This window comes from Flavobacterium sp. IMCC34852, assembly GCF_030643905.1.
In the GTDB taxonomy this organism is placed as follows: Bacteria; Bacteroidota; Bacteroidia; order Flavobacteriales; family Flavobacteriaceae; genus Flavobacterium; species Flavobacterium rivulicola.
In genome coordinates this window covers 1,672,469-1,730,139 of sequence record NZ_CP121446.1, presented here as the reverse complement: position 1 = coordinate 1,730,139, position 57,671 = coordinate 1,672,469, and the positions used below count along the sequence as shown (strand labels likewise).

The window sequence follows — 57,671 nt, the reverse complement described above, 5'->3', positions numbered from 1 at the left end:
GCGAAAAAATGGACGACCAGGATTACACCTATCCGTATGAAATTGCCTATGCCTATCAATTAAAAAAAGACTATGCTGCTGCCATTGCAATCCTCGATAAAACCAAAAACTATAAAAACAGCAACAGTCAGGTGTACCAACTTTCCGGAAATTGTTATAGCTATTTGGGCAAACCTGATTTAGCTATCAAAGAATATGAAGATGGGATGAAGAAATTTCCAAAAGCGGCAAACTTGCACTTGGAAAAAGGTAACATATTTCTGCACCAGAAAAAATACAATGAAGCTATAGAAAACTATGAAGCCGGGATTAAAGCCGACCCCATGTTCCCATCCAATTATTACAGATTGGCTCTTCTCTATTTAGATTCAAATGACAAGCTATCGGGTTTGATTTATGGTGAAATCTTCCTGAACTTGGAACGCACAACCAAACGAACTAAAGAAATGAGCAAATTACTTTTTGACACCTACAAATCTTCGATAGTATTTAATGGAAACGAAACAAAAATTGACTTTTGTGATGTCATTATTGACGATAAACACTTAAAGAGAAAAGAAATTCGCATGCCTTTTTGTGCTATTTTTGGTTCGAACTTTATCTTAAGTACGCTGGGGCAAAATGACATCAATTTAGAATCGCTTTCAAAAATCAGAACAGCCTTTCTCCAACATTATTTTAAAAGTGATTACAAAAAATACCCGAACGTATTATTGGCATACCATAAAAAAATGCTAGATGATGGTCATTTTGAGACCTACAATAACTATATTTTTCAAATGGGGGCTCAAAATGAATTTGCGGATTGGAAAAACAACCACAAAGAAGATTACGAAAACTTTGTAACTTGGTATACCACCGAAAAAAACATCATAGCCATACATCAGAAAAACATTTTTATCAAAGAATAATAACTTGTAAAGTATGATAAGCCAACTCGGAGGCTTTATATTATAGAAATCCTAGCGGCATAAGGTATATTTTAAGAAACTTGAAGTTAGTAATGCCTAGCCTTGATACGCTAAAATTATCAAACCATAACCCATGAAAATCAAAAAAGTAACGCTAAATGACCTACCCGATTTGCAGCAAATTGGGAAGCAAACCTTTTGGGAAACCTTTTCGGAGGCCAACTCCGAAGCGGATATGAAAAGTTATTTGGAAACCGGATTTTCAACCAAAAAGCTAACTGCTGAACTCCAAGATGAGCACTCCGAGTTTTATTTTGCCACTCATGACGGTCAAGTTATCGGCTACTTAAAACTCAACTTCGGTGAATCGCAAACCGAGTTAAAAGACAATAAAGCACTGGAAATAGAACGAATATATGTACTCAAAGAATACCATGGAAAAAGCGTTGGGCAACTCCTTTATGACCAGGCCATTGCAGTAGCCCGAGCAAAAAATTCCGAATACGTATGGTTAGGTGTTTGGGAAGAAAATCCGAGAGCCATCAGCTTTTACCAAAAAAACGGTTTTGTAGCGTTTGACAAACATATTTTTAAACTAGGTAACGATGAACAAACCGATATCATGATGAAATTGAAATTATAATATAAAAAAAAGCAGCTCAATGAGCTGCTTTTTTATCAATAAACTAAAATTAATTAAGCCAAATCATAACGGTCGGCATTCATGACTTTGGTCCAAGCCGCTACGAAATCTTTGACAAACTTTTCTTTGTTGTCGTCTTGCGCATAAACCTCCGCATAAGAACGCAAGATAGAGTTAGATCCGAAAACCAAGTCTACTCTGGTAGCCGTCCAACGGGTTTCGCCGGTTTTTCTGTTGACGATGTTATAAGAGTTTTTGCCAGTTGGCTTCCATGAATAGTTCATGTCGGTTAAGTTCACAAAGAAATCGTTGCTTAACACGCCAACCTTATCGGTAAATACGCCGTGTTTAGAACCACCGTAGTTGGTTCCTAATACGCGCATTCCGCCAATTAAGGCTGTCATTTCGTGAGCGGTTAATCGCATCAATTGGGCTTTGTCTAACAACATTTCTTCGGGCTGTACCTTGTAATCACTTTTCAACCAGTTTCTGAAACCGTCGTGCAATGGTTCTAATACGTCAAATGATTCGGCATCGGTCATCTCGTCAGTAGCATCTCCTCTACCCGGTGCAAAGGGTACTTTGATATTTACCCCGGCCGCATGAGCCGCTTTTTCAACGGCTGCTGTTCCGCCCAACACTATTAAGTCGGCCAGGCTTACTTTTTTACTCAATCCGGCTTGGATTTCAGTTAACTTAGCCAACACTTTTTGCAAACGCTCCGGCTCGTTACCTTCCCAATCTTTTTGTGGTGCCAAACGAATACGGGCACCATTGGCACCACCACGGTAATCAGAACCACGGAATGTTCTGGCACTGTCCCAAGCGGTGTTGATTAATTCGGTTGCTGTTAAACCACTGTTTAATAGCTTCGCTTTTAATTCTTCGATTTCAGATTCCGAAAGCGTATAATCAACCGCCGGAATCGGGTCTTGCCAAATCAATTCTTCTTTAGGGGCATCGGCTCCTAAATAGCGACTTCTTGGACCTAAATCACGGTGGGTTAACTTGAACCAAGCTCTGGCAAAAGCGTCTTCAAAAGCTTGAGGGTCTTTTTGGAACTTCTCGGAAATTTTGCGGTATTCCGGATCCATTTTCAACGCCATATCGGCATCGGTCATGATTGGATTTCTGCGAACACCTTTAAGGTGAGCATCGAATGGTTTGTCTTCTTCGGCCATGTTAACCGGTTCCCATTGCCAAGCACCGGCCGGACTCTTAGACAATTGCCAATCGTGATTCAATAAAATATCAAAGTAGGTATGATTCCATTTGTCGGGATGCGAAGTCCACGCGCCTTCTAAACCACTGGTAATGGTATCCGGTCCGTTGCCGTTTCCTTTAGGGTTTAGCCATCCAAAACCTTGTGTCTCTAAGTCGGCTGCTTCCGGTTCAGGACCAAGAGCATTGGCATCTCCGTTTCCGTGGGCTTTCCCTACGGTATGTCCACCTGCGGTTAAAGCTACCGTTTCCTCGTCGTTCATGGCCATTCTCAAAAAGGTTACGCGCATGTCTTGAGCAGTCTTTAACGGATTAGGATTACCGTCAACCCCTTGCGGATTTACATAGATTAATCCCATCATTACGGCTGCTAAAGGATTTTCTAAATCTCTTTCCCCTGAGTAACGGCTTTTTTCACCGCCCGATACTGCTAACCAGGTATTTTCAGAACCCCAATAAATGTCTTTTTCAGGGTGCCAGATGTCTTCGCGTCCACCGGCAAAGCCAAAGGTTTTGAAACCCATAGACTCGTAAGCCATGTTACCGGCTAGAATCATCAAATCGGCCCATGAAATTTTGTTGCCGTATTTTTTCTTGATAGGCCAAAGCAATCTGCGCGCTTTGTCAAGGTTACCGTTATCCGGCCAACTGTTTAATGGTGCAAAACGTAAGTTTCCGGTTCCGCTACCGCCACGACCATCGGCTATACGGTAACTTCCGGCACTGTGCCATGCCATACGAATCATCAAACCACCGTAATGACCCCAATCGGCCGGCCACCAGTCTTGGCTTTCGGTCATTAAGGCCTTTAAATCATTTTTTAAAGCTTCGAGGTCTAATTTTTTGAACTCTTCAGCGTAATTAAAATTTTCTCCTAAAGGATTTGTTTTAGTGTCATGTTGGTGCAAAATGTCGAGGTTTAACGCATTTGGCCACCAAAAACTGTTGTTAGGAACATCCGTTCCTTGTTTTACTTGAGCTCCTGAGAATGGACATTTTCCACCACTATTACTGTTGTTTTCCATTTTATAAATTGGTTTTGTTGTTTAAACTTATAGTGCTAAGTTACCAAATAATTTACTATCTAAATCTTTTTTTTAATAGATAAAAACTATTGCTAAATATTAAACCGGAAATACAATAACCTATTATCAAACTAATCAAATCATTTAGCCTTGTTTAGCAAAAATAGCGTTCAAAGCAAAGTTGGTTCTGTAAGTAAATTTAGAACTCCCTTTAGTAATTATAGTGTTTATGTGTCTTTTTTCTTAAGAAAATAAACTTTCTGTTGTTCATTTAAAAAAATCACATTATTCTCAGCAACAATTCTTTATGCTTTTTATTAGATTTGAACAAACAAAACCAAACATGGAAGACAACTTTTTTCTAATTAGTGTAATAGTGATTGTTGCTGTAAATTTTATCGTTTACTATATTGTTAAAAACCAAAAAAAAGAACGTGAGTTAAAAGACTATTTCAAAAGAGGTTCAAAGAAAAATAAATGACAACGATTTAAAATTAAAACAAAAGGCACGATAACTCGTGCCTTTTGTTTTATATAATGGTTGCTTTAATAAGCTAACAATTCTAACAAGGTTGCTTCAAAGCGGTCTTTCGGCAGGTATTGATCTTCCAATGCTTTTACAAATGGAATAGCGGTTTCCAAACTACCTACTCTTCTGACCGGAGCATCCAAATGCTCAAAACATTCTTCCATTATCATGGCAGAAATATCGCTTGAAACACCACCAAACAAAGTATCTTCTTGAAGTATAATCACTTTGCCGGTCTTTTTAACTGACGTAAAAATAGTCTCGGTATCCAAAGGTTGTAAGCTGCGCAAGTCAATCAAATCAGCACTGATATCAGCATGCTTGTTCAAAGTATCCAATGCCCAATGTACTCCGGCGCCAAAAGAAATAATGGTTACTTGCGAACCTTCTTTTAACAAAGCCGCTTTTCCAAAAGGAATGGTATAGTAATCCGTAGGCACATCTTGGTAAACCGAACGGTACAATTGTTTGTGTTCAAAAAACATGACCGGATTCGGGTCGTTGATAGCGGTATTCAACAAACCTTTGGCATCATAAGGAAACGCTGGATAAACTACTTTGAGTCCGGGTGTTTTAGTAAACCAAGCTTCATTGGTTTGTGAGTGAAAAGGTCCGGCTTGAGTACCGCCACCACAAGGCATTCGCACCACTACATCGGCTTTTTCATTCCAACGGTAATGTTGTTTGGCTAAAAGATTGACAATAGGATTAAATCCGGTTGATACGAAATCGGCAAATTGCATTTCCACTACAGCCTTATGCCCATTGATAGACAAACCATTGGCTGCAGATACTACAGCACTTTCACAAATTGGCGTATTGCGAACACGCTCTTTACCAAACAGCGCTACAAAACCATCGGTGATTTTAAAAGCACCACCATATTCGGCTATGTCTTGTCCCATAATCACCAAATTCTCATGACGTTCCATCGATTGGCGTAACGCATTAGAAATGGCATCCACCACACGGATATTCTCAACAGCCTCACCATGACTAATGGCTTCAAACTCGTAAGGCTCGTACATATCATTGAGCTCTTCGGCTAAATCAGCTTCGCATTCCGGTTCGGCTACTGTAATGGCCCAATGTTCGTCAATTTCGGTTTTGATGTTCGCTTTGAATTCGGCATCCATTTCTTCTGAAAGTACACCAACCGTCATCAAATAATCGCGGTAATTGGAAATCGGATCTTTAATCGCCCACATATCCATCAACTCTTGCGGTACATATTTGGTGCCGCTCGCCTCTTCGTGACCACGCATTCTGAAGGTTTTAAATTCCAACAATACCGGTCGAGGATTGTTTAGCATTGAAGCTTTTAATTCTGCTATTTTGGTGTAAACCTCTAGTATATTATTACCATCAATGATATGACTTTCCATCCCGTAACCAATGCCTTTATCCGCTAAATTTTCGCAACGGTATTGTTCATTGGTTGGGGTTGACAAACCATAACCGTTATTTTCAATCACAAACAGCACCGGCAATTCCCATACCGCAGCTATGTTTAATGCTTCGTGAAAATCGCCCTCCGATGTGGCGCCTTCACCGGTAAACACTGCGGTTACTTTGCCGTTCTTTTTGAGTTTATTGGCCAAAGCAATCCCGTCAGCTACACCCATTTGGGGACCGAGATGCGATATCATTCCGATAATTTTAAATTCTTGGGTACCAAAGTGAAAACTTCTGTCTCTTCCTTTGGTAAATCCGGTTTTCTTGCCTTGCCATTGCGAAAACAAACGGTGCAACGGAATGTCTCTTCCGGTAAATACACCTAAGTTTCTATGCATTGGTAAAATGTATTCGTCTTTGTCTAAAGCCGCCGTAATTCCAACGGAAATTGCTTCCTGACCAATACCTGAAAACCATTTGGATACTTTTCCCTGACGCAATAGAATGAGCATTTTTTCTTCTATCAATCTGGGTTTGAGTAGTCTTTTATATAAATCCAATAACTGGATGTTGGATAACTCTTTTCTGTCGAAATTCATTGGGTTTGTTTTGGTGTTGCAAAAGTATAAAAACAGATTTCAATCGTTGTAGTTTTTAGGCGAAAGTTAGCCACAATTTTACCAAAAGAAAAACCCCAAGCGAATCATCACTTGGGGTTTGTTTACAAATACAGTATGGTTTAATTCGCTACTTTGATAAAATTCTTGTGCAAAGTGAAACCTTCCTCAGTAGTCATCTCTAATACATAAAACCCTGCGGCTAAACCTTCTACATTGATACTGTGGTTGTCCAATAATTGGGCAGTCAATCTTTGACCGTTGACAGCAATAATGCTCACGTTTTTGATGGGCATATCGGTTTCCAAAAATAACTTTTGTCGCACCGGATTTGGATATAAAGCCACCGATTGGAGTTGGATAATTTCATCGCTTCCAAGGCTTGTTTGAGTTACATTCAAAGTGTATGCTATGGTTTGAGGTGAAGGCCATGAAGAGATTACGATATAGTATGTTTCTCCTGCTGTAACTGCCATATCACTGATAGTACGATTTCCGGCAGCAGAACTACAACTGCACGCATAAGGTGCAGCACCTATGCCGGCACAACTGGTAAACACAAAAAGACCGCTCCAACCCACAGCAGAAGGCAACTGCAAAGTAATAGTACCACTGACTGTTGGTGTATAGGAATAAATGACATCATTTCCACCAAGGTAATAGTTCCCTGCTGTTCCGGCTCCGCAAGCAATTGGTGTTGCTGTTGGCGGATCATAATTATCCGCATAATTGGCAGTGTTGTCACTGGTACTGTAAGGCAAAGTGGCTATTACTATAGGATCGGTACACAAAGTGCCGGTTTGGGCATACATCCCAACAGTTATAAATAAAAATAAAGGGTAAAGTTTTCTCATGGGATTTGTTTTTAGGGAGTTAATAGTATATCAAATTTAGTTCATTTAATCAAAATAAACAACAGTAGCATAAGCTTCAATAAATGAGCTTGTAATCTGAAAACAATTGTTAATAACTTTGACTTTTTCTAATTAAAAATTAGTTACATTTGTAGTTATGGTTGGATTTTTTCCAACTTAAGTTATTAACAAAAATTTTTTAGTATGCAACAAATTCCAAGTGTTGACTTACGTGATTTCCTGTCGGATGATCCGGCACGTAAACAAAAATTTGTAAATGAAATCGGAAGAGCTTACGAAGACATCGGCTTCGTAGCCTTAAAAGGTCATTTTTTAGATGACAAATTAGTAGAAGATTTATATTCGGAAGTGCGCAACTTCTTTAATCTTCCATTGGAAACCAAAGCCAAATACGAAATTCCGGGTATTGGCGGGCAAAGAGGTTATGTTTCTTTCGGAAAAGAACATGCCAAAGGTCGTTCAGCCGGTGACTTAAAAGAGTTTTGGCATTTCGGACAATACGTAAGCGAAGGGTCAAAATACGCCAGCGAGTATCCCGATAACGTAGAAGTTTCTGAATTGCCTCATTTTAATGAAGTGGGAAAAGAAGCCTACAGAATGTTGGAAAAAACAGGCGTTTATGTATTAAGAGCTTTAGCCTTGTACATTGGTTTAGACGAATTTTACTTCGACAATTACATCAAAGACGGTAACAGCATCTTAAGACCTATCCACTATCCGCCAATCACTGATGAACCCAAAGACGGTGCCGTTCGCGCTGCTGCACATGGTGACATCAACTTGATTACGCTTTTAATGGGCGCACAAGGTAAAGGATTGCAAGTACAAAATCATAACGGCGACTGGATTGATGCCATGGCACAACCCGACGAGTTGATGATTAATGTGGGCGATATGTTATCGCGTCACACCAATAACAAACTAAAATCTACTATTCACCAAGTAGTAAATCCACCAAGAGAATTATGGGGAACTTCCCGTTTTTCTATTCCGTTCTTTATGCACCCGGTGAGCGATATGCCGCTAAATTGCCTAGAGAAATGTATCGATGCCGATCACCCGAAAGGTTTTGAAGACATCACGGCCGGAGAATACCTTGACGAAAGACTGGTAGAACTAGGATTAAAGAAAAAATAAAGGTTAATTCAATAATTTCATTAAAGACATTGGGTTATACACTTGATGTCTTTTTTGGTTTTTAGACATTTAACCTGTTGAACGCAGATAAAACTGATTTGTTTCACAAAGCGCGGATAGAAACTGATTTTATGGAGCTATTACACAAAGACCTTACAGATTCAGTACTGAAAACATTTTATGAAGTTTATAATGAATTAGGATACGGATTTTTAGAGAAAGTATACCACAATGCTTTGTACATTGAACTTAAAAATAAAGGTTTGGATGTAGTTAGTCAAAAACAAATTGATGTCTTTTATAAAGGTCTGAAAGTTGGAGAATATTATGCCGATCTAATTGTTGAAAACAAAGTAATATTGGAACTAAAAGCGGCAGAATTTGTAGTAGAAGAATTTGAAATACAATTAATAAATTACTTAAGAGGTACTGATTGTGAAGTAGGCTTATTGCTTAATTTTGGCAAAAAGCCTGAGTTTAAAAGAAAAATTTTTGAGAACAACAGAAAAATCAGAAAAAATCCGTTATAATCAGCGCTAGAATATCCGCTTTATCAGCGTTCTGTTTTAATTTTAAATTATGGACTTACAAGAACAACTAAAAAAACTCTTCCCCGACCACGAACCTTCGAACGAACCGGAAGCCGTTGCCGATGAAACTCATGAGCTTTTTATCCAAAAAGAGCCTATGATTTGCAAATACGAAAAACGAAAAGGCAAAGCCACGACCATCATTGAAGGTTATGAAGGCAGCGACGAAGATTTCAAAATTTTGGCCAAAGAAATTAAAACCAAACTCAGCGTTGGCGGTACTTTCAAAGACGGCGCCATTATCATTCAAGGCGATTACCGCGATAAAATCATGAAAATGCTGCAAGACAAAGGCTTCAAAACCAAACGCGTTGGCGGATAATACAAATAACCAAATTAACAAATAACCGAATTAACTGTAATGATACAATCTTCAGAATTAATATTAAATCCGGACGGTAGCGTTTACCACTTAAACCTCAAGCCGGAACATATTGCCCACGATATCATCTTTGTTGGCGACCAAAACCGAGTGGAAAAAATCACGCAGTTCTTTGACAGCATTGAATACTCTACTCAAAAGCGCGAATTCAAAACCCAAACCGGCTACTTCAAAGGCAAAAAAATGACCGTCATGTCCACCGGAATCGGACCGGACAATATTGACATTGTCATGAACGAACTCGACGCTTTGGTCAATATCGACTTAGAAACCCGCAAGCCCAAAGAAAACCTGACTTCACTGAATATTGTGAGAATCGGAACCTCGGGCTCATTACAAGCGGATATTCCTTGTGACAGCATGGTCATGAGCAAATACGGCCTTGGCTTAGACAACATGCTTCGCTCCTATTTGATTGATGACATTTCTGAAAAAGACATGGAAGAAGCGTTTATAGCACAAACCAATTGGGATTTAAGAAAAGGCCGTCCTTATGTGATTACCTGTTCGGAAACTTTAGAAAAAAGAATCGAAAGCGACCAAATATTCAAAGGCTTCACCGGAACTGCCGGCGGATTCTATGGACCGCAAGGTCGCGTATTGCGTCTCGAAATTCAAGATGCAGAGTTGAATAGCAAAATGGACAGTTTCGAATTCGAAGGCATCAAAATGACCAATCTCGAAATGGAAACCGCCGCCATTTACGGCTTAGGCAAACTGTTAGGTCACAACTGCTTGTCGCTCAACGCCATCATCGCCAACCGTGCGACGGGAACTTTCAGCGAAGATCCGTACAAAGCCGTGGATGCTTTGATTGCGTATGCTTTGGATAAATTGGCAGAATAAATTTTAGGAGCTATTTCCCGCTATTCGTTGCAATCTCTTCGAGGATTTCCACTTCTATCGGGGCTAATTAGAAAATATGGATTTACTACTAGAAACCAACCGACTTTTACTCCGTCCGCTCGAACTAACCGATGCCGAGGACATGTTTGCTATGGATAGTAATCCCGAAGTGCACAAATACCTCTGGCAAACTCCGGCCAAACAAATCGAAGAAATCATCAAAGTCATCGACTATGTTCGCAGTCAGTACGAAAAAAACAACATCGGGCGTTTTGCCACCATTATCAAAGAAACCGGAGAATTTATTGGCTGGACAGGGATCAAATATGTAGACGACCACATCGAAAACGGCAACACTCATTTCTACGATTACGGCTATCGCTTAAACGAGAAATTTTGGAACAAAGGTTACGCGACCGAAGCTTCTGTTGCTTGGCTGGAGTATGGTTTTAACCAAATGAACATCGACAAAATGAACGCTTATACGCACTCAGAAAACGGTGCATCAAACCATATTTTGGAAAAAGTAGGCATGAAATTAATGGAAAACTATCCCGACAAAGACGGCGTGATATGGAAATGGTGGCAAATGGAAAACCCTGCTATCGCAGATCGATAGAAACGCCCTTTGGGCTATAGATACGCTTCGCTTTAGACAGTTAGAAGCCATCAATTAAGAATAAAGTTCTATCTAATAATCTAAAAATCTAACAATCTAAATGAAAACCGTAAAAATAGCCGGCGTACCGGAACATTTTAATTTACCTTGGCATTTGTGTATAGAAAATGGCGAGTTTGAAGAAGTCGGCATCAATTTACAATGGACCGATGTCCCCGAAGGCACCGGCAAAATGTGTCAAATGTTGCGCGATGGTGAAACTGATATAGCGGTTATTTTAACTGAAGGTATCGTAAAAGACATTGTCGGCGGAAACCCGAGTTCGATTGTTCAAGTGTATGTTGACAGTCCGTTGATTTGGGGAATACATGTTGGCACCAACTCTTCCTACCAAACTTTAGCCGATTTAGAAAACACCAAAGCTGCCATTTCACGCTATGGTTCGGGTTCGCATTTGATGGCTTATGTCAATGCGCAAAACCAAAATTGGAATACAGAGCAACTGCAATTTGAAATCGTAAACACTATCGACGGCGCAGTGGAAGCCTTGACCAATGGTACTGCTGACTATTTCATGTGGGAACGTTTTATGACCCAACCTTTAGTAGACAAAGGAACTTTTCGCCGCGTAGCCGATTGCCCGACACCTTGGCCTTGTTTTGTAATTGCTGTAAGAAACGAGTTTATAGAAAAAAATAGCCCAACATTGGCATTACTGCTGGAAATCATCAATAATACCACTGTGGAGTTCAAAGACATTCCCAGTATAGATAGGACTTTAGCTTCCAAATACCATCAAAAAACAGAAGACATCCAATTGTGGTTATCACTTACCAAATGGTCGCAAAAACCCTTAGAAGAAAAAGTGTTAAACAAAATTCAAAATCAATTGTTTGACCTCAAAATTATCGATAAAAAAGGTACTTTTGCTGAAATCGTAAAAGCCGTTTAGCTTTTACAATGGCAATATGATAAAATTAGGCAATCTTACTTATCAGCAACTTCAAGAAAAATTCAGGATAAAAAGTCCTTGGGACATGATTATCATTTTTATCTTGAACGTCCTGATAACCATTCCCATCTTTATCATTACGCATCACAATTTGGCCACATTAGATTGGCTTTTCCACATTGACAGAATTGTACTTTTTCTTCTAATCCTTTTGATTATACAATTGATTTTAAGAGCCATGAGAAGGGTTACTTTGATATCTGTTATTCTCTATTTCATTGTCCTCTCATACGGAACACTTTCGGGTAAATACGGATTTGAAAAAGTATATGAAGATTATCGCTCTATGATATATACCATGAATGACGATCCTTATCCGCAAGACATCATCATTTCTAAACTTTTGCCTTTTCCCAACAAAAGTAAAATCATTGATGCCATTGAATATCAAAACCCTAAAATCAGAAACTTTGCCATCATGGCCACTTCAAAGCATTTTAAAAATGTCAAAGGATACAATGATTATTTCACGCTGATACAATCTTTTGCAGTTTTCAAAGAAATCAACAGCCGTTGGTATTATGTTAGTGATCCTAAAGGTCATGATTATATTGCCAAAGCCACTGAGTCACTGCAATATCTTTCGGGCGATTGCGATGACCATTCCATTTTTATGGCGGCCTGTATAAAATCTATTGGCGGAACGGTTCGGTTAATTCACACCAAAGGCCATATTTATCCCGAAATATTCATCGGTACCCAAAAAGATTTGGAGAAAATTAATTACGTTATCAAAAAAACACTCTTTCCGTTAGAGAGTAAAAACAAACCCATCAATTACCATATAGATGAGCGCGGAAACATTTGGCTCAATCTTGATTATACAGCCAAATACCCGGGCGGACCGTTTATGAATGAAGAGATTTTGGGTGCTTTGACTTTAGAATAATTCTTTTTCAATTAACAATTACTAAAAATTTTATTTACTATATTCGTTACCAATAAAATGACCCAGATGAAAAAATTGCTAAGTCTCTTTCTGCTGTTTTCTTTGGCCTTGCAAGCGCAGGAAACATCTCCTTTAGACCATAAAAAAAATGAATTCCGCGTTGATTTGCTATCAGCCTTGGTATGGCAAAAAGCCAGTTTGAGTTATGAACGTTTTTTCGGCGGTAATTTTTCTACCGGCTTCAACGTTAATTTTTCAGACAGCAACCAATTGAATGACGATTTCGACAGAGGATATCGCAACAATGTTCCCAAATTTGAATTCAATCCCTATGTAAGATACCAACTGTCAAAAGGAAAAAAGAGCTTCTATTTTGCTGAAGTTTTCGGGTCTTACAACAGCGGCGACTTCAAAGAAATTGTTCGGATGACTGACGATAACGGGAATGGTTACTATACTACCGAAAAATCCAAATACAGCGACTTCGGTTTGGGCGGTGGCTTAGGCTATAAAATGTATATCAAAGAGGCTTTTGTCCTAGAGTTTTTAGCCGGATTTGGTTCAAATTTGACTAATCGTGATCAGAGTCCGGATGTGATTTCCAGAGTGGGATTTAATTTAGGTTACCGATTTTAATTCGAAGAAAATGAAAAAACTATCATACATCGCCTTACTTTTTGTGGCTACTTTATTTACCCATTGTGACACCAATGACGATACTTTTTACAAAACTATATATGTAGAAGCCGGTAATAACATTGTCACCTTTCCTGCCCAAACAAACTACGCAGTGGGAGATTTTCTTTATGTGGAAGCCGCTATTCCGAGATACCTCACGGAACCCGGACAAAGCAATTTATTAGACATTTACAAAACCTCCGGAAATGCAACAGCCTTTGCTTTTTCTTATGTCATCGAACGCAAAATAAACACAACCGATTGGGAAGTTGTAACGGTAAACGACAGCCAACTTGATATTATTTCAGGAGAAGCTCAAAATGGCGCGTATGTTTATGCTTTAGGCGAATACAATACCGTTGAGGAATATTACCGCTATGACGTAGGTTTCCCTTTATTAACCGCCGGAAATTATCGCTTGTCTTTTGGATACAACAGTTCGTCAACTAACAGTGTGGAATTGATTTCTCAAAGTTCGGCCAAAAACCTTGTGGTTAACATCAATGCCGCCGTGTCAAATCTTGACAGCAATGGTTACTTTTATTTTAACGTAAACTAGTTACCATTGAATTTCTTCGCTGCCGATACTTTTTAAAAAAGCGTTGGTTTTACTGAAATGCTTATTTCCAAACCACAATCCGCGATTGGCACTTAATGGAGATGGATGACCGGTTTCTAGGACGTAGTGTTTGGCACGATTAATTTTGGCTCCTTTCTTTTTGGCAAATCCACCCCAAAGTAGAAAAACCACCTTTTCTTTGGACTCCGAAATTTTTTGAATTACAGCATCCGTAAAAGTTTCCCAACCCTGATTTTGATGGCTTCCGGCTTCACTTTCGCGAACGGTTAAAGTGGCATTTAGCAACAAAACTCCTTGATCAGCCCAACGCTCTAAATTTCCTGAAATAGGAATAGGCAACCCTAAATCGGTTTGAATTTCTTTAAAAATATTAACCAAAGAAGGCGGAAAAGCGACACCGTCATTTACAGAAAAACACAAACCATTGGCTTGCCCTAAACCGTGATACGGATCTTGACCGATGATGACTACTTTAACATTATCAAACGAGCAATGGTTGAAAGCCGCAAAGATTTGACTAGACTGAGGAAAACATTTATGAGTGGCATATTCTCTTTCTACGAAAGTAGTAAGCTTTTCAAAATAGGGCTTTTCGAACTCATCGGTAAGTTGATGGTGCCAAGAAGAATTCATTTGGATTAACATCTCATAAAATTTTACCAAAAATAGTATTTTCTGTTGCAATATGGATTTTATCCTTTGTAACTTTGAACCAAAGACACTGATAGCATGATATCGATTACAGATAAAACCTTAAAAGATTTAGAATTTAACACCGTTTTGCAAACCATTTCAGAGCGATGCAATACAGAAATCGGGAAACAAAAAGCAATAGCAATTGTTCCTTTTAAAAGCAAGGAAACCTTGATGAACGCGCTGTTACAAACCTCGGAATACTTATCGTCTTTTACCAACAACAACGCTATCCCAAACCATGGATTTGAAAACATTACTAACGATATTAAATTCTTAGCCATAGAAGACAGTTTTTTGGAAGTCGGCAGCTTTAGAAAGATAGCAACGCTTTCCGATACAGTTAATGTGTTGCTAATGTTTTTAAAGAAATTCAACGATTATTATCCAAAGCTTAACGAAAAAGCTTCACAAATAGAATATACCAAATACATCATCCAAAAAATTGACGAAGTGGTTGACAAATACGGTGAAATCAAAGACAATGCTTCTCCTGATTTGATTAATATTCGTCGGGATATGAGTGTGGTTCGCGGCAAAGTCAACCAGAGTTTTGGTCAGGCTTTAAGCCAGTACAACGGTTTAGGGTATTTGGATGAAATTAAAGAAAGCTTTGTTGAAAACCGACGCGTTTTAGCGGTTTTAGCGATGTACCGGCGAAAAGTAAAAGGCTCCATTTTGGGCAGTTCCAAAACCGGAAGTATTGCTTACATAGAACCCGAAGCTACTTTGCGTTATTCGAGAGAATTGAGCAATTTGGAGTATGAGGAAAGGGAAGAAATTACCAAAATTCTAAAAAAATTATCCAACGATATCCGACCGTATGTTGACTTATTGAAGGAATACCAAGACTTTCTCAGCGATATTGATGTAGTTTCGGCTAAAGCCAAATATGCTCGTAAAATCAATGCCATTTTGCCGAATATCATTGAAGAAAAACGATTGTTTTTCAGAGAAGCCTTCCATCCTATTTTGTTTTTGAACAATTTAGAAAAAAAGGAAAAAACATTTCCACAAACTATTGAACTCAAAAATGAGAATCGCATTATTGTGATTTCGGGACCGAATGCCGGTGGAAAAACCATTTCGTTGAAAACTGTTGGACTGTTACAGTTGATGTTGCAATGCGGTATTTTGATTCCGGTACACGAACGTAGCGAGACGTTTTTGTTTGACCGAATTCTGACGGACATTGGCGATAACCAATCGATAGAAAATCACTTGAGTACCTACAGCTACCGCTTGAAGAATATGAATTATTTCTTGAAAAAATGCAACGCTAAAACCTTGTTCCTGATTGACGAATTCGGAACCGGTTCTGACCCCGAATTGGGCGGAGCTTTAGCGGAGACTTTCCTCGAAGAATTTTATCATAGAGAAGCTTTCGGGATTATTACGACGCATTATTCAAATTTGAAAATTTTGGCTAACGAATTGCCCTTTGCCTCAAATGCAAATATGCTTTTTGACGAAAAATCATTGGAACCGATGTACAAGCTAATTCTCGGCCAAGCCGGAAGTTCGTTCACGTTTGAAGTCGCGCAGAAAAACGGCATTCCTTATGGCCTAATCAATCGCGCTAAGAAGAAGATTGAAGGCGGAAAAGTGCGCTTTGACAAAACCATTGCTACTTTACAAAAAGAGCGTTCCAAGCTCGAAAAAACATCTTTAACGCTTAAAGAAGAAGAAATCAAGGCACGTGAGGAAAGCAAAAAGATGGAAAACATCAACGCTAAAATCCAAGACAAATTGGAGCGTTACCAAGAATTGTATGATGCCAATCAGCGATTGATTTACATAGGCCAAAAAATAGATGATATTTCGGAAAAATATTTCAACAATAAAGACAAGAAAGTTTTGATTGGTGATTTTTTAAAGTTGGTTGAAATTGAAAATTCCAAACGCAAAAAAGCAACCGTCAAAGAGAAAAAAGAGAAAGAAATCATCCAGAAAAAAGTGGTTGAAGAAGTCAAAGTCATCGTAGAGGAAATTCGAAAAGAAAAGAAAGAAAAGAAAATCAAAGCCCAAAAGCAAGAAGCTGAAAAACCCAAAGTGACTTTAAAAATTGGTGACCGTGTTCGCATGGTTGATGGAAAATCGGTTGGTACTATCGACAAAATTGAAAAAAACAAAGCGGTGGTCAACTATGGCATTTTTACTTCAAAAGTGAGTTTGGAGGAATTAGAATTTGTACAAGCTAAATAAAACCTGAACAGCATTCAAGATAAATCATGGAAATAACCGACTTACCAAAAGACAAAAAAATCATCCTATTTGATGGTGTTTGCAATCTTTGCAACGCTTCGGTACAGTTTGTTATAAAGCAGGATAAAAAAGATGTTTTCCGATTTGTGGCACTTCAATCTGAACTGGGATTAAAAATCATTAAACACATTGGTATCGACATTAAAAATACTGACAGCATTGTCTTATATGAACCCGGTAAAGCCTATTATTATAAATCGGAAGCCGCTTTGCGAATTATAAAAGAATTTGGCGGGATATATGGTTTATTGAGAATTTTTACTGTTTTCCCCAAATTCATTTCTGATTTTATCTATGATTACGTGGCCAAGAACAGGTACCGTTGGTATGGCAAGCAAGAATCATGTATGATGCCTTCTCGGGAACTTGAAGCAAAATTTTTGGCATGATAATTATCATACTGGATTTAAATTTATCATTGTAGTTTTGATAAACTCTAATTGATAAATCATGACTTCTTTAAACATTCCTTTGTATTCTTGGGATAATGGTGCTTTTATTATGATAGGTGTATTTGCGCTTGTCATAGTTGGGTTAGTAAGCATTGTCTTCATGATGATGAATAGCAAGAATAAAAAAAACGACTAAGTTTCCTTAGTCGTTTTTTGTTTATTGAAGTGTAAAATTATTGTTTAACAATTTTCTTTACTGCAACACCTTGATCAGTAGAAATAGTCATCATGTAAATACCTGCGGCTAAATCACTGATAGAAATTTGACCATCTGCTGCATTAACTTCAGCTGTTTTTACAACTCTTCCGTTTAAGTCAGCCATTTCAATAGTACTAACAACTGCATTAGCTTCGTTAGAGAAATTAACTACGTTAGTAGAAGGATTTGGATAAACAGAGAACTTAGAAGCTAAATAATCGTTTGTTCCAAGTACTGAAGTAAAGTTGATTGAATCCAAACGCATTGTCGCTGTAGCTTGAGCTGTAGAAATATCATTAAATCCAAAATAATAAATACCTGTAGCAGGTGCTGTATAAGTAGCGGTAAATTGTGTATATGTTGGATTATTCAAGGCAGCATTAGCCCAAAGTTGTGTAGTTTGTGATGCTTGAAGTGCCTCGTTTCCTACAGTAAGTCTTAAACTTCTAACCGTAGCACATCTGATCCAAAAAGTGATAGTCACTGCCTCATTAGCTTGTAAAGAGAAAGGAGCTGTAAACAACCAGTTGTTTGAAGCTGCGGCAGCATTAGTATTGAAAATCCAATAATAATTACCTGCTTGTGCATTAGCCGGTGCGTTAGCACTTAAACCATAAGCACCATTTCCGAAAGTTGACATTCCAACTAATTCAGGGTTTGTTTCAAAACCTACAGTTTGAGGACAAACTTTAGCTGTTGTGAAAGCATTTGAAGCAGACCAAGTACTAAAACCTCCTAAACCACAATCTGTACGTATATAATAAGAGTAAGCAGTAGAAGGAGCTAATCCAGGAATAGTGATAGAGTTTGTTGCAGTTGTCAATGTAGTACCAGCTCCTTGAGCAAAACCAAATGGTCCGTATTCTACTTGATAACCTTGAGGTACACCTGTTGCAGCTGCCCAGTTAAGTGTAATAGAGTTTGTAGCAACATTAGTTGGCGCGTTGATAGTATTTACCGGATAACAAGAAACCGCAACAAATGCAACCGTAAAATCAAATCCTGCTGAAGACCATCTGTTGTCCCACTGAATGTAGTAAGTAGTTCCGATAGTAACATCAAATGTCAAAACTGACAAATAATTGGTTCCGTCAATATCGTCGTTACCATCAACACAAACTAATGATCCACAAGAACCTGTGTAAACAGAAACTCTGGTATCATCACTACTTGGGGCAACATTCTGAGGTAAATCAGAACTCAAAGTTACTTGACCATTCCCGGTAGCTGTGAAAGAATACCACATACCGAAAGCTCCGGTTGTTAACTCACCGTTAACATTGTTACAAGCCACTTGATTTGTTCCGGTAATAGCCGGAACTGTTACAGTTGCTCCGTCTGCAACAGCAACAGCTGTAGCACATGAAGTTTGAGCATTAGCGCTCACAAAACCGGCAACCGTAAAAAATAAAAGTAAAAGTTTTTTCATAAATATAATTTTATTAAGTTTCAAGAAAACAAATTTAATAAAGTATTTCAAATATCATACTTTTTTAACTATCTTTTTCCCATTTCCCTACAACCGAAGTGGCGATAGCATTTCCTAATACATTAGTAGCACTTCTGAACATATCACAAAAATGGTCAATTGGTAAAATCAAAGCTATTCCGACTTCGGGAATTTTAAACATGCCACAAGTAGCCGCCACTACTACTAAGCTGGCTCTGGGTACACCGGCAATTCCTTTACTGGTAAGCATCAACACTAACAACATGGTCATTTGTGTTCCGGTATCAAGAGGAACGCCATAAGCTTGGGCAATAAAAATACTGGCAAAAGTCATGTACATCATACTACCATCTAAATTGAAGGAATAACCTAACGGCAACATGAAAGAAACTATCTTGTCTTTTACTCCAAATCGTTCTAATTCTTCGGTCAATTTTGGAAAAACTGCCTCGCTGCTGGTGGTTCCGAAAGCAATAACCAACGGACTCATAATTCGCTTTAACAAAGTAGTCATATGACCTTTTAAAAATAAATAGCCCACTAACAACAAAACAACCCAAAGTGTTCCTATTCCGATTAAAAAAGAACCAAAAAAGTACAAATAGGTAGTAATCAATTCCCAAAAGTCAATCATGGCCAAAACACTTGCGATAGCACCAAACACACCAAACGGAGCAAATTTCATCACATAATTCACCATCTTTAAAATGATGTGTGAGGTTTTATCCAAGGCATTGATAACCGGTTTGGCATGAGAACCAATAGAAGCTGCAGCCAATCCGAAGAAAATAGAAAAAATTACAATCTGTAAAATTTCATTGGTGGCCATGGCTTCAACAACGCTCTTGGGAATAATATGCTCTACAAAGTTCTGTGCCGAAAAACCTTCTGTTTTCTGAACAATTTCCGAAGCTTTTTCGGTGTCTAAATTGGGCAACTTTATGTTTTTTCCGGGTTTTAAAACATTGACCCAAAACATTCCTATTAATAATGAAATAAAAGAAGCGGTAAAAAACCATCCGAGCGCTCTTCCTCCTATTCTTCCCACTGATTTAATGTCTCCCAATTTGGCAATCCCTACAACCAAAGTAGTAAAGACCAGAGGCGCAATAATCATTTGAACCAAACGAATAAATATAGTAGCTAACAATTTGATGTTTTTACTAAAGGTTTCTCTAGTACTTTCATCAAAATTTTTAAAAACAAAAACGCCTAAAACGGCTCCGAGCACAACCGCTATGAGAATCTGAAAAGTAAGATTAGCTAATAATGATTTTTTGGTGGTTTCCGTTGTCTCCATTTAGTATTGATAAGTTTTGTTTAGTAAATAAAAATCGGCCAAGACCAAGGCAGCCATAGCTTCTACAATCGGCACTGCTCTCGGCACCACACAAGGATCGTGTCGGCCTTTGCCTTGTTGCTCTACAATAGTATTTTGATTGGTCAATACTTCTTGTTTCTGAATTAATGTGGCTACGGGTTTGAAAGCTACTCTGAAATAAATATCCATTCCGTTGGAAATTCCGCCTTGGATTCCGCCCGAAAGATTGGTTTTGGTGGTGCCGTCTTCGTTGTATAAATCGTTGTGTTCACTACCTTTCATTCGCGCGCCGCAAAATCCGCTACCGAATTCAAATCCTTTCACGGCATTGATGGACAACATGGCTTTGCCCAACTCGGCGTGAAGCTTGTCAAAAACAGGCTCTCCCAAACCGATTGGTACATTTTGAATTACACAAGTGACTGTTCCACCGACGGTATCACCTTCCTTGCGGATTTCCTTAATATAGTTTTCCATTTTTTCGGCTGTTTCCAAATCGGGGCAACGAACCGCATTGGTTTCTGTTAGAGAAAAATCCAAATCCTGATAAGGCTTATCAATAAAAATATCACCCACCGAAGAGACGAAAGCATTGATTTTGATATGGCTTAAAACTTGTTTGGCGACAGCACCCGCTACTACTCTGCAAGCTGTTTCACGAGCCGAACTCCTACCGCCTCCGCGATAATCGCGTATACCGTATTTTCTTTCATACACATAATCGGCATGACTGGGTCGGTAACTGTCTTTAATATGGGAATAATCGTCTGATTTTTGATTGGTGTTGGGAATGATAAACCCGATTGGTGTTCCGGTTGTTTTTCCCTCAAAAATGCCTGAAAGAAATTGCACTTCGTCTTCCTCTTTTCTTTGGGTAACGATACTCGACTGACCGGGTTTTCTGCGCTGCATCTCCATTTGAATTGCTTCTAAATCGATGAGTATTCCGGCAGGGCAGCCATCAATGATTCCGCCCAATGCTTCACCGTGAGATTCTCCAAAAGTAGTCAGTCTGAAAAGTGTTCCGTAACTGTTTCCGGCCATGGTTTAATGTTTTAAACAAATATAGTTTTTTGCTGTTATTTACCGAAATTTGGACCAATATTATTTGTTTTTCAGGTCAAATTGAAATTTTATAACTTTTAACAAATATTATGTAAACCCTTAACAAATTAATGCTCTATCTTTGTTTTAGTAGAATTGTTACTACAATACAAATCTTGTTGTAGCTACATTTTCTATTATTTATTATAGCTAATTTTACATTTTTTAAAACAAATTCAAGAATTATGAAAAAATTATTTCTAAGTGCCTTTATGTTAATGGGATTAGCATTCAGCACACAAGCTCAAGACATTTCGAAGAACGCATTAGGACTGCGTTTAGGAGACAATGACGGTTTTGGTGGTGAAGTATCTTACCAAAGAGGATTGTCTAAAAACAATCGTTTAGAGTTAGACTTAGGCTGGAGAAACAGTAAAAATGTGGATGCCTTCAAATTAGTTGGTTTGTACCAATGGGTTTGGAATATTGACCAAGGTTTTAATTGGTATGCCGGTGTTGGTGGTGGTGTCGGAAGTTGGAGTTATGACCACAATGGTTATAGCGACAGTGGAACAATTCTTTTGGCTGCCGGTGATATTGGTATTGAATATAACTTTGATATTCCGTTACAGTTGTCATTAGACGTTAGACCTGAAATATATTTCAATTCTGATGATTACAGAGAGGATAATTTCGGACCGGATATTGCATTAAGCATCCGTTACAGATGGTAATCACTTCTAAGCATAAAAAAAATCCCGCCTTTTAGACGGGATTTTTTTTTATTTAATCACTATGGGTTTCTTCGAATTGATTTTGATAATCGTGTAAGGAAATACTATACTGTCATCGGCCAGGTTGGGTTCGGTACTTTTTTGAGTGTCTTTGACGTAAACTTCAATATTGGTATCGGTCTCTACAACTCTTTCGACTTTGATTCGATTATAACTTTCTTTGGTTGGTCCGGCGTTTAAAATGATAAAGCTACTATTGTTGGTGTCTTCGCTTTTGATTTTTTTACGAAGCGTTTCATCACCCAGTAACATCATTATTTCTTTTGGTTCGGTGAGTATTTCATAAAACTTAATATTGGCACCGCCATCATTATTGGTAGTTAAGACTTCATACAAAGGTTTAACAACTACTTCCTTTTTGGAAGAACACGAAACTAAAAATAAAACTAAAAGTGCCGGGATTGCTTTTCTCATTTGGTATTGTTTATGGCTTGATTATACAAATTTTCATAAAGTGGAAGGATATTTTTAATATCGAACTGTTTGGCCACATTCAATGCATTTTCTCTGAACTTTTGCAGCGTTTCGTCATTGGCTAGTATTTTGAGTGCATTTTCGGCCATACTGTCAACATCACCTACATCACTCAAATAACCTGAGATACCGTCAAAATTTACCTCGGGCAAACCACCTGAATTACTTGAAATTACCGGAACGCTCCAAGCCATAGCTTCCAAAGCGGCCAATCCGAAACTTTCAGTTTCCGAAGGCAATAAAAACAAATCTGAATACGATAATATTTGGTCTATTTCGTTGCTGTTGCCAAAGAAAATGACTTTGTCTTGTATACCTAATTCATCGCACAATTGCTCTGCTCTTGCCTTTTCGGGACCATCACCTACCATCATCAACTTCGCGGGAATCTTCTGCTGTATTTTATAAAAAATTTTGATAATGTCCGGAATGCGTTTTACTCGTCGAAAATTACTGATGTGAGTTACAATGCGCTCTTCTTTTTTGGCCATTACCGAACGCTGACAAGAAATCAAATTCTCGTTTCGGTGTTTGTCTAATTCAATAAAATTCGGAATCACATGGATTTCCTTCTTAATGTTAAACAAATTATAAGTATCGTCTTTTAAACTTTGGGAAACCGAAGTCACTACATCTGATTTGTTGATACTGAAACTCACCGCCGGTTTGTAGAAAGGATGATTACCCACTAAGGTAATATCAGTTCCGTGCAAGGTAGTAACCATCGGAATGATGATGCCTTCGTCTTTCAACATTTGCTTGGCCATATAACCGGCATAAGCATGCGGAATGGCATAATGCACATGCAACAATTCTATTTTATAAAGTTTGACCATATCAACCAACTTACTGGACAAGGCCAATTCATAAGGTTGGTAATGAAACAACGGATATTCGGGAACGTTTACTTCGTGGTAGTGCACATTGGGATTCAAAAGTGCCAAACGCACAGGTTGACGGTAGGTAATAAAATGGATTTCGTGACCGCGATGGGCCAATTCGAGTCCGAGTTCTGTGGCTACTACACCACTACCTCCAAAGGTAGGATAGCACACAATAGCTATTTTCATAAAGGATTTTTTAACAATACGAAATTAAGGAAAATAGCCGGTGAAAATGGTAAAAAAGAGTTAAAGATTATTTCTCTATAATGGCTTCCTGAATCGCTTTCTGAATGTCTTCGCGGATGTTTTCTTTGGAGAGCGTGTTAGGTAAATTAGAATCCGGGAAAGTTCTGTTGGATAAAAACACATAAACAATTTCGGTCTCCGGATCAGCCCAAGCAATAGTTCCCGTAAAACCGGTATGACCAAAACTCGACATTGATACACAACCACAAGTTGGGCCGCCACCACTGATTTGTGGTTTGTCAAAACCTAAACCACGACGGTTTCCTTGCGGACAAAACCAGCAAGTATTGAAAATATTAAAGGTCTCCGGTGAAAAATACTGTACGCCACCATAATTCCCTTTTTGAAGGTACATTTGCATCATTTTGGCCACATCCAAAGCATTAGAAAAAATACCCGCATGACCTGCAATTCCGCCTTCCATCGCAGCTTCCATATCGTGCACGTATCCTTGAATGGTATCATGACGGAAATAAGTATCTATCTCAGTCGGTACAATAACGCTTTTGTCAAACTTGCTCAATGGATTGTACAACGTATTGTTCATCCCAAGTGTTTTGTAGAAGTTGTCATAAGTGAGTTGGTCTAACGATTTTCCCGTTGCTTTTTCTAGATATTGTTTGAGAATGATAAACGTAAAATCGCTGTACTTATATTCTTTTTTGTCTAGTAGCGGACTGTTGATAATTTGCTTCATGATGGTGTCATGGTAATCATCTCTAAGGTACAAACTGTCGGAAACCCTTTTGGTAAATCCTTCGGTATATATTTTTCTATAATACTTCTCCATTGGTTGCTTGGTCGAATCAACCGTAGCTTTGTAAAATGGGATCCAAGCTTGCATTCTGCCATAGTGTGACAACAATTCTTTGAAAGTTATCGGTTGTTTATTGGAACCGATAAACAGGGGTAACATTTCACCTAAATTAGTATCCAAAGTCACTTTCTGAGCATCATACAATTGCATTACATTGGGTAAAGTCGCTACCATTTTGGTCAAAGAAGCCACGTCATACAAGTCAGAATTCTTGATTCTTACCTCGCCGTCATAGGTTTGTTTTCCGAAAGATTTCTGGTAAATCACTTTTCCTCTTCGAGCGACCAAGACCTGCATGCCCGGTGCCATTTTACCGTCGATGGCTTTATAGGCTAGCTTTTCAATTTGGTTTAATTTCTCCGAGCTCATGCCTACGTTTTCCGGTGTGGTAAAACCCAAGCGGTTCAGTTTTTCGGTAAACAAACCATCTCCGGCACTAAAAGAGCCATTGATAGAAACCGGAAGCTTTCCTTTGGAAGCAACAGCACCAAAAATCAATTCGGCTGAAACTTCCTGAGCCACATCGCCGTTTTGGTAAGACACCATTACGCCTTCAATGGCATCGAAATTGTTAATTTTAGACAAAGAATAAGGCTTGGCAAAACAATCGATAATAACTTTCTTTTTAACCGCAATTGAATCAATCAATTGTAGTTCTGAAGCAGTCAACTCGGGCGATTTCCACCAAGTTTTGTCTGATTTGTGGTAACCAATGATAACCGTTTCATAATCGGTTAATTTGGTCAGTAACGAATCTAAATTGGCGTCAAAAACTTCGTTGACTTCGGTATATTTTTTAAGTGTATTGACAAATGAACTGTTGCTGTCGTCACCCAATTTTACATAGGCAATTTTTTGGTTCAGATTTTTAATCGGCAAAATGTTGTCCTGATTTTTCACTACCGTAATCGCATTTTCATACAATTCATATTGCAAACTTTGGTTGGATTTCGGATTCAAATCATGGAACAAATTAATCTCTTCAACGGGTTCGTATTGATTCAACCCGGCTTTGAATTTGTAACGCAAAATCTTCTTTACTGATTCGGCCAAACGACTTTCTGAAATTTGTCCTTCCTGATAAGCCACGCAGATTTTTTCAACTGCTAACGGTACATTCTCAGCAAAAAGCAAGATGTCATTTCCGGCCAAAAATGCTTCTAAATCAATATCCCCGGGCTTTTTGAAATTACTCGCGCCTTTCATATTCAAAGCATCAGTAAATATCAAACCGTCAAAACCAAGATCGTTTTTGAGTAAATTGGTCACAACAGGTTGCGAAATAGACGTAGGATAACCTTCTCTCGGTTCCAAACTCGGCACATTCAAATGCGCTACCATTACCGAAACCAAACCTTCGTCAAACATTCTTTTGTAGGGATACAATTCTACTTTTTCAATGTGTTCCAATGATGCGTTGACCACCGGCAAAGCGTGGTGAGAATCGGTTGAAGTATCGCCGTGACCCGGAAAGTGTTTCCCGGTTGAGAAAATGCCCTGACTTTGCACACCTTTCATCAAAGCTATGGCGTGTTCTGTAACATTGACTTTATTTTCCCCAAAAGAACGATACCCGATGATTGGGTTTTTCGGGTTGGTATTGATATCCAAAACCGGTGCAAAATTAAAGTGCACACCCATTCTTTTGCTTTCTTTGGCCATGGCCTCGCCTACTTTCTCCACCAATTTCAAATCGCGAATAGCGCCGAGTGTCATGTTGAATGGATAGCGAAAAGTAGAATCCAAGCGCATGCTCATTCCCCATTCGGCATCAATCCCAATGAACAATGGGATTTTGGACAAAGTCTGGTATTTATTGGTCAAACGCGATTGCCTTTTGGGTCCGCCTTGAAAGAAAATTAAGCCCCCAATTTTGTATTCGCTGACTAATTTTTCGATTTCAGCAACGTGGGCTGCATCTTTATTGGAGTACGCCGCCACCATAAACAGTTGGCCTACTTTTTCGTTAAAAGACATTTGGTTGTAAATGCTGTCAACCCAACGGGTTTCGGCATCCGTTTCCGGGAAAAAGTTTTTTCGTTCGGATTTGATGTGCGGAATATAAATTTCTTCGTCTTCGATGCCGACTTTGCTCAAGTTGACCACCTGCTTTTTATTCTTGGTGGACGAACAATTCGTTACCAAAAATAACAATGCTGTGAATAAACCTATTCTGAACAAAAACTGCTTCATTGAAATGAGAAATTAAAAGAAACGACTGTGCCAGCTTTCGCCTGCAGGAACTTCCCAATTGTCGTTGAATTCTTCAATAGTATTAACCAAATTATTAAAAACTATGGTATTAGCCGTAACTGCTTTTTCTTTGGCCATACGCTTAAAATCAATTAAAGTTTTATGCGCAATGTGCTCGCCGTTTTTGAAGGTAACATTCATTTTATCAAGTAAATCTACTTGGTATTTTTGTTCCAAACTTTGGATAAAAGACACAGAGGAATCAATAGAACAACCTGTGGCTTGTTGCACTTCCTGATTGACAGCCAGTATAATAAATCGGTTATATTTTAAGAGATAAGAAGCTTCCAAACCGGTGCCGTGAGCTGACCAATTTTCTAAAAATATCTTCAAATCTTTCTCGATTTCCGCCATTTCATCATCTGAAAATTTGCGATTGGATTGGTAAATCCAAATTCGAGATTCTTCCGGTAAATTTTCAAAGGGAATGTACATCTTTATTTTTTTTCTAGACTGCTAATAATTTTAAAGTATTTGAAATCGTTACTTGCCGTATCGAACAATTCAATTTCAGAATATCCAACGGTTAGTGTGTCACCAACTTTAATTTTGTTTTCGGTATACAATGAAGCAGTATCAAAATAGTCTAATAATAAAAAACTGTGAGTTCTATTGTTTTTATCTTTCACTTTTATTGTTACGAACTGATTTTTCTCAATGGCTGTGATGGTTCCTTCAATAGTTGGATCGGCTTCAATAGGATCTCCTTGTATAACTTCATCACCGTTATTGCCTTCTTTGTCATCAAGATATTTTCTACCCATAGCCATAATAATATCCGGACAGTAAGACACCATTTTCATGGCTACTTTTTCTCCTAATTTTCTCATGCCTTCTGCGCCTTCGAATTCGGCCAATTCTTTTTTGGAAAATTTACTTTGATTTGCCGAAAAGCTTTCAACTATACACAATCCCAAAGTCATTTGAACAGCTTGGATATTGCTGTCTTTGGTAAAATCCAAGTTTTTTTTCTCTACACAAGAACAAGTTTCTTTGGCAACCTTATCTAAAGCCTCTTGCGAATACGCAGCTACCGAAATAAAAAATAAAATCAGATAAAAAAAGTTTTTCATACTATAAATCTTGAGCATTAGCAATTAATTCGGCCACATCCATAACTTTTACATTGGCTTCTTGTTCTTTGGCTTTGACACCGTCGGTCATCATGGTGTTGCAGAATGGGCAACCGGCTGCTATGATTTCGGGGGTAGTTTCCAAAGCATCTTCGGTTCTTTCTACGTTGATGTCTTTATTTCCGTTCTCAGGTTCTTTGAACATTTGAGCGCCACCGGCACCGCAACACAAACCATTGGCACGAGAACGTTTCATTTCGACTAATTCGGCATCTAATTTTTGGATTAAATCTCTTGGCGCTTCATAAATGTTATTAGCACGACCTAAATAGCAAGGATCGTGAAAAGTGATTCTCTTTCCTTTAAACTGCCCGCCTTCAATGGTTAATCTTCCGGCATCCAACAAGGATTTTAAAAACTCTGTATGGTGAACTACTTCATAAGTACCACCCAATTCAGGGTATTCATTTTTTAAGGTATTGAAGCAATGCGGACAAGCCGTAACGATTTTTTTGGCTTCATAAGCGTTCAAAACCTCGATGTTCATCATGGCTTGCATTTGGAACAAAAACTCATTCCCTGCTCTTTTCGCCGGATCACCGGTACAGCTTTCTTCAGTACCCAGAACGGCAAACTCAACATTGGCGCGATTTAAAATACGAACAAATGCCTTGGTGATTTTTTTTGCTCTGTCATCAAAACTACCGGCACAACCTACCCAAAATAACACTTCGGGTTGCTTGCCTTGAGCCATCATTTCTGCCATGGTCGGCACGTTTAATACTTCTGACATTTTTTTCTGTTTATTTGTTTATTTGGTGATGCGGTTATTTGGCCATGCGAATAAACGAATAACCAAATCCACAAATCACCTATTCATGATGCTCGTCGTCGAACACTTGAATGGTTACTTCTTTGTCTACCAAATCGGTGAACTTTCCTCTGTAACGGGTGGCTTTTACCAAGTGATTGTCAATCCAGTGGTAGTTGCCGCCACGTGGTTTTCCCATGACCATTCCGTGGTATTTGAATCCGTGTTGTTTTAACCAACGTTCGGTATATTCTCTATGTGCTTCGGTTCTTGAAGTGAAAAAGAATATAATATGCCCTTCATCATACCATTTATTTAAGGTAATTAATGCATCCGGATAAACCTCTGCAGTTAACATTCTTTCAGGCTCTTCGTTTGGAATATCATCACAAATTGTTCCGTCGATGTCGATTAAATAATTTTTGATTCCTTCCGGTAAAATCGGACTTAAATGTTGTCCGTTTTCTGTGATGCTTTGCAGTTTTTTTTCAATGTCTTCCGCTTTCATTTTGTTACTTTTTATAGTGATTCAAATTCATTCGACAAATCCTCAAGCCTCACAATTATGAGAATTTATCAATTATATATAGTTAGTTTTCGTCTTTCCAGTTCAATCGATCCATTTGGTTGTATTGCCAAGGTGCACCATTGTTTTCAATATTGGTCATCATTGCGTTTAACGATTGTGGCGCCGCACTTTGCTCCATCACCAAGTATCTTCTCATGTCCATGATAATGGATAACGGACTGATGTTTACCGGACATTCTTCCACACAAGCGTTACAAGAAGTACACGCCCAAAGTTCTTCTGCCGTGATGTAATCGTTCAACAACGATTTATTATCAGGTACAAAAACCCCTTTATTGGCATCGATATTTTTACCTACTTCTTCCAATCGATCACGCGTATCCATCATGATTTTTCTCGGAGATAATTTTTTCCCGGTTTGGTTCGCCGGACAAGAAGAAGTACAACGACCGCATTCTGTACAAGTATAAGCATTGAGCAATTGCACCCAATTCAAATCCTGCACATCCGAAGCACCAAACTTGCTTGGAACCGCATTTTCATCCACCGGTTGGGCTGCGAATGGATCGGCATTCGGATCCATCATTAGTTTTACTTCTTTGGTTACGCTTTCCAGATTATCGAATTTTCCTTTGGCATTCAAATCTGCGAAAAAAGTATTTGGGAAAGCCAACAAGATGTGTAAATGTTTAGAATAATACAGATAGTTCAAGAAAATCAAAATCCCGATAATGTGGAACCACCAAGCCGCTCTTTCAATAATGATAACGGCTTCCAACGAAAAAGTATCCGGTGATGGCACTAAAAATTGCGAAATGATATTTCCCGAATTCATATCCTGAAATTTCAAATCGAAAGCGTTCATGATTAAAAACAACGACATCAATACGATTTCGAAATACAAAATGGTATCGGCGTCTTTTTTGGGTGCGCCTTTTAAATCGGAACTCGCAAATCTTTTTAGTTTGATAACGTTTCTGCGAATCCAAAAAGCAATAACCGCTACTAAAACCAATACGGCTAAAACTTCAAACGAACCGATTAAAACACCATAGAATCCGCCTAAAAACGAGAAGATTCGGTGTGTTCCGAATAATCCGTCGATGATGATTTCTAAAACTTCTAAGTTGATGATTACGAAACCAACGTAAACAATAATGTGCAAAAATCCGGCGATTGGTCTTTTCACCATTTTAGATTGACCTAAAGCAATCATCGCCATGTTTTTCCAGCGTGCAGAAGGATTGTCTGAACGATTAACCTCTTGTCCCAATTTGATATTACGAGTAAGTTTCTTAACATTTTTGGCAAAAAAACCAATTCCCGCAAGGAGAATAATTGCAAAAAGTATGTTGTCAATATACATCATGGTTCTGAAGTTTACTTTTTATTAATGGTATCGTTTACCGGTGCTTTATAAGGTTTGTTTTTCTTTCCGAAAAGCGAAACATTGACATAACGGGTTGGATTCAGACGCAAATCTTGCAATAACAATTCCAATTCTTTAGAGGACTTGGCAAAGTTGTTATACAAAGCTTCATCTTTGGCCAATTTACCCAAAGTACCTTTTCCGGCTTGCATATCGGCCATAAGTTTGTCTACACTGGCTAAAGTTTTCTCCAAATTTTTAATAGTTTGTCCAATATTGGCTTTGGCCAAAGAATCAGACATGGTTTTTAAATTTCCGGAAGCCTTATCAAAATTCGACATCGTAGAAGAAATTTTACTTTTGTTGTCGGCCAATAATTGATTTACACTGACAGAAGCATCTTTAAACTCGGCCAAAGTAGCATTTAAGTTTTCAAGACTGCCTCTGAGATTTTGTTTGGTCTTTTCATCTAATACTTGGTTGACATTGACCAACATGGTATTGGCATTTTCCAAAACCTTATCGAGTTTTTCCTTGATGGGTTTGATTTGGTTCGATACTTCTTCGGTTAAACCCAATTTATTAGAAGACATCAGATAATCCCCTGATTTGGTAATTTCTGTCGTTTCTTGGTTAGGTAAAATAGCGATTTGTTTTCCGCCGATAGGTCCGGGAGAATACAACTCGGCCACACTGTTTTTAGGAATTTTATAATCACCGTTGATTTGTAATTCAACCAATGAGGTCCAATCTTTTTGCAACTCGATAGAGTTTACTTTACCAACGACTAAACCGTTTATAGTTACCGGCGAAGAGGAGGCTAGTCCATCTACATTACTATATTTTACATAGTATTTATTGTAACTCGACAATAAATCTCTTCCTTTTAGGAAACTGTAACCCCAAATGAATAATAAAATAGAAGCAATTACTAAAATTGCTGTCTTAATTTCTCTGGTAATTTTCAATGCTGAATGTTTTTTGGCAAAGTTAAACTAAAATACTAAAACTACTTGTAATTATTGCTTTAATGCTTCTTGAACTGAAACTTTTTTACCGTTTTTAAAAGCAATCACAAAGGCAGAGGTAAAACCTTTGGCTTTGGCTTCAGCTAATAATTTTTTGGCTTCATCATAACTTGAAGTTTCTCCATACATGTATTTGTATAGTGTTCCTTCACTCGACATGGAAATATTGCTTAATCCTTTGAAATTACTAGGGGTAAGCTCTAACTTTTTACCGCTGGCGGAAAGTTGTATTTTGAATGTAGCCACTCCTGAACTTACAACTGCTTCCGGTTTTGGGGCTGTTTTAGGCTCAGGTTTTTTTACTTCAGGACTTTTTACCACCGTTTTTGTGGCTTGTGAATCAACCACTTTAAGGGTTTCAACTCTTTCAGAAGGCTTAACATCATCAGCATCACCTGATCCGTAAAATTCTTTTTTATAACTAAGAATAGCTTCAGCTATGGCTTCTGCTGCTCCTTGTTGCCCTGCTTCAGAATCTAGTCTTGCACCTTCTTCAGGATTAGAAATAAAACCCATTTCTATTAAAACTCTCGGCATATAAGCTTTGTGTAAAACCATAAATGGAGCTTGCTTCACACCACGACTTTTCACTTTCAAATCATCAATAAAGTGGTTTTGAATTTTACCGGCCAAAGCAATACTGCTTTCTAAATATTCTTCTTGCATCATGGTTAAGCCAATAATACTCTCGGGTGATTTCGGGTCGTAGCCTTTGTATTTTTGTTGGTAATCTTTCTCCATGGTAATTACCTCATTCTCTTTTTTGGCCGCTTCTAAATTGGAGGCATTTTTTGACATACCCATTACATAAGTCTCCGAACCACAAGCAGCCGAATTTTTATTGGCATTGCAATGAATGGAAACAAAAATATTAGCATCGGCTCTGTTGGCAATATTAGCGCGTTCAATTAAGTCTACAAAAGTGTCATTTTTTCGGGTGTAAATTACTTCAACACCGGGTTTACTTTCTAAAATCTTACCGACCTTAAGCACCACAGCCAAGGCTATTTTTTTTTCAATATGACCATTGTAAACCGCACCATAATCATGGTCGCCGTGACCGGCATCAAGGGCAACTTTGAATTTTTGACCCGATTGGGCAAAGGTCAAATTAGAAATAAATAATAAAATCGTACCTACGAACGTAATTCCTCTCATTTGTTTTATCAATTTCAAAAATATAATTAATCTGTTTTAAATTTTTACGGCTGAAGTCTTTCCTCCGATAGTGGTTACAATAAAAGCATCTGAAAACCCTTGTCTTTTGGCTTCATTAAACATTTTTTTGGCCTCCTCCAAATCATTGGCGTTACCATAAAAATATTTATATAAATTATTCTCAAAAGTATAGGTTATCGTTTTCAATCCTTTAAAATCGGGCGAAGTTAGCGCTCTTTTTTTAGAACTGGCAAATAATTGTATTTTGTATGACCCTTCAGCTGACGGAGCCATTTGGGTTTCTTCCGGTTTTGAAACAACCGGTGTTTGTACCGAGGGCTTTTCAACTTTTTTAATCGTATCTTCCGGAGTTTCGGGAGCTTCACTTACTACAACACCGTCAAAATAAGATTTTTTGTATTTGATAATGGCTTTGGCAATTTGTTTAGCCATTTTGTTCTGACCTTCTTCTGAGTTTAAAAACTCACCTTCTTCTTTGTTGGATAAAAAACCCAATTCGATTAAAACTCCCGGCATCACGGCAGCATCTAAAACCCACAAAGGTTGCTGCTTTATCCCGCGAGATTTTCGGTTCAAATTATGGGTAAAATTGTCTTGAATGGCAGATGCTAAATCGATACTGCTGATTAAATTAGCTTCTTTTATCATTTCTAAACCCAATAACGTTTCAGGCTTTTTGGGATCAAAACCTTGATAGGTAGTTTTGTAATTGTCTTCTAAAAGGATAACCGAGTTTTCATTTTTAGCAACTTCCAAATTCATATCGCTTCGTGACAATCCCATCACAAAAGTTTCTGTACCAGAAGGTGTTTGATTGGATACCGAATTACAGTGAATAGATACAAACAAATTAGCATTGGTTTTATTGGCTATTTTGGGACGGTTAACCAATTCGACAAAAGTATCGTTTTTACGAGTGTAAACGACTTCAAAATCCTTCTCTCTTTCGAGCATTTCTCCTACTTTCAAGGTTGTTTTCAAGGCAATTTCTTTTTCAACAAAACCGTGATAGGAATTGCCCGGATCTTTCCCGCCGTGACCTGCATCTAAAACCACCACAAACTTGTTGGTTTTGGCTTGTCCGAAAACAGTCAAAACACTCAACAACATCAGTACTGATAAATACGATTTTATATTTTTTTGAAAACCCATCGACTTCAAAAGTTAATTTTTATAAAAACACAGCGGTCATAAATGTAATATTTACCTATTTTTGACCGAAAATATTGTTTAAGTTTGCCACGTCAAAAACCAAGCCATATTTCTACAAAAATAGCATTAAACCTTTGCAAAGAAACTTATTTAATATCGTTTTTTTAACAATTTTCCTAACATTAGGAATCACAAAAACATATCCACAAGACTTACCTCCAAAAAGCAATCCTATACCTGCTAAAAACCAAGTAGATAGCACTAAAATCGAGCTGACGGATTTAACCAAAGTCATCGACTCTACAAAAAAAGACAGCCTAAAACCTAAGAAATCTTTTTTAGACGGAAAAATAAAAAGGAAAGCGGTTGACTACGAAAAATTAGACCAAAAGAAAAAACTCATTACACTCTACAATCAGGCAGAAGTGTATTATCAGGACATTGAATTGAAGTCGGGTATCATCGTTATTGATTATCAAAAAGATGAAGTTTACGCCGGAAGAATTAAAGATTCCACCGGAAAATATTCCCAAAGACCGGTTTTTAAGCAAGGTGCCAATGTGGTAGAACCTGATTCTATTCGCTTTAATTTTAAAACCAAAAAAGCTTTGGTTTGGAATTCGAGAAGCCAACAAGGAGAAATGAACATTAAGGCAGCCATTACCAAAAAGGAAAATGACTCGGTTTATTTTATGAAAGGCGCGCGTTTCACCACTTCTAAAGACATTGACAATCCCGAATATTATTTTCAAACCAATCGTGTCAAATTGGTTCCCGGAAAAAAAGTCGTGGTAGGTTTAACCAATATGGTAATAGCCGATGTGCCTACGCCCATTGCTTTACCATTTGCTTTCTTTCCCATGACAGATAAAGCGCGTTCGGGTTTGATTATGCCAACCTACAACGACAGTAACACCAGAGGTTTTTCTTTGCAAAACGGCGGTTATTATTTTGCCTTAAGCGATAATTATGACTTGGCGATTTTGGGCGATTATTATACCAATGGAAGTTACGGAATACGTTTTGAATCTTCCTATGCCAAACGCTACAAATTTTTGGGAAATATAAATGTTCGTTTTGAGAATTTGATTCAAAGCGAAAGAGGTTATCCGGATTACAGCAGGGCCAACAATTACAACATCCAATGGACACACTCTAAGGACGGGAAATCAAATCCGAATTCAAGATTCTCCGCTTCGGTTAACTTAGGAAGCAGTAAATTCTTCCGCCAATCGTTGAATCAGGTAAATGTGGGTTCAACATTGAACAACACTTTGAGCTCTTCCATTTCTTATTCCAAGACTTTTAATTCTGTTCCGCAAGTGAATTTGTCCTTAACGGCAACCCATTCGCAGAATACCAATACAGAGCAAATCAATATGACCTTGCCCACATTGCAAATGAGTGTGGACAGGATTTTCCCTTTTGCTCCCAAAGACGGTATCAAGAAAGGATTCTTTAAAAACATCAACTTACAATACAACTTAAGAGGCGAAAACCGAATTGCAACCACCGATTCTCTTTTCTTCAAATCGGAAATGTTTCGCGATGCCAAACTGGGTTTCCAACACAGCATTCCGTTGAGTACCAACTTTAAAGTTTTCAAGTATTTTAGTGCTTCAACTTCGGTAAACTATAATGAAGTTTGGTATTTTAAAACCATCCAAAAAGAATACCAAGCCACAACAAATCAAGTAATCGATAAAGAAGTAGCCGGATTTGATGCTTTCAGAACGTATTCGTTTTCTGCCGGTTTGGGAACAACCATTTACGGTACCTTTAATTTTGGAGAAAAGAAAAAAATCCAGGCCATTCGTCATGTGATGCGACCTAATGTTAGTTATAGTTACACGCCGAGTTTTGAAAAATACTACGATACTTATGACCCTGACGGTAGCGGTACCATGCGCAAAGATTATACGCGTTTTGAAGGCGGAATTTTCGGAGCGCCGGGCAAAAACATGTCTAACAATGTTGGTTTCAGTTTGAGCAACACTTTTGAAGCCAAAGTAACCGAAAAAGATTCTACTAAAACCGAACCTAAAAAAGTTATGCTGTTGAATAACTTGAATTTTTCTACCAGCTATGACATCACGGCAGATTCTTTACGATGGGCACCCATGCGTGTGAGCGGCGGAACTCAATTGTTTAAACAAAAGATGAATGTCAATTTTGCAGCAACTCTCGACCCTTATGCGATTAACAATTCGGGGCAAAGAATCAATACTTGGAACATTGACAATGGCGGAAGTTTGTTTAGAATGACCAGTGCCAATATGACGCTGAACTATTCTTTTTCGAGTATGGATGGTAAGGAAAGCAATAAAAAGAATGAACAAGGCAAACGAAACGGTGGTCGAGAAGATGATTTATTCGGCACCAATACCGATTTGAGTGACCGACGACAGAGCCAATTTGACCAAGATGATGACGAAGAAAAACCGGTCTCCGAATTCTTTAAATATGAATTGCCTTGGGACATGACTTTGGCTTATTCCATTACCTATTCTAATGCCAGAAGAGAACAGGAAATTACCGGAAATTCGGTGATGATTTCGATGAATACCGATTTGACGCCTAAATGGAAAATTGGAGTTTCGACCGGTTATGACTTTGTACAAAAAGGCGTTACGTTTACCCAATTCCGTTTTGAACGCGATTTGTTGAGCTGGCGTATGGATTTCAACTGGGTGCCTTTTGGCGACAATGCCTATTGGGGATTCTTTATCGGAATCAAATCCGGTGTCTTAAGCGATATCAAGTGGGACAGACGTTCGCTTCCGGACAGAACTTTGAGATAAGTACGATTTACGAAGTTTGAAGTACGAAGTTTAAAATATATATCATGAAAAAAATAATCTTTACAGACAAAGCGCCGGCGCCCATTGGACCTTATAACCAAGCGGTTTTGGTGGGTAATACCCTTTACACTTCGGGACAAATTGCTTTGCATCCGAATACTATGGAATTGGTTTTAGACGATATTGAAACCGAAACCAAACAAGTCATGGAAAACATGAAAGCAGTTCTTGAAGCCGCTGATATGACTTTTGATAACGTAGTAAAAACAACCATTTTCATCATGAATATGGGTGACTTTGCGCGAATCAATACTGTTTACGGTAGTTACTTTGACGAAGCCACTGCTCCGGCCAGAGAAACGGTTCAAGTAGCTTGTTTACCCAAAAATGTCAATGTCGAAATTTCGATGATTGCGGTGAAATAGTTTACAGTTTTATAAAATAATAAATCCTTTATTGTCATACAGTAAAGGATTTTTTTTATATTTATGTCATGTACGCACTATTAATTCACATTAATCTTGTCCTCTAACTCAATCTTTATGAAAAATATTAGCCTTTTATTTCTGCTTTGGTTTTTCAGTGGCTATTCACAATATCAATCGCTTAGTGTAGATACTAGTTTTGGAACGAATGGGATCGTGGAAACCAATTTAGGTTTTTACTCTACTTACATTTTAACCCAAGTTGTTCAAAATGATGGCAAAATTATAGTTGGTGGTCGCAGAGCAGAAACCTATCAAGGAGCTACGGATAAAGGATTTATTGTGCGCTATAACACCAACGGAACCTTAGATTCAACCTTTGGAAGTAACGGAGTTATCCTGATGGACAAACCTGTTCAAAAGATACTACTTAATCCGAGTAATAAATTAATTGTCTCATTTAATGATGTAATCATAAACCAATACAATAACGATGGCAGTATTGATACTAGTTTTGGCAATAACGGTAGCCTTGTTACCTATTCCAATACTCAGCCTGGTATTAACGGACGTGGGTGCAACATCGCTGTTCAAGATGACGGAAAAATCATTGCCGCCATTTATGTGTCAATGTTCACTGAAAACTCTCGAATAAACGTTAAAAGATTTCTTCCTAATGGTCAAATTGATACCTCGTTTAACACCAACAATACTTTAATTGGTGAAAATAATTGTCGTAATAATCCCAGTAGTATATATATTCAACCTGATGGAAGAATCATCATTGGTATTATGGTTTATCATTATGCCTCATTTTATTGGGAAACCCCTAAAGTGGTGCGCTTTAGTACCGATGGTATTCCGGAACCCATTGAAATTAATCCGGACAGTACAAAAGGCGGCACTTTTTTAGGGATGCAAAGTGACGGCAAACTTTTGTTGCATGTGACTTATTTAGGCTATCCAAGTTACACAAAAAAAGTGTATCGTTACAATCCCGATTTTACACAAGACACTACCTATGGCTCTAACGGGTTTGCCAATTTTTTTGGCAATACAGTTAGTTTACAACCCGATGACAAACCATTAGCATTAATTACAATCAATAATTCAACTGTGCCATATTTAAAGTTTACACGCACACTAACTACAGGGCAACCCGATTTAAATTTTGCCAATAACGGAGAGCAATTTTTATCAAATTATGATAATCGATATGGAGACCAAATAAGTTTAATCAATAATGGTGTTGTAATCTCCGGGACAAATGACACACAATTGCGTAACATCATATTTGTTTCCAAATTTAACTACGGAAATGCATTAGAAAATGCTAATTATGACATTAATAAAATAAAACTATACCCTAATCCGGCAAAAGACTTCATCACATTTGAAAATGTAGAAACGGGAACTCCAATAAAAATCACCGACATAAACGGAAGGATAATAAACGAATCACCGTTGTCCGAAAACAAAAAAATAAATGTTGAAAATTTGGCCAAAGGATTATATATTGTTAAAATTGACAATCTTGAAAGTATCAAATTCATAAAAGAATAGCCTTAGGATAGTATCAATAATCATAAATTACAGTCTGAGATTAATCATAACAATATTTAGTAAATCCTTTAGGGTGAAAGCTTTAAAGGGTTTTTATTTGTATTCAATATATATCAATTGCATACCTTTACCGTATAACCAAAAATGCAACTTTATGAAAACAATAAAAAAAGCATTCCCGTTTGTTGTTCTGTTTGCAGCATTCCTTTGTCTGAGTTGGAATACAGAATCAACACTGACTTCAAAAAACACTATTGTTTTGGTCAAATATAAAACCCAACCCGACAAAAGTGCTGAAGCCATTAATAACTTAACTACTCTGATTGAGCAAGTTAAAAAAGAACCGAATTTTGTGAGTATCAAACTCCACGTTGACCCAAAAGATCCAACGAATATTTTGCTTTATGAAGAATGGCAAGATGCTGCTTACTATGGAAACGAGCATATGAAAACACCGCATTTACAAGAATTTATTACCAATGCCCGAAACTTTTTAGCCGGTCCGCCTGAGATTTCTTTATGGCAAATAGAAAAAGAGTTCTAACAATAATAAATTTGATTTAAAATAAAAAATCCCGACAGCATCGGGATTTTAATCTCTATTTATTCAAAATATGGTAAGCAATCAAACCATCAATTGGTCTTCGGAGTACGTTGCCTATTTTAATGTCGTATTTGGCTAAAATCTGCTCCAATTCGTCTTTCAAATAAAACGCAATAGAACCTACGAAATGCACCGGAACTTCTCTGCAATTGTCAAATTGCATGATATAGTTTTTGGCGAATGATTTCAATTCTTTTTTTATGATTTTTTTGCAAAACGGATTGTCTTTGTGCTTGATAATAAACTTAGCAAAAGTCGCTAAGTAAGCATTAGGATTGTCTTCTTTGTACAAATTAGCTTTGATATAATCAGCGTCAAGGTTGTATTCATCTTCGAATTCTTTGGCCAAATCTTCGGGCATATTATTGAAGTAATGTCCACGGATTAAATGTCTTCCAAAACGATTTCCGGAGCCGTCATCCATCACTATATACCCTAACGATTGCACTTTTTGGTGCAACACTTTACCGTCAAAATAACTGCAATTAGAACCGGTTCCTAAGATGCAAACAATAGCTTTCTCGTCTTTTGGTGTTGTGGCATAAACGGCCGCATAAGTATCTTCATGAACTGAAACCACCGCATTTCTGAAATATTCTTCAAACACTTTGGTCAGGAAAATTTTCATTCTGTCGGTACCGCAACCGGCTCCGTAAAAGAACAGGTGTGAGGCTTTATCTTTATTGTGTTCGATATCGAATTTATCATTAAGTCTTTCGATAATAGCATCTTTATCTAATACCTCAGGGTTCAGACCTAAAGTTTGTGTGGTGAAAAGCACCTTTCCGTTGTCATCAATTGCAATCCAATCGGCTTTGGTAGAACCACTGTCAACTAATAATTTCATAATTAATTAGGAATTACGAATTAGGAATTACGAATTTGAACGGGAGTCCAAATGATAAAACTTAATTCTCTTTATTATTTCGGTTTGGTTGTTTGTTAGGTATAAAAAATCCCGATACCGACAAAGATAACGGGATTTTTTCTATTTATTATTTTAAACCTGCGATGTGAACTGATAAATCAATTAATTTACTTGAATAACCATATTCGTTATCGTACCAAGAAACCAATTTGAAGAAGGTTGAGTTCAAACCAATTCCAGCTTTAGCATCGATAATTGATGTTCTTGAATCGCCGACAAAGTCCTGAGATACAACGTCATCTTCTGTAAATCCTAAAATTCCTTTTAATTCGTTTTCAGAGGCTTTTTTCAATACCGCCATGATTTCTTCATAAGAGGTTTCTTTAGCCACTTTTACCGTTAAATCCACTACAGAAACGTCAACAGTTGGCACACGGAAAGACATTCCGGTTAATTTTCCGTTCAATGCAGGAATTACTTTTCCAACTGCTTTAGCCGCACCTGTAGAAGATGGAATAATATTTACACTGGCAGCACGTCCGCCTCTCCAGTCTTTTCTTGATGGTCCGTCAGCCGTCATTTGTGTTGATGTTGTGGCGTGAACCGTAGTCATCAAACCTTCAACTATGCCGAAATTATCGTTGATTACTTTGGCCAATGGTGCTAAACAGTTGGTAGTACAAGAAGCATTGGAAACTACTAAATCAGTGGCTTTTGCTTCAGCGTGATTTACACCCATTACAAACATTGGAGCATCAGCAGAAGGTGCTGAAATCACCACTTTTTTGGCTCCACCATCAATGTGGGCTTTTGCAGTTTCAACTGTAGTGAAGAAACCTGTACACTCTGCTACTACATCTACATCAACATCCTTGTCATCCCATTGGATTAATTTCGGATCTCTTTCTGCTGTAACTCTGATGAATTTATCATTTACATATAGTTTACCGTCTTTAACTTCTACTTTTCCGTTAAAACGACCGTGAACTGAGTCATATTTTAATAAATAAGCCAAATGGTCTACATCTAATAAATCGTTGATGGCTACTACTTCTACATTATCTCTATTAAAAGTTTCTCTAAAAACAATTCTTCCAATTCTTCCGAAACCGTTGATTCCTAATTTTACTTTTGACATTTTTTTTATTGTTAATTTGATTATTTGGTTATTTGGTTATTTGTTAAATTTTCGAATTACCGAATCAACAAATAACCGAACTTACTTTTTTTAAGTGGACATGATATCAGAAACTCTGAGCAATTCTCTATCTATTTCAGAATGACCTTTGATGGCTTGTTCCAAAGGTGTGAGTTCTATTTTATCGGCCAATACGCCAACCATGAAATTGGTTTTCCCTTCTAACAAAGATTCAACTGCTTTTACGCCCAATCTTGAGGCCAATACTCTGTCATAGCAAGATGGTGAACCACCGCGTTGCATGTGACCTAAAACCGAAACCCTGATGTCGTATTCCGGTAAATGTTCTTCGATATAATCTTTGAGTTGGAATACATTTTTTCCCATTTTTTCTCCTTCGGCTACCACCACAATGCTGGAAGATTTTCCGGAAGCTTTACTTTTTTGAAGTGATTCTAATAGTCTGTCTAAACCTAAATCTTCTTCGGGAATCAAAATTTCTTCAGCTCCTGCTCCGATTCCGGCATTAAGTGCGATATGACCGGCATCTCTTCCCATCACTTCTACAAAAAACAATCGATTGTGGGAACTGGCCGTATCTCTGATTTTATCAATGCATTCAACCACGGTATTCAAAGCGGTATCGTATCCTAAAGTATGACTGGTACCAAAAATATCATTGTCAATAGTCCCCGGAATTCCCATTACCGGAAAACCATACTCTTCATTGAATACTTCGGCACCGGTAAACGAACCGTCACCGCCGATAACTACCAAAGCATCAACGCCCGCGCTTACTAAATTTTGATGGGCTTTTTGGCGACCTTCTTTGGTCATGAATTCTTTGGAACGCGCCGATTTTAAGATCGTTCCGCCTTTGTTTACAATATTGTTTACACTACGCGGACCCATTTCTTTAAAATCGCCTTCAATCATTCCTTGATAACCTCTGTAAATCCCTATACACTCTATGTTGTGATAGGCACATGTTCTGACAACAGAACGAATAGCAGCATTCATTCCCGGTGAATCACCACCTGAAGTTAAAACTCCAATCTTTTTTATGCTTTTAGACATTTTTATCGTATTAAAATGTAAAATTAGCAAAGACAAAGTAGTTTTTTGCTCATATTATTAATATATTAATAAAATGAGTGCAATTCAATCGTTTTCGTTGATAAGTTTTTTGGTGCGTTTTAAAGAAGTGACTAATCCTCGGTAGGAATTCCATCCTGATTTGGTTTGGGCTGGACTTTTTTAGGCTCTTTTTTATCCTCAGGTTTGGTAAATTGAATTCCTTCCGGCAAGTCAGAATCCTGGTCGGCATGGTTTTTTGTTTTTTGGGCTCTGTCTATTTTAGCATTCTTGAAAATCTTATTGATTAATTCTTTCATAGTGTCAAAATCAACTTCATAAGACATTCCTATTCCTTGGGTATACCCTATTCCTTGGCCGATATAAGTGATATCATTTTCTTTGTTGAATACACGTAAGTTTAATGTTCCGTCATCATTAACACGGTATTGAACTTCTACATCTCCGACAATAGCAGTTTCTGAAATACCACCAACCGGCACACCTACTTTTCCGTTCACGGTGATGCGTTCATTTATCTTGGACGATACATTAACATTAACTCTGGCATCGGTTTGTTGGCCGGTTTGCAATCGGTCTGCTACCACATATTCCGGGGCAAACGAAATTTTATCTCCATCACTTGAAAAGATGTCTTTAAAAAGGCTACTGGCTTTTTCGAATAGACTATTAGACAATTGGTTTTGATCAACACCTTCCTGACTCAAAAAGCTACCGGTTGATAAGAGATACAAAGCTTGGGTTTGGCGTTTATCTTTGTCGTCTAACTGGTACTGGATTTCTGATTTTAGCGAACTGCCAACCGTTGGGAAATTGATATTAAAATCCGGGTCCGGACTGGTTAAATTCCCTTTTACACCAATAACAACTTCAACATCCACTTTTTTATTAAAGGACGGATTATCAATAAGAAGAGCAGGATTAGCGCCGCCTGGCACACTATATACCGCTTCTAAATTCAAAATTGCGGCCATTGGATCACCCGACCAAATAATCGAACCTCCTTTTTTAACCGTGAATTCTTTTCCTATCAATCCGCCGTATTTAAAGTTATAAGAACCTTCCAAAGCGATGAAGTCTCCAAACATTTCAAACTTTCCTAAAGTATTGATTCTAAACAACAAAGTTCCATATCCTTTTCCTTTCATTCCGTGGCCCGAATCTCTGTCGAGTATTACTTCGATATCTGCATTCTTATTGATTTCAAAATTGAAATCCAATTCAAGTCCGTTGTACTTTTTATTTTGGGCTAGCTTGTCTTTTCCGTTTTTATTTTTTTCTGCTTGGGTTATGAAGTGGATAAAACTATTTTCTTCTACCGATTCCGCTTCATTGATAGGAATTTTAATGTCGGTTCCTTTGGCTGATTCCGCATTAACACTAATCATCAAATTCTCTGTTGGTCCTTTGATGGAAGCCGATCCATCCATAAAAGCTTTCCCGTAATAAGCCGCATCTTCAGTATCTTTGGTGTTTAAAGCCAGAAGTCGGTTAGAATTGATGGCCAAATCCAACTGCCAATCTCCAAATTGCTTGTGCTTGATAAAACCACTTAATGTTCCTTTAGTATCAAATGTCGTGTCGGTTATGGTAGTTTCTCTGATAATGAACTTATTCTCGGTGACGTCTACTATTGAATTATTTACAAATTGGTAATCCGTGTTCAAGTAAGGAATTTTCAAACCGGCTTCGTTGATGTACAATCGACCGTTGTAATCTAAACTATTGATGTTTCCGTCAATTCGGGCATTACCCGAGGCAAAACCTCTGATATTAGTAATCACCTCTCCGCCTATTTTACTCAAAATACCCAAATTGAATTTATCAAAACTCAAATCCACATCGAGGAATGTTTGATTGTCAATAATTTCAATATCCCCATCGGCATTGAAGGAATCAAAGTTTTCATTTTCTAAATTGGATACAATATGAAATTTACGCAGTGTTTCATCGCCTTCAATATTAAGATTCAAATTTCCTAACGGAATGGCGTTTACCGACAAACTATCTATCTTTAAACTCGAAGTTGGTTGGAAAACGGTGCTGCTTTGTTTGAAGTTGATTTTACCTGTCAAATTTCCGTCAAACCTAAATTTTTCTACATCGGGTGTGACTTTGTTCAAATTGACATTGTCAAAAGTGAGTTGCAAATCCTTGGATTGACTTTCTTTTATGAGTCCGATAAAATTGATACGCTGATTTTCGTGTGATAAGACTAAGTCTTCAAACGCAAAGTTTTTTAGTTTTTTATCAAAAACAATTTGGTTGCTTTCAGCCTCTTCTTTTTCGTTCAAATACCAGAGATAATCTTTGAATTGCAATTCTGATTTGTCAAATCCAACCACATTATTATTGTCCTTGTTAATCGTGTGGTAAAGATTGAGGTTGTAAAAATCAAGTCCGTTCTTGCCGCCTCTAAACTCAGTTCTAAAACGCAAAGTGTCTTTAGAAAAAGTATTAATCATGCTAAAATCTCTGATTTTATAATGCTTAGTCTTAATAGAATCCATTTGTACATAGGCGTTATACAAAGGGTTTTGGTTATCTACTTGTACCAAAATATTATCAAAAGTGTTATTGTATGCCGAAACTTTGGGCGAATTAAAATTGAGCGCAAACTGCTTAGTGTCAGAACCTATATTTCCTTTCAAAACAGTATTGGGAGCCAAAGTAATGTCGGGGTTGAAAATTTCGATAACCTTGCTATTGATCGCAAAATTGAATTTCAAGTATTGATTGGGCAAGACTTTATTGGGCTTGTAATTAGAATAAAAAGTACCTAAGGCGTTTTCTGTCATCTTCTGTACTTGATTGAATTTGTATTTTCCAATTACCGATCCTTCAATCGCGTCCGGTGAATTAATAGTAATGGTTCTTTCTCCTGTATTGTCAAAGTTGGAATTCATTTCAAGATAATCTAAGAAATAAATATCTTTTTTATTCTGATAGGAAGAATTGGTCAACAACAAATTCCCTTTTAAATTATCCATTGAATTTCCGGTGGCTTTGACTACTATATCACCTTTAAATACCGAAATAGAATCTTTAATAAAGTTTAGCTTCACCAAATTAGCATAGTCAATTTTGGCGTGAAAATCATATATTTTTTCCCTTTGAGACAAATCTACGGTTCCATTGAAATCCATGAATAAATTTGGATCATTGGCGATTACTTTTCCTTTAAACATAGGTTGTTTAAAAGAACCGTCTACAATAATGTTACTGTAGTCATAACCATTGTAACGTACTTGAAAAATATCTCCAACAAACGAGGTATTCAGGTATTTTTGGGTAAATCCTTTTCCGTCAACATCCAAATCCAGACTCACTCTACCTATAGATTTGTCGTTTATCATACTGCCTACATCAAAATTGTCTAAGATTACATAACCATTGTATTTGGCATTGTCAATATTATCTATATCAGTCATGTGCAAATCCGATTCAACTATACCCAGAGCAGTATTCATGACAAAATCGGCGTTGATGTATTTTTGCGTTACTTCTGCTTTGCCTACAAAATAAAACTGACCTAATTTTTGCAATGATGTAGGCAACTTTTTTCCAAGAATATTGGGAAGAAGTTTGGTTAAATCGGTGTAATTGGAAGTAATTTTATCAAAGTCGCCTTTCATGTAAAAAGCGCCCGGACTTCGGGGAAATAAGTTTTTAAAATTGACATCACCTTTAATGATGGAATTTTTATCGTCTTTGAGGTATAAATTGGTTGCGTAAAAATCGTTGAGCGTTCCTTTAACCTTTGTTTGGAGATTGAATATTTTATTCTTACCCAATTCAGCATAAAAATAACGAATGTCATTAGTAGAAAGTGTTGCTTTGTCGAGTTTTACATCAAACAATACTTTGTTATTAAAATCGCTGAAATCCTTATTTTCTCTACTGTAACTCAAAATTACTTTGCCTTCCAAATAAGATTCATCAGTTTTAAGCGTTAAATTTTCCAAGCTGATGTTTCTCTTGGTGTAACCAAAATCAGAAGTCAGGTTTCGCACCAATAAACCCCTGTGGTCTTTAAAAGCCATCTCAGCAATTCGGGCCGTTACATTGGGGCCTTTGATTTGAAATTTTTCAAGACGTGCATTTAATTGAGTGAAATCAACATCTTTAGGACTGGCCCGATTGTAATCGGTCATGGTGAAATGGGAATTTTTCACATACACATTAGCTGAAGTCATCAAAAACTTTCCGGAACCGGGTTTTCCGTCATCAAAAGCCGCTACAAACAAATCTAAGTTGGTGTCTTTCTCTTTTTTATAATTGACAATATTAAGCGTCAAATCGTCAAATCGCAAGTCGCCAAACTTTAATTTGCCATCCACCAGGTTTTTAAAATCTAAAATACTGGTTTTGATTCTTTTGGCATAAATCAAAGTATCTTGGTGATGGTCTAAAACCAAAACGGTTTTCAACTTTACGCCGCCAAAAAAAGTAATGGCGACTTCATCTATATTGATATTGGTCCCAAAATCCTTGTTGAGTTTATCAGTCGCATAATGGGCAATCTTGGTCTGTACAACCGGTAAGGAAAGCGCAATAGCCGTTAGTAGTAATAACAATAACAGCGCAACAATGGTGCGTATTATAATCTTTCTGACTTTCTTTAACTTGCTATTTTTTTTATTTTTTTCCAAATGGTGTGTGACTTAGGAAAGAAAATTACCTTTGCAAAAAATCATTATTTTTGATTTTCCGTAGGCTTGTCAAATATAAATCAAAATTTGTGCCTTTTATGCATACCGAAGAAGTTTTTATTCTGGCTATTGAAAGTTCCTGTGATGACACTGCAGCGGCTGTTTTGCGTAATGATAAAGTGTTGTCTAATGTTGTTGCCCGACAAAATATACACGAAGAATACGGTGGCGTTGTTCCCGAATTGGCTTCGCGTGCTCACCAACAAAATATTGTTCCCGTAATTGATGTTGCACTGAAAAAAGCCGGAATCAATAAAGAACAACTCTCAGCCATAGCTTTTACGCAAGGTCCGGGATTAATGGGTTCGCTCTTAGTAGGCTCGTCTTTCGCCAAATCTCTGGCCTTGGCATTAGATATTCCGTTGATTGCCGTAAATCACATGCATGCTCACATTTTGGCTCATTTTATTGATGAAGAAGGATTTGACAAACCTGTTTTTCCTTTTTTAGCACTGACCATTTCGGGCGGACATACCCAAATTGTGAAAGTAAATGACTATTTCCACATGGAAATCATAGGCGAAACCACGGATGATGCTGTTGGAGAAGCTTTTGATAAAACCGCAAAAATACTCGGTCTGCCCTATCCCGGCGGACCATTGATAGACCAATTTGCCAAAGAAGGCAACCCCAAAAAATATCCGTTTACCAAACCTAAAGTGGATGGCTTAGACTTCAGCTTCTCCGGATTGAAAACACAAATTTTGTATTTTGTTCAGAAAAATGTATTCAACAATCCTAATTTTATTGAAGAAAACAAACACGACATTTGTGCTTCAGTACAAAATGTAATTATCGAAATTTTGATGGACAAATTGCAATTGGCTGTAGCCGAAACCGGAATCAAGCAAATAGCCATTGGTGGCGGTGTTTCGGCCAATTCGGGAATCAGAACAACCTTGAAAGCGGCTGAGGCAAAATACGGTTGGAAAACTTTTATTCCGAAATTTGAATACACTACCGATAATGCCGCTATGATTGGCATTGTAGGTTACCAAAAATATTTACACGATAAGTTCACCGATTCAGCTGTCGTTTCAAAGGCGCGAATCGAATTCTAAACCATGCAATTATTCTACAATCCATCGATTAATGAAACGGCTACTTCTTTTGTTTTTGACAAAGAAGAAAGCAAACACATCATTAAAGTACTGCGTAAAAAAGAAGGTGATATTTTATTTGTAACAAACGGATTAGGATTTTTATTCAAAACCGAAATTACCATCGCTTCCGATAATAAATGTACGGTTAAAATCAACTCGTTTGAGCAACAAGAAAAACCGAAATTCCATTTGCATTTGGCTGTTGCACCGACCAAAATGAACGAACGCTATGAATGGTTTTTAGAAAAAGCCACTGAAATCGGCATACAAGAAATCACGCCGATTATTTGTGAACATTCGGAACGAAAAGTAATTAAAACCGATAGATTTCAGAAGATACTGGAAAGTGCGATGAAACAATCATTGCATTATTATTTGCCTAAATTAAACAACCCTATAACATTCAAAGACTTCCTTAAAAAAGAATACAAAGGGCAAAAATTCATTGCGCATTGCGAAGAAACCGATAAAAAATCATTGAAAAACGAAATAAAATCCAAAGAAAACATTATTATTCTAATTGGTCCGGAAGGTGATTTTTCTGTTAAAGAAATCCAATGGGCGCTTGAGCAAAACTATATTCCTGTATCTTTGGGTCAAACACGTTTGCGAACTGAAACAGCCGCTGTGGTAGCTTGTCACAGTGTAGTATTTAGCAATGAAAATTAATGATTAACGTTTCTGATTTTTGATATATGAAAAAAATAGGCTTCCTTTTATTATTGGTAACCTCATTGGGCTTTTCGCAAGAAATTGCTTTGCTAAAATACAATGGCGGTGGCGATTGGTATGCCAATCCTACTTCGTTACCCAATTTGATAAAATACGCCAATCAAACTATCAACACCAATATCAAAGCCAAACCTGCTACGGTTGAACCCGGAAGTCCTGATATTTTTGGTTATCCTTTTGTACACATGACCGGACATGGCAATGTGGTTTTTAGCGATGCTGAAATTGTGAATTTGAGAAATTATTTGCTATCCGGAGGTTTTTTGCATGCCGACGACAATTATGGAATGGATCAATACATTCGCAGAGAAATCAAAAGACTATTTCCTAATAATGATTTGGTTGAGATTCCGGCCAATCATCCCATTTTTCAAAAGCCTAATGTTTTTGCATCCGGATTGCCTAAAATCCATGAACATGACAACAAAAGACCACAAGCTTTTGGTATCTTTATTGAGAGTCGTTTGGTATTACTTTATACTTACGAATGCGACCTAGGCGACGGCTGGGAAGACGCTGAAGTGCATAACAACCCCAAAGAAGTTCGTGAGAAAGCCTTAAAAATGGGCGCTAATATTCTAAACTACATTTTCAACAATTAAAAATTTGTAGCTTATTTCTTTATTATAATAGGCAGCATATCCCCAAAACTTAAAAATTGATGTTGTTCATCGATTTGTTGAAAACTTCTATTGCTTTTTTTTCATATTAAATTCTTATTCTATAAAATTGCAGTAACTAATTAACCAAAATTTTAAATAATAATGAAAAAAATCTGTTTATCGTTAGCAGCTTTGCTATTGTTGTTTTCTTGTCAAGAGGATGATAAAGCAACAAACACTGAAGCAAGAGCCTCAAAAAGAGTTTGTGTCTCGCATGAAGTTTTAGAAAGACAATTACAAGAAAACCCTGAGTTGGCTTTGCGCATGAATCAAATTGAAGAATTTACCGAAAACGCTATGTTGCAAAACCGTTTGGTAAATGGTCAAATTCAAATTCCGGTTGTAGTAAATGTACTTTACAGAACTGCTGCAGAAAACATTTCCGATGCTCAAATTCAGTCTCAAATTGACGTGTTGAATGCTGATTTTAACGCCCAAAACTCAGATTACAACCAAGTTCCTGCTTTATTTTCAGGTGTAAAAGCTAATGTTGGAATTACTTTCGTTTTAGATCAAATCATCAGAAAATCTACTACTAAAACCTCTTGGGGAACCAGAGATGCTATGAAAAAATCTAAAAGCGGCGGAATCAATCCAACTTCTCCAACTACTAAGTTAAACTTCTGGGTTTGTACTATTGGTGGCGGAATTTTAGGTTATGCTCAATTCCCTGGTGGTTCATCAGCAACTGATGGTGTGGTTGTAGATTCTAAATATGTAGGTGTTACCAGCAATTCAGGCGCTGCCTATCCTTACAACTTAGGAAGAACAGCTACTCACGAAGTAGGTCACTGGATGAACTTACGTCACATTTGGGGTGATACAACTTGCGGAACTGACCAAGTTGCCGACACACCAACACACAATACTGCTAACTATGGGGTTCCAACTTATCCTCACTACAGTACTTGTTCTGGAACTCCGGTAGAAATGACTATGAACTACATGGACTATACAGATGACAGAGGAATGTACATGTTTACTTTAGGTCAAAAAGCAAGAATGGATGCTATCTTCCTTTCAGGAGGACCAAGATTCTCTTTCGCGCAGCCATAATAATTATTGAACATAAATTTGGAAAAACTCGTCTGGTTTGCTTAACTAGACGAGTTTTTTTTTACTTTTAGTCAAAATTATATACTATGGTAACTTCAAAAACAATTGCTCTCGGAATAGTCAAAGGAGTTGGAATTATTGTATTAACAGCCTTAGCTTTATATTTTTTATACCAAATACAAGCGGTGTTAATCTATTTAGTTGTTGCTTTTATTTTGACCTTAATCGGAAATCCGATTCTCGATTTTTTTAAAAGAAAACTCAAATTCAACCATATTGCTGCAACCATCGCTACATTGACCATTTTCATGCTTCTTATTTTTGGTTTACTATCCATGTTTATTCCGCTAATAACGGCACAAGGTGAAAACTTGTCTCTTTTAAATACCACAGAAATTGAAAAAAGCACGTTGGAATTAATCAATAAAATAGCGGCCTATTTAGACAGTCATGGCATAGATTCCTCTCGCCTTTTTAAAGAAGCCAATATTAGTTCTAAAATAAACTTCAGTTTTATCCCGGAACTGTTCAATAGCATTATCTTAACCATCAGCAGTTTTGGAATTGGTTTGGCCTCTGTTTTATTCATTACTTTCTTCTTTCTTAAAGACCGATTGTCATTCATTATTAGTGCCAAACATTTAATGCCCGATGCCCAGGAAGACAAAATCCTAAACTCATTACACCAAATCAATCATTTATTATCGCGCTATTTTATAGGGTTGCTACTCCAATTGTTTATTGTGTTTATTTTGTATATGATAGTGTTGCTTATTTTCGGAGTAGAAAATGCTATTCTTATCGCTTTTTTATGTGCTGTATTGAATATTGTTCCATACATAGGACCGCTGATTGCCTCTGTTGTAGCTGCTATTTTAACCATGTTAGGCAATTTAGGCGGAGATTTTCAAACCCAAATTTTACCGGTAACCATTTATGTAATGATTGGCTTTTGGATTGTACAATTAATCGACAACAATGTTTCTTCGCCGTTGATTTTCTCTAAAAGTGTGAGTTCTCATCCGTTGGAAATTTTTCTGGTCGTATTGATTACAGGCTTTCTTTTTGGCATAGTTGGGATGATTATTGCCATTCCTTTTTACACTATTCTTAAGGTTTTTGGCAAAGAATTCTTCCCCGAAAATAAAATTATCAAGCTTTTAACCAAAAACTTGTAGTATGGATCAATCCATATTGACTGAAGCAATTCAGGAATTCATTCGCAACAATATTGAAGCTGATGTCAATCATCTGGCTTTGCAAAAGCATCCATTTTCCAATACCGATTATACAGCTATTCTCAATCAAATTGCGGCGAAACAAAGGGCTAAAACCAAGTTGCCAACCTGGTTTAAAACATCGAACATTATTTATCCTTCCAAGATTTCGGTAGAACAAACTTCTTCTGAAAAAACAGCCGCTTACAAATCACAATTGGTTTCAGGAGATTTTTTAATGGATTTGAGCGGCGGCTTTGGTGTAGATGATTTTTATTTTGCCCAAAGAATAACCCAAGTCATCCATTGCGAAATCAACGACGAGCTTTCAGCCATGGTACAGCATAACTTTGCGCAGCTAAATATCACTAATATTCAATGCTTCTCGGGCGATAGTTATGATATTCTAGAGGCTCAAAAACCTAAACTCGATTGGATTTACATTGATCCATCTCGAAGAAGTGAAGCCAAAGGGAAGGTATTTATGCTGAAGGATTGTTTGCCGAATGTTCCTGAGAATCTCGATTTTTATTTTCAATTTGCGTCCAATATCATGATAAAAACCGCTCCGTTATTAGACCTAACTGCTGGTTTATCGGAATTGAAAAATGTGAAAGCCATACATATTGTAGCTTTAGAAAATGAAGTCAAAGAATTGCTTTGGGTATTGGAGAAAGGCTATAACGATAAAACCCAAATCATCACTGTCAATCTCTTAAAAACTAAAACGGAGGAATTCAGTTTTGAACTTTATTCCAATCATCAAGCCAACTTTAGTTTACCTCAAAAATACTTATACGAACCCAACGCCGCCATCATGAAATCGGGGGGATTTGAGATGGTTTCCGCTCAGTTTGGCCTGGCTAAATTACAGCAACATTCCCATTTGTATACTTCCGAAACGCTGATTGATTTTCCGGGACGTCGTTTTAAAATTGAGCAGCTCATAGGTTACAACAAAAACGAAATGAAAACATTTCTTGAAAATCAAAAAGCCAATATCACCACAAGAAATTTTCCCGATTCAGTGGAAAGCATTCGCAAAAAGTGGAAAATTAAAGACGGTGGAAATTTGTATTGTTTTTTTACAACCGATATAAATAACCATAAAATAGTTTTACTTTGCAGCAAATTACCATAAACTCATGAAGAATACGTTTTTTGCTTTATTTCTGTTCCTTAATTTAACTGCTTTTGCCCAAAAACCTTGCGAAATTGACAATGATATTAAAGATAGTTTGGGCACTTATAAATCGACCAAACAATACATTGTTTTTGAAAGAAGTTTTGCCGGAAACTCTACTGATATTTTTTTTGCTTTATCAAGCAACAATGGTGTTTTAGGTTTGGAAACTCAAATTTTACAACGCAGTCAGGATTTTATCAAAGCCCTTTGTTATGATGCTAATTCTAAAATTTATTTGCAATTAAATAACGGCAAAATTGTGACTTTATTCTACCCAGGAACCGAAACTTGCGGCAATTTACTCCGCGATGAAAAAAGTGGTAATAACAGAATTACCTCTGCTACATTTTATTTCACCAAAGAAAATTTTGAAGATTTAAAAACATCTCCCGTGACTTTTATGCGAATAAAATTTGCCGGAGAAGTGATTGATTATCCATTCAGAACCGCTTTTGTTTCGGAATTGGATCAGAAAGTCTATGAACCCGAAACTTACTTCATTGACTATTTGAAGTGTCTTGACAATTAATCTTCGCAGCGCCATTTTTGATTGGAAACTGCATCAGCAGAACTGTTAGTCAAATTATAATGCCACCATTCCGAATCAAAGGATTTAAAGTTGTGTCGGAGCATGATTTCTTTTAAAAACTTTCTATTGGCCAAGATTTCTTCGGAAAGATTAAGGTAATTGTGACTAGCTTCTTCGCCGAAAAAATCAAACTTTGTTCCCATATTCAATTCATTTCCGGCAGAATCTACCAAAGTAATATCAACTGCACCGCCTTTGTTGTGAATCGACCCTTTTTTCGGATTGGCTACATAAGTCGGATTCGGTACGATTTTCCACATTTTCTTTTGAATGGCTATTGGTCGGTAACAATCGTAAAGCTTAATACGGTAACCTTTGTCCAAAAACGCTTTGTTGGCTTCCAATAAAGATTTTACAGTCTTAACTCGCAAAAAACACTCGCCACACGGATAAACCTTTTCGTTTAAAAAATTATCGGTCGTGGCGTATTTCATATCAAATACAAAATCGTTGCTATAATTTTTGAGGTTGACAAAAGCATTGTCGTCGGTTTCCTTATTGATATCCAATAAAACCGGAGATTTCTTGGCATCGAGATAAGTTGATTTACAAGAAATCACCAAGAAAACCAGTAACAAGAAGAAGGTTTTTTTCATCGGCTATATCTCATCACTGGTAAACGTAGTAAAACTTCTTTTTTTATACGGACGCACAATCAGTCGGCCTTCGCGGTCAAAGCGAATGTAATTGTAAACCCAATTAGTAAAAACTACCGCTTTATTTTTGAAACCGATTAAGGAAAACAAATGCACAAACATCCAAACAAACCAAGCAAACACACCACTAAAATGATAACTTGGTAAATCAACTACGGCTAAGTTTCGTCCAATAGTGGCCATCGAACCTTTGTCGTTATATTCAAACGGCGTCATAATTCTGCCGCTGATTAGTTGAACCAAATTGTCTCCTAACAGCTTACCTTGTTGCATAGCCGGTTGTGCCATCATCGGATGACCTTGAGGAAATTCTTTGGTTTCCATTGAAGCGATATCGCCTATGGCAAAAATATTGTCATACCCTTTCACCTGATTGAATTCGTTTACCCTAATCCGCTCCACTTTTTCTACCAAAGATTTAGCATCCAATCCGCGAATGGCTGCGCCTTGTACTCCTGCGGTCCAAATTAATGTGGCAGTTTCAAAGGTCAAATCGGTGTTGGTGGTAATGGTTCTTCCATCGTAATTGGTCACGCGGACATTCTTCCAAACTTTCACGCCTAAATCGACTAAGAATTTCTCAGCAGCCACAGAAGATTTCTCACTCATGGTATTCAAAACTCTATCGCCGCTTTGGATTAAGTTGATTTCCATTTTTGAAATGTCTAAATCGGGGTAATCTTTTTGCAGGATGGCTTTTTTCATTTCGGCCAAAGCACCTGCCAGCTCTACTCCTGTTGGTCCGGCGCCGACTAAAACAAAATTGATTAACAGGTTTCTCTCAGCTTCGTCTTTCAATAAAACAGCTTGTTCAAAATTTTCCAAAATCAAACTGCGAATGTTCAACGATTGCGGAATTGTTTTCATCGACATCGAATTGCGTTCGATTTCTTTATTGCCAAAATAATTGGTTTTAGAACCGGTAGCAATAACCAAATAATCATAATGCAAATCGCCAATCTCGGAGATCACTTTTTGTTCTTTGGTATCAATTTCTTTTACTGATGTGAGGCGAAAATAAAAATCGGGGTATTCCTGAATCACTTTCCGAATAGGATAAGCAATCGAACCTGCTTCCAATCCGCCGGTGGCAACTTGGTATAACAAAGGCTGAAAAGTATGGTAATTGTGTTTGTCTAATAAAACAACTTGCACACTCTTGTTTCTCAGTTTTTTTGCCAAAGCAATCCCGGCAAAACCACCGCCTATGATGACAACACGGGGTTTATTTGAAGTTGGAATATTCATTTGTTACAAATTAACCTTCCGTTGAAAAAGCGACATCTCCTTTCCAATTCATAAAACCACCTTCAAGATTATAAGTGTTTTCAAAACCCATTTGGGTCATAATCTGACAAGCTTGTGCACTTCGGGCTCCGGCTTTACAGTACACATAGTAGTTTTTACTTTTGTCCAATTCGTCCAAAGCATAAATAAAACCTTGTCCTTTATAAATATCAATATTTATGGCCTTGGGAATAAAACCTTCACTGCATTCATCAGCCGTTCTCACGTCTAAAATTACAGCGTTCTGATCTCTGTCTAATTGCGCCTTCCAGTCTTGTTGTGATAAATCCATGATGTTATTTTTTTCAAAAATAATAAATTCTGAAGGGCAAATTCTAAATTTCAACATTTAATTAACTTAGAAGCTCAATATAATTTTAACAAAAAAATAACTAAACATTTGTATATACAAATAAAAAATGTTTTAAATTTGTACCTACAAATATTGTAAATGTAATTATGAAAATCGAAGAGATCATAAAATCGACAGTAGCCATGGATGACGCCAAGAAAGTTATCCTGAACATTATGTATACCCAAAATGTAATTAGCGAAAAGTTTAACGAAATTTTGAAACCTTATGATTTATCAGGAGAACAATACAATGTGCTGAGAATTTTACGCGGACAAAAAGGCAATCCGGCCAATATGTGTGTTATTCAAGAACGGATGATTGCGAAAAACAGTAACACTACCCGATTGATAGACAAACTATTGCTAAAAGATTTTGTGACACGAGAAGTTTGCCCGGACAACCGTAGAAAAATTGAAGTTTCAATTACCCAAAAAGGCCTGGCTGTTTTGACAGAATTAGACCCTAAAGTAAATGAACATGAGCAAATTTTTGCTGCCAATTTGAACCAAACAGAATTAGAACAACTAAATACATTATTAGAAAAATACAGAAAAATAAATTAAAAACAGCTATGAGTAACTTTATAAAAAATGCCAACTGGCGTTACGCCACTAAAAAATTTGATGCTACTAAAAAAGTGTCTGAAGAAGATTTAAATACCCTAAAAGAAGCCGTTCGCTTAAGCGCTTCTTCTTACGGACTGCAACCCTACAAAGTAATTTTTGTAGAAAATCCGGAAGTAAGAGCACAATTGCAACCTGTAGCTTGGGGACAATCTCAAATTACCGAAGCTTCGCACTTACTGGTATTTGCCAACATTACCGATTTTGGCGATGCTCAAATTGACGCACACATCAATAATATTGCTGTTACAAGAGGTTTACCCGCCGATGCTTTACAAGGCTACGGTGATTTTATGAAATCTAAAATTTTATCTCTCCCTGTAGAAAACAGAAACGTGTGGACTTCCAAACAAACCTACATCGCTTTGACAAATTTGTTGAATGCCGCAGCTGAATTAGGTATCGATGTTACTCCCATGGAAGGCTTTGAAGCAGATAAATTCAATGAAATTTTGGGATTAGAAGCTTTAGGATTAAACGCTTCACTGGTAGCAACCATTGGTTACCGTCATGCAGAAGATGCCACTCAAAACTACGCTAAAGTGCGTAAATCAAACGAAGAATTATTTATCAATTTATAATCTATAACTAAAATTAATTTACAATGAAAAATTTAAAAACAATCGCAATTGCCTTATTCGTTGCCTTAGGAACAACAGTAGCTAACGCTCAAACTAAAAAAATTGATGCTTCAAAAAGCACCATCAACTGGGTTGGTAAAAAAGTAACCGGAGAACACAGCGGAACTGTAAACTTTAAAGACGGGGCTTTGGTTTTCAAAGGAAAAAAAGTAAGCGGTGGTAGCTTTACTGTTGATATGACATCATTAACCGCTACCGATTTATCTGGAGAATGGAAAGAAAAACTAGACGGTCACTTAAAAGCTGATGACTTCTTTGGTACTGACAAATTTAAAACCGCTACTTTAAAATTCACTAAAATTGCCGATAAAGGAAATGGTGTTTATGGTGTTACCGCAGATTTAACCATCAAAGGAATTACCAATCCTGTATCTTT

General features: G+C 37.4%; 53 protein-coding genes (2 of these 53 running past the window's edge). 28 read left to right on the top strand and 25 right to left on the bottom strand.

All coding sequences use genetic code 11. From position 1 onward, the window contains the following. Both P7V56_RS07520 and P7V56_RS07515 read left to right on the top strand, forming a co-directional pair. On the top strand, window positions 1-911 hold the 3' portion of the coding sequence (locus tag P7V56_RS07520) for a tetratricopeptide repeat protein (protein WP_171222529.1). Its footprint begins 148 nt before the window's first position; the window shows 911 of its 1,059 coding nt (coding positions 149-1,059); the start codon falls outside the window, past its left edge; the stop codon is at window positions 909-911. Between the two features lie 133 nt (window positions 912-1,044). Beyond that, window positions 1,045-1,554, top strand: coding sequence for a GNAT family N-acetyltransferase (locus tag P7V56_RS07515; protein WP_171222528.1), 510 nt, complete (start codon window positions 1,045-1,047; stop codon window positions 1,552-1,554). Window positions 1,555-1,607: 53 nt separating this feature from the next. Here the strand turns inward: P7V56_RS07515 and katG are convergent, their stop codons facing one another. The 3 genes from katG to P7V56_RS07500 all read right to left on the bottom strand — a co-directional run bounded on the left by katG (window position 1,608) and on the right by P7V56_RS07500 (window position 7,195). Continuing rightward, on the bottom strand, window positions 1,608-3,800 hold the full coding sequence (katG, locus tag P7V56_RS07510; RefSeq protein ID WP_171222527.1) for a catalase/peroxidase HPI: 2,193 nt from the start codon (window positions 3,798-3,800) through the stop codon (window positions 1,608-1,610). Window positions 3,801-4,346: 546 nt separating this feature from the next. Beyond that, the gene (locus P7V56_RS07505) at window positions 4,347-6,323 is read right to left on the bottom strand and encodes an alpha-ketoacid dehydrogenase subunit alpha/beta (protein ID WP_171222526.1); all 1,977 of its coding nucleotides are present in this window, start codon (window positions 6,321-6,323) and stop codon (window positions 4,347-4,349) included. A gap of 140 nt (window positions 6,324-6,463) precedes the next feature. Next, the gene (locus P7V56_RS07500) at window positions 6,464-7,195 is read right to left on the bottom strand and encodes a T9SS type A sorting domain-containing protein (protein WP_171222525.1); all 732 of its coding nucleotides are present in this window, start codon (window positions 7,193-7,195) and stop codon (window positions 6,464-6,466) included. 204 nt (window positions 7,196-7,399) lie between these two features. Between P7V56_RS07500 and P7V56_RS07495 the strand changes: the two genes are divergently transcribed. The 9 genes from P7V56_RS07495 to P7V56_RS07455 all read left to right on the top strand — a co-directional run bounded on the left by P7V56_RS07495 (window position 7,400) and on the right by P7V56_RS07455 (window position 13,928). Further along, a complete protein-coding gene (locus P7V56_RS07495) occupies window positions 7,400-8,353 on the top strand; it encodes an isopenicillin N synthase family dioxygenase (protein ID WP_171222524.1) in 954 nt (317 codons plus the stop codon). 77 nt (window positions 8,354-8,430) lie between these two features. Next, window positions 8,431-8,883 carry a GxxExxY protein gene (locus P7V56_RS07490; RefSeq protein ID WP_240976641.1) on the top strand — a complete coding sequence of 151 codons (453 nt, stop codon included), beginning with the start codon at window positions 8,431-8,433 and terminating at the stop codon, window positions 8,881-8,883. A 49-nt stretch (window positions 8,884-8,932) separates the two neighbouring features. Next, window positions 8,933-9,265: a translation initiation factor gene (locus tag P7V56_RS07485; RefSeq protein ID WP_171222523.1), complete on the top strand. Its 333-nt coding sequence runs from the start codon at window positions 8,933-8,935 to the stop codon at window positions 9,263-9,265. Between the two features lie 39 nt (window positions 9,266-9,304). Then, on the top strand, window positions 9,305-10,171 hold the full coding sequence (locus P7V56_RS07480) for a nucleoside phosphorylase (RefSeq protein ID WP_171222522.1): 867 nt from the start codon (window positions 9,305-9,307) through the stop codon (window positions 10,169-10,171). Between the two features lie 76 nt (window positions 10,172-10,247). Then, window positions 10,248-10,790: a GNAT family N-acetyltransferase gene (locus tag P7V56_RS07475; protein WP_171222521.1), complete on the top strand. Its 543-nt coding sequence runs from the start codon at window positions 10,248-10,250 to the stop codon at window positions 10,788-10,790. A gap of 100 nt (window positions 10,791-10,890) precedes the next feature. Further along, a complete protein-coding gene (locus P7V56_RS07470; protein WP_171222520.1) occupies window positions 10,891-11,742 on the top strand; it encodes a substrate-binding domain-containing protein in 852 nt (283 codons plus the stop codon). A gap of 85 nt (window positions 11,743-11,827) precedes the next feature. Then, a complete protein-coding gene (locus P7V56_RS07465) occupies window positions 11,828-12,691 on the top strand; it encodes a transglutaminase (RefSeq protein WP_370529613.1) in 864 nt (287 codons plus the stop codon). A 66-nt stretch (window positions 12,692-12,757) separates the two neighbouring features. Further along, on the top strand, window positions 12,758-13,327 hold the full coding sequence (locus tag P7V56_RS07460) for a DUF3575 domain-containing protein (RefSeq protein ID WP_171222518.1): 570 nt from the start codon (window positions 12,758-12,760) through the stop codon (window positions 13,325-13,327). A gap of 10 nt (window positions 13,328-13,337) precedes the next feature. Continuing rightward, the gene (locus P7V56_RS07455; RefSeq protein WP_171222517.1) at window positions 13,338-13,928 is read left to right on the top strand and encodes a hypothetical protein; all 591 of its coding nucleotides are present in this window, start codon (window positions 13,338-13,340) and stop codon (window positions 13,926-13,928) included. On the opposite strand, the gene P7V56_RS07450 is transcribed toward P7V56_RS07455, so the two are convergent. Beyond that, window positions 13,929-14,594, bottom strand: coding sequence for a uracil-DNA glycosylase (locus P7V56_RS07450; protein WP_171222516.1), 666 nt, complete (start codon window positions 14,592-14,594; stop codon window positions 13,929-13,931). An 84-nt stretch (window positions 14,595-14,678) separates the two neighbouring features. Here P7V56_RS07450 and P7V56_RS07445 point away from each other — a divergent pair, with 84 nt between their 5' ends. After that, window positions 14,679-16,847, top strand: a complete 2,169-nt coding sequence (locus P7V56_RS07445; RefSeq protein ID WP_171222515.1) for an endonuclease MutS2 — start codon at window positions 14,679-14,681, stop codon at window positions 16,845-16,847. A gap of 26 nt (window positions 16,848-16,873) precedes the next feature. Then, window positions 16,874-17,296: a thiol-disulfide oxidoreductase DCC family protein gene (locus tag P7V56_RS07440; protein WP_205959364.1), complete on the top strand. Its 423-nt coding sequence runs from the start codon at window positions 16,874-16,876 to the stop codon at window positions 17,294-17,296. A gap of 236 nt (window positions 17,297-17,532) precedes the next feature. Here P7V56_RS07440 and P7V56_RS07435 read toward each other — a convergent pair whose 3' ends face one another. The 3 genes from P7V56_RS07435 to aroC form a co-directional block, all read right to left on the bottom strand. Next, entirely contained in the window at window positions 17,533-18,987 is a 1,455-nt protein-coding gene (locus tag P7V56_RS07435; RefSeq protein WP_171222514.1) for a T9SS-dependent choice-of-anchor J family protein, read from the bottom strand. Window positions 18,988-19,051: 64 nt separating this feature from the next. Next, window positions 19,052-20,308: a dicarboxylate/amino acid:cation symporter gene (locus P7V56_RS07430; RefSeq protein ID WP_171222513.1), complete on the bottom strand. Its 1,257-nt coding sequence runs from the start codon at window positions 20,306-20,308 to the stop codon at window positions 19,052-19,054. Beyond that, window positions 20,309-21,373 (bottom strand): chorismate synthase, encoded by a 1,065-nt coding sequence (aroC, locus tag P7V56_RS07425; RefSeq protein WP_171222512.1) that lies wholly within the window; start codon window positions 21,371-21,373, stop codon window positions 20,309-20,311. 245 nt (window positions 21,374-21,618) lie between these two features. On the opposite strand from aroC, the gene P7V56_RS07420 reads away from it, so the two are divergent. Beyond that, window positions 21,619-22,107: a hypothetical protein gene (locus P7V56_RS07420; RefSeq protein WP_171222511.1), complete on the top strand. Its 489-nt coding sequence runs from the start codon at window positions 21,619-21,621 to the stop codon at window positions 22,105-22,107. A gap of 48 nt (window positions 22,108-22,155) precedes the next feature. Here P7V56_RS07420 and P7V56_RS07415 read toward each other — a convergent pair whose 3' ends face one another. The 11 genes from P7V56_RS07415 to P7V56_RS07365 all read right to left on the bottom strand — a co-directional run bounded on the left by P7V56_RS07415 (window position 22,156) and on the right by P7V56_RS07365 (window position 33,982). Then, window positions 22,156-22,581, bottom strand: a complete 426-nt coding sequence (locus P7V56_RS07415; protein ID WP_171222510.1) for a hypothetical protein — start codon at window positions 22,579-22,581, stop codon at window positions 22,156-22,158. Continuing rightward, window positions 22,578-23,711, bottom strand: a complete 1,134-nt coding sequence (gene bshA / locus P7V56_RS07410; protein WP_171222509.1) for an N-acetyl-alpha-D-glucosaminyl L-malate synthase BshA — start codon at window positions 23,709-23,711, stop codon at window positions 22,578-22,580. Before bshA ends, P7V56_RS07415 begins: the two co-directional genes overlap by 4 nt. 67 nt (window positions 23,712-23,778) lie before the next feature. Continuing rightward, entirely contained in the window at window positions 23,779-26,781 is a 3,003-nt protein-coding gene (locus tag P7V56_RS07405) for a serine hydrolase domain-containing protein (protein ID WP_171222508.1), read from the bottom strand. 12 nt (window positions 26,782-26,793) lie between these two features. Next, entirely contained in the window at window positions 26,794-27,276 is a 483-nt protein-coding gene (locus P7V56_RS07400) for an ABC transporter ATPase (RefSeq protein WP_171222507.1), read from the bottom strand. A 2-nt stretch (window positions 27,277-27,278) separates the two neighbouring features. Continuing rightward, a complete protein-coding gene (locus P7V56_RS07395; protein WP_171222506.1) occupies window positions 27,279-27,914 on the bottom strand; it encodes a hypothetical protein in 636 nt (211 codons plus the stop codon). Window position 27,915: 1 nt separating this feature from the next. Then, window positions 27,916-28,707 carry a (Fe-S)-binding protein gene (locus P7V56_RS07390; RefSeq protein WP_171222505.1) on the bottom strand — a complete coding sequence of 264 codons (792 nt, stop codon included), beginning with the start codon at window positions 28,705-28,707 and terminating at the stop codon, window positions 27,916-27,918. A 79-nt stretch (window positions 28,708-28,786) separates the two neighbouring features. Beyond that, the gene (locus P7V56_RS07385; protein ID WP_171222504.1) at window positions 28,787-29,233 is read right to left on the bottom strand and encodes an LNS2 domain-containing protein; all 447 of its coding nucleotides are present in this window, start codon (window positions 29,231-29,233) and stop codon (window positions 28,787-28,789) included. Window positions 29,234-29,315: 82 nt separating this feature from the next. Continuing rightward, window positions 29,316-30,623, bottom strand: a complete 1,308-nt coding sequence (locus P7V56_RS07380) for a 4Fe-4S dicluster domain-containing protein (RefSeq protein WP_171222503.1) — start codon at window positions 30,621-30,623, stop codon at window positions 29,316-29,318. An 11-nt stretch (window positions 30,624-30,634) separates the two neighbouring features. Then, window positions 30,635-31,591, bottom strand: coding sequence for an MlaD family protein (locus P7V56_RS07375; RefSeq protein WP_171222502.1), 957 nt, complete (start codon window positions 31,589-31,591; stop codon window positions 30,635-30,637). Window positions 31,592-31,642: 51 nt separating this feature from the next. After that, window positions 31,643-32,809 carry an N-acetylmuramoyl-L-alanine amidase gene (locus tag P7V56_RS07370; RefSeq protein WP_171222501.1) on the bottom strand — a complete coding sequence of 389 codons (1,167 nt, stop codon included), beginning with the start codon at window positions 32,807-32,809 and terminating at the stop codon, window positions 31,643-31,645. Window positions 32,810-32,845: 36 nt separating this feature from the next. Continuing rightward, window positions 32,846-33,982 carry an N-acetylmuramoyl-L-alanine amidase gene (locus P7V56_RS07365; RefSeq protein ID WP_171222500.1) on the bottom strand — a complete coding sequence of 379 codons (1,137 nt, stop codon included), beginning with the start codon at window positions 33,980-33,982 and terminating at the stop codon, window positions 32,846-32,848. A 134-nt stretch (window positions 33,983-34,116) separates the two neighbouring features. On the opposite strand from P7V56_RS07365, the gene P7V56_RS07360 reads away from it, so the two are divergent. The 4 genes from P7V56_RS07360 to P7V56_RS07345 all read left to right on the top strand — a co-directional run bounded on the left by P7V56_RS07360 (window position 34,117) and on the right by P7V56_RS07345 (window position 39,315). Continuing rightward, window positions 34,117-36,783, top strand: coding sequence for a putative LPS assembly protein LptD (locus P7V56_RS07360; RefSeq protein ID WP_240976639.1), 2,667 nt, complete (start codon window positions 34,117-34,119; stop codon window positions 36,781-36,783). Between the two features lie 44 nt (window positions 36,784-36,827). Further along, a complete protein-coding gene (locus P7V56_RS07355) occupies window positions 36,828-37,208 on the top strand; it encodes a RidA family protein (protein ID WP_171222498.1) in 381 nt (126 codons plus the stop codon). 117 nt (window positions 37,209-37,325) lie between these two features. Then, window positions 37,326-38,771 carry a T9SS type A sorting domain-containing protein gene (locus P7V56_RS07350; protein WP_171222497.1) on the top strand — a complete coding sequence of 482 codons (1,446 nt, stop codon included), beginning with the start codon at window positions 37,326-37,328 and terminating at the stop codon, window positions 38,769-38,771. A 154-nt stretch (window positions 38,772-38,925) separates the two neighbouring features. Beyond that, a complete protein-coding gene (locus tag P7V56_RS07345; protein ID WP_171222496.1) occupies window positions 38,926-39,315 on the top strand; it encodes a putative quinol monooxygenase in 390 nt (129 codons plus the stop codon). Between the two features lie 55 nt (window positions 39,316-39,370). Here the strand turns inward: P7V56_RS07345 and P7V56_RS07340 are convergent, their stop codons facing one another. The 4 genes from P7V56_RS07340 to P7V56_RS07325 all read right to left on the bottom strand — a co-directional run bounded on the left by P7V56_RS07340 (window position 39,371) and on the right by P7V56_RS07325 (window position 47,128). Then, window positions 39,371-40,222 carry a BadF/BadG/BcrA/BcrD ATPase family protein gene (locus tag P7V56_RS07340; protein ID WP_171222495.1) on the bottom strand — a complete coding sequence of 284 codons (852 nt, stop codon included), beginning with the start codon at window positions 40,220-40,222 and terminating at the stop codon, window positions 39,371-39,373. A gap of 148 nt (window positions 40,223-40,370) precedes the next feature. Beyond that, window positions 40,371-41,381: a type I glyceraldehyde-3-phosphate dehydrogenase gene (gene gap, locus P7V56_RS07335; protein WP_171222494.1), complete on the bottom strand. Its 1,011-nt coding sequence runs from the start codon at window positions 41,379-41,381 to the stop codon at window positions 40,371-40,373. A 90-nt stretch (window positions 41,382-41,471) separates the two neighbouring features. Then, window positions 41,472-42,458, bottom strand: coding sequence for a 6-phosphofructokinase (gene pfkA / locus P7V56_RS07330; protein WP_171222493.1), 987 nt, complete (start codon window positions 42,456-42,458; stop codon window positions 41,472-41,474). A 131-nt stretch (window positions 42,459-42,589) separates the two neighbouring features. Beyond that, on the bottom strand, window positions 42,590-47,128 hold the full coding sequence (locus P7V56_RS07325; RefSeq protein WP_240976638.1) for a translocation/assembly module TamB domain-containing protein: 4,539 nt from the start codon (window positions 47,126-47,128) through the stop codon (window positions 42,590-42,592). Window positions 47,129-47,226: 98 nt separating this feature from the next. Between P7V56_RS07325 and tsaD the strand changes: the two genes are divergently transcribed. The 7 genes from tsaD to P7V56_RS07290 all read left to right on the top strand — a co-directional run bounded on the left by tsaD (window position 47,227) and on the right by P7V56_RS07290 (window position 53,673). Beyond that, a complete protein-coding gene (gene tsaD / locus P7V56_RS07320) occupies window positions 47,227-48,249 on the top strand; it encodes a tRNA (adenosine(37)-N6)-threonylcarbamoyltransferase complex transferase subunit TsaD (RefSeq protein WP_171222492.1) in 1,023 nt (340 codons plus the stop codon). 3 nt (window positions 48,250-48,252) lie between these two features. After that, entirely contained in the window at window positions 48,253-48,960 is a 708-nt protein-coding gene (locus P7V56_RS07315) for a 16S rRNA (uracil(1498)-N(3))-methyltransferase (protein ID WP_171222491.1), read from the top strand. A gap of 26 nt (window positions 48,961-48,986) precedes the next feature. After that, on the top strand, window positions 48,987-49,625 hold the full coding sequence (locus P7V56_RS07310; protein WP_171222490.1) for a DUF4159 domain-containing protein: 639 nt from the start codon (window positions 48,987-48,989) through the stop codon (window positions 49,623-49,625). A 162-nt stretch (window positions 49,626-49,787) separates the two neighbouring features. Beyond that, entirely contained in the window at window positions 49,788-50,741 is a 954-nt protein-coding gene (locus P7V56_RS07305; RefSeq protein WP_171222489.1) for a zinc metalloprotease, read from the top strand. Window positions 50,742-50,827: 86 nt separating this feature from the next. Beyond that, the gene (locus P7V56_RS07300; RefSeq protein WP_171222488.1) at window positions 50,828-51,919 is read left to right on the top strand and encodes an AI-2E family transporter; all 1,092 of its coding nucleotides are present in this window, start codon (window positions 50,828-50,830) and stop codon (window positions 51,917-51,919) included. Between the two features lies 1 nt (window position 51,920). Continuing rightward, on the top strand, window positions 51,921-53,099 hold the full coding sequence (locus tag P7V56_RS07295; RefSeq protein ID WP_171222487.1) for a THUMP-like domain-containing protein: 1,179 nt from the start codon (window positions 51,921-51,923) through the stop codon (window positions 53,097-53,099). Between the two features lie 4 nt (window positions 53,100-53,103). After that, complete coding sequence (locus P7V56_RS07290; protein ID WP_171222486.1) at window positions 53,104-53,673, top strand: hypothetical protein; 570 nt, start codon at window positions 53,104-53,106, stop codon at window positions 53,671-53,673. Here P7V56_RS07290 and P7V56_RS07285 read toward each other — a convergent pair. The 3 genes from P7V56_RS07285 to P7V56_RS07275 are packed head-to-tail and all read right to left on the bottom strand — an operon-like array spanning window position 53,670 to window position 55,968. Continuing rightward, window positions 53,670-54,329, bottom strand: coding sequence for a M15 family metallopeptidase (locus P7V56_RS07285; protein ID WP_171222485.1), 660 nt, complete (start codon window positions 54,327-54,329; stop codon window positions 53,670-53,672). The genes P7V56_RS07290 and P7V56_RS07285 overlap by 4 nt on opposite strands. 3 nt (window positions 54,330-54,332) lie before the next feature. Then, window positions 54,333-55,637: an NAD(P)/FAD-dependent oxidoreductase gene (locus tag P7V56_RS07280; protein ID WP_171222484.1), complete on the bottom strand. Its 1,305-nt coding sequence runs from the start codon at window positions 55,635-55,637 to the stop codon at window positions 54,333-54,335. Between the two features lie 10 nt (window positions 55,638-55,647). Beyond that, the gene (locus P7V56_RS07275; RefSeq protein WP_171222483.1) at window positions 55,648-55,968 is read right to left on the bottom strand and encodes a rhodanese-like domain-containing protein; all 321 of its coding nucleotides are present in this window, start codon (window positions 55,966-55,968) and stop codon (window positions 55,648-55,650) included. Window positions 55,969-56,135: 167 nt separating this feature from the next. On the opposite strand from P7V56_RS07275, the gene P7V56_RS07270 reads away from it, so the two are divergent. The 3 genes in view from P7V56_RS07270 to P7V56_RS07260 are tightly spaced (at most 23 nt apart) and all read left to right on the top strand, a layout consistent with a single transcriptional unit that may run on beyond the window. Further along, window positions 56,136-56,594 carry a MarR family winged helix-turn-helix transcriptional regulator gene (locus P7V56_RS07270; protein ID WP_171222482.1) on the top strand — a complete coding sequence of 153 codons (459 nt, stop codon included), beginning with the start codon at window positions 56,136-56,138 and terminating at the stop codon, window positions 56,592-56,594. 8 nt (window positions 56,595-56,602) lie between these two features. Further along, window positions 56,603-57,235, top strand: coding sequence for an NAD(P)H-dependent oxidoreductase (locus P7V56_RS07265; protein ID WP_171222481.1), 633 nt, complete (start codon window positions 56,603-56,605; stop codon window positions 57,233-57,235). Between the two features lie 23 nt (window positions 57,236-57,258). After that, window positions 57,259-57,671, top strand: partial view of a YceI family protein gene (locus P7V56_RS07260; protein ID WP_171222480.1) — the 5' portion only. Its footprint extends 154 nt past the window's final position; only the first 413 of its 567 coding nucleotides appear in the window; its start codon is at window positions 57,259-57,261; the stop codon falls past the right edge of the window.

What these genes read in the sequence shown, in the direction of transcription:
- P7V56_RS07515 (WP_171222528.1), top strand. Translation starts at nt 1,045, where the DNA reads ATGAAAATCAAAAAAGTAACGCTAAATGACCTACCCGATTTGCAGCAA.
- katG (WP_171222527.1), bottom strand. Translation starts at nt 3,800, where the DNA reads ATGGAAAACAACAGTAATAGTGGTGGAAAATGTCCATTCTCAGGAGCT.
- P7V56_RS07505 (WP_171222526.1), bottom strand. Translation starts at nt 6,323, where the DNA reads ATGAATTTCGACAGAAAAGAGTTATCCAACATCCAGTTATTGGATTTA.
- P7V56_RS07500 (WP_171222525.1), bottom strand. Translation starts at nt 7,195, where the DNA reads ATGAGAAAACTTTACCCTTTATTTTTATTTATAACTGTTGGGATGTAT.
- P7V56_RS07495 (WP_171222524.1), top strand. Translation starts at nt 7,400, where the DNA reads ATGCAACAAATTCCAAGTGTTGACTTACGTGATTTCCTGTCGGATGAT.
- P7V56_RS07485 (WP_171222523.1), top strand. Translation starts at nt 8,933, where the DNA reads ATGGACTTACAAGAACAACTAAAAAAACTCTTCCCCGACCACGAACCT.
- P7V56_RS07480 (WP_171222522.1), top strand. Translation starts at nt 9,305, where the DNA reads ATGATACAATCTTCAGAATTAATATTAAATCCGGACGGTAGCGTTTAC.
- P7V56_RS07475 (WP_171222521.1), top strand. Translation starts at nt 10,248, where the DNA reads ATGGATTTACTACTAGAAACCAACCGACTTTTACTCCGTCCGCTCGAA.
- P7V56_RS07470 (WP_171222520.1), top strand. Translation starts at nt 10,891, where the DNA reads ATGAAAACCGTAAAAATAGCCGGCGTACCGGAACATTTTAATTTACCT.
- P7V56_RS07465 (WP_370529613.1), top strand. Translation starts at nt 11,828, where the DNA reads ATGATTATCATTTTTATCTTGAACGTCCTGATAACCATTCCCATCTTT.
- P7V56_RS07460 (WP_171222518.1), top strand. Translation starts at nt 12,758, where the DNA reads ATGAAAAAATTGCTAAGTCTCTTTCTGCTGTTTTCTTTGGCCTTGCAA.
- P7V56_RS07455 (WP_171222517.1), top strand. Translation starts at nt 13,338, where the DNA reads ATGAAAAAACTATCATACATCGCCTTACTTTTTGTGGCTACTTTATTT.
- P7V56_RS07450 (WP_171222516.1), bottom strand. Translation starts at nt 14,594, where the DNA reads ATGTTAATCCAAATGAATTCTTCTTGGCACCATCAACTTACCGATGAG.
- P7V56_RS07445 (WP_171222515.1), top strand. Translation starts at nt 14,679, where the DNA reads ATGATATCGATTACAGATAAAACCTTAAAAGATTTAGAATTTAACACC.
- P7V56_RS07440 (WP_205959364.1), top strand. Translation starts at nt 16,874, where the DNA reads ATGGAAATAACCGACTTACCAAAAGACAAAAAAATCATCCTATTTGAT.
- P7V56_RS07435 (WP_171222514.1), bottom strand. Translation starts at nt 18,987, where the DNA reads ATGAAAAAACTTTTACTTTTATTTTTTACGGTTGCCGGTTTTGTGAGC.
- P7V56_RS07430 (WP_171222513.1), bottom strand. Translation starts at nt 20,308, where the DNA reads ATGGAGACAACGGAAACCACCAAAAAATCATTATTAGCTAATCTTACT.
- aroC (WP_171222512.1), bottom strand. Translation starts at nt 21,373, where the DNA reads ATGGCCGGAAACAGTTACGGAACACTTTTCAGACTGACTACTTTTGGA.
- P7V56_RS07420 (WP_171222511.1), top strand. Translation starts at nt 21,619, where the DNA reads ATGAAAAAATTATTTCTAAGTGCCTTTATGTTAATGGGATTAGCATTC.
- P7V56_RS07415 (WP_171222510.1), bottom strand. Translation starts at nt 22,581, where the DNA reads ATGAGAAAAGCAATCCCGGCACTTTTAGTTTTATTTTTAGTTTCGTGT.
- bshA (WP_171222509.1), bottom strand. Translation starts at nt 23,711, where the DNA reads ATGAAAATAGCTATTGTGTGCTATCCTACCTTTGGAGGTAGTGGTGTA.
- P7V56_RS07405 (WP_171222508.1), bottom strand. Translation starts at nt 26,781, where the DNA reads ATGAAGCAGTTTTTGTTCAGAATAGGTTTATTCACAGCATTGTTATTT.
- P7V56_RS07400 (WP_171222507.1), bottom strand. Translation starts at nt 27,276, where the DNA reads ATGTACATTCCCTTTGAAAATTTACCGGAAGAATCTCGAATTTGGATT.
- P7V56_RS07395 (WP_171222506.1), bottom strand. Translation starts at nt 27,914, where the DNA reads ATGAAAAACTTTTTTTATCTGATTTTATTTTTTATTTCGGTAGCTGCG.
- P7V56_RS07390 (WP_171222505.1), bottom strand. Translation starts at nt 28,707, where the DNA reads ATGTCAGAAGTATTAAACGTGCCGACCATGGCAGAAATGATGGCTCAA.
- P7V56_RS07385 (WP_171222504.1), bottom strand. Translation starts at nt 29,233, where the DNA reads ATGAAAGCGGAAGACATTGAAAAAAAACTGCAAAGCATCACAGAAAAC.
- P7V56_RS07380 (WP_171222503.1), bottom strand. Translation starts at nt 30,623, where the DNA reads ATGATGTATATTGACAACATACTTTTTGCAATTATTCTCCTTGCGGGA.
- P7V56_RS07370 (WP_171222501.1), bottom strand. Translation starts at nt 32,809, where the DNA reads ATGAGAGGAATTACGTTCGTAGGTACGATTTTATTATTTATTTCTAAT.
- P7V56_RS07365 (WP_171222500.1), bottom strand. Translation starts at nt 33,982, where the DNA reads ATGGGTTTTCAAAAAAATATAAAATCGTATTTATCAGTACTGATGTTG.
- P7V56_RS07355 (WP_171222498.1), top strand. Translation starts at nt 36,828, where the DNA reads ATGAAAAAAATAATCTTTACAGACAAAGCGCCGGCGCCCATTGGACCT.
- P7V56_RS07350 (WP_171222497.1), top strand. Translation starts at nt 37,326, where the DNA reads ATGAAAAATATTAGCCTTTTATTTCTGCTTTGGTTTTTCAGTGGCTAT.
- P7V56_RS07345 (WP_171222496.1), top strand. Translation starts at nt 38,926, where the DNA reads ATGAAAACAATAAAAAAAGCATTCCCGTTTGTTGTTCTGTTTGCAGCA.
- P7V56_RS07340 (WP_171222495.1), bottom strand. Translation starts at nt 40,222, where the DNA reads ATGAAATTATTAGTTGACAGTGGTTCTACCAAAGCCGATTGGATTGCA.
- gap (WP_171222494.1), bottom strand. Translation starts at nt 41,381, where the DNA reads ATGTCAAAAGTAAAATTAGGAATCAACGGTTTCGGAAGAATTGGAAGA.
- pfkA (WP_171222493.1), bottom strand. Translation starts at nt 42,458, where the DNA reads ATGTCTAAAAGCATAAAAAAGATTGGAGTTTTAACTTCAGGTGGTGAT.
- tsaD (WP_171222492.1), top strand. Translation starts at nt 47,227, where the DNA reads ATGCATACCGAAGAAGTTTTTATTCTGGCTATTGAAAGTTCCTGTGAT.
- P7V56_RS07315 (WP_171222491.1), top strand. Translation starts at nt 48,253, where the DNA reads ATGCAATTATTCTACAATCCATCGATTAATGAAACGGCTACTTCTTTT.
- P7V56_RS07310 (WP_171222490.1), top strand. Translation starts at nt 48,987, where the DNA reads ATGAAAAAAATAGGCTTCCTTTTATTATTGGTAACCTCATTGGGCTTT.
- P7V56_RS07305 (WP_171222489.1), top strand. Translation starts at nt 49,788, where the DNA reads ATGAAAAAAATCTGTTTATCGTTAGCAGCTTTGCTATTGTTGTTTTCT.
- P7V56_RS07300 (WP_171222488.1), top strand. Translation starts at nt 50,828, where the DNA reads ATGGTAACTTCAAAAACAATTGCTCTCGGAATAGTCAAAGGAGTTGGA.
- P7V56_RS07295 (WP_171222487.1), top strand. Translation starts at nt 51,921, where the DNA reads ATGGATCAATCCATATTGACTGAAGCAATTCAGGAATTCATTCGCAAC.
- P7V56_RS07290 (WP_171222486.1), top strand. Translation starts at nt 53,104, where the DNA reads ATGAAGAATACGTTTTTTGCTTTATTTCTGTTCCTTAATTTAACTGCT.
- P7V56_RS07285 (WP_171222485.1), bottom strand. Translation starts at nt 54,329, where the DNA reads ATGAAAAAAACCTTCTTCTTGTTACTGGTTTTCTTGGTGATTTCTTGT.
- P7V56_RS07280 (WP_171222484.1), bottom strand. Translation starts at nt 55,637, where the DNA reads ATGAATATTCCAACTTCAAATAAACCCCGTGTTGTCATCATAGGCGGT.
- P7V56_RS07275 (WP_171222483.1), bottom strand. Translation starts at nt 55,968, where the DNA reads ATGGATTTATCACAACAAGACTGGAAGGCGCAATTAGACAGAGATCAG.
- P7V56_RS07270 (WP_171222482.1), top strand. Translation starts at nt 56,136, where the DNA reads ATGAAAATCGAAGAGATCATAAAATCGACAGTAGCCATGGATGACGCC.
- P7V56_RS07265 (WP_171222481.1), top strand. Translation starts at nt 56,603, where the DNA reads ATGAGTAACTTTATAAAAAATGCCAACTGGCGTTACGCCACTAAAAAA.